Annotated in this window: 56 protein-coding genes, 1 tRNA gene and 2 pseudogenes; 20 read left to right on the plus strand and 39 right to left on the minus strand. The window is 64.0% G+C overall.

The window, feature by feature from the left end:
• Positions 1 to 346 precede the first annotated feature (346 nt).
• From bamC to NGK62_RS31930, 4 genes are all read right to left on the minus strand, one after another.
• A complete protein-coding gene (bamC, locus tag NGK62_RS31915; RefSeq protein WP_059371942.1) occupies positions 347 to 1,471 on the minus strand; it encodes an NlpB/DapX family lipoprotein in 1,125 nt (374 codons plus the stop codon).
• Positions 1,472 to 1,488: 17 nt separating this feature from the next.
• Positions 1,489 to 2,394 (minus strand): 4-hydroxy-tetrahydrodipicolinate synthase, encoded by a 906-nt coding sequence (gene dapA / locus NGK62_RS31920; protein WP_059371940.1) that lies wholly within the window; start codon positions 2,392 to 2,394, stop codon positions 1,489 to 1,491.
• An 87-nt stretch (positions 2,395 to 2,481) separates the two neighbouring features.
• Positions 2,482 to 3,129, minus strand: a complete 648-nt coding sequence (locus tag NGK62_RS31925) for a site-2 protease family protein (protein ID WP_059371937.1) — start codon at positions 3,127 to 3,129, stop codon at positions 2,482 to 2,484.
• 69 nt (positions 3,130 to 3,198) lie between these two features.
• Positions 3,199 to 3,825, minus strand: coding sequence for an L-threonylcarbamoyladenylate synthase (locus NGK62_RS31930; RefSeq protein ID WP_059371935.1), 627 nt, complete (start codon positions 3,823 to 3,825; stop codon positions 3,199 to 3,201).
• Positions 3,826 to 3,911: 86 nt separating this feature from the next.
• Between NGK62_RS31930 and ypfJ the strand changes: the two genes are divergently transcribed.
• From ypfJ to NGK62_RS31945, 3 genes are all read left to right on the plus strand, one after another.
• Positions 3,912 to 4,766, plus strand: coding sequence for a KPN_02809 family neutral zinc metallopeptidase (ypfJ, locus tag NGK62_RS31935; protein ID WP_251882096.1), 855 nt, complete (start codon positions 3,912 to 3,914; stop codon positions 4,764 to 4,766).
• A gap of 183 nt (positions 4,767 to 4,949) precedes the next feature.
• Positions 4,950 to 5,486, plus strand: a complete 537-nt coding sequence (locus tag NGK62_RS31940) for a hypothetical protein (RefSeq protein WP_054453268.1) — start codon at positions 4,950 to 4,952, stop codon at positions 5,484 to 5,486.
• A complete protein-coding gene (locus NGK62_RS31945; RefSeq protein WP_059371932.1) occupies positions 5,483 to 6,247 on the plus strand; it encodes a DUF1828 domain-containing protein in 765 nt (254 codons plus the stop codon). The genes NGK62_RS31940 and NGK62_RS31945 overlap by 4 nt, the downstream gene beginning before the upstream one ends.
• Positions 6,248 to 6,254: 7 nt before the next feature.
• Here the strand turns inward: NGK62_RS31945 and NGK62_RS31950 are convergent, their stop codons facing one another.
• The gene (locus tag NGK62_RS31950; protein ID WP_054453716.1) at positions 6,255 to 6,527 is read right to left on the minus strand and encodes a hypothetical protein; all 273 of its coding nucleotides are present in this window, start codon (positions 6,525 to 6,527) and stop codon (positions 6,255 to 6,257) included.
• Between the two features lie 271 nt (positions 6,528 to 6,798).
• Positions 6,799 to 7,536: an ArsR/SmtB family transcription factor gene (locus NGK62_RS31955; protein WP_059371930.1), complete on the minus strand. Its 738-nt coding sequence runs from the start codon at positions 7,534 to 7,536 to the stop codon at positions 6,799 to 6,801.
• 88 nt (positions 7,537 to 7,624) lie between these two features.
• Between NGK62_RS31955 and NGK62_RS31960 the strand changes: the two genes are divergently transcribed.
• A complete protein-coding gene (locus NGK62_RS31960) occupies positions 7,625 to 8,923 on the plus strand; it encodes an MFS transporter (RefSeq protein ID WP_251882098.1) in 1,299 nt (432 codons plus the stop codon).
• On the opposite strand, the gene NGK62_RS31965 is transcribed toward NGK62_RS31960, so the two are convergent.
• From NGK62_RS31965 to NGK62_RS31975, 3 genes are all read right to left on the minus strand, one after another.
• Positions 8,883 to 9,515, minus strand: coding sequence for an FMN-binding negative transcriptional regulator (locus NGK62_RS31965; protein WP_251882136.1), 633 nt, complete (start codon positions 9,513 to 9,515; stop codon positions 8,883 to 8,885). The genes NGK62_RS31960 and NGK62_RS31965 overlap by 41 nt on opposite strands.
• 96 nt (positions 9,516 to 9,611) lie before the next feature.
• Positions 9,612 to 10,100, minus strand: a complete 489-nt coding sequence (locus tag NGK62_RS31970) for a GNAT family N-acetyltransferase (protein ID WP_251882100.1) — start codon at positions 10,098 to 10,100, stop codon at positions 9,612 to 9,614.
• A 52-nt stretch (positions 10,101 to 10,152) separates the two neighbouring features.
• A complete protein-coding gene (locus tag NGK62_RS31975) occupies positions 10,153 to 10,347 on the minus strand; it encodes a hypothetical protein (RefSeq protein WP_054453278.1) in 195 nt (64 codons plus the stop codon).
• Positions 10,348 to 10,617: 270 nt separating this feature from the next.
• On the opposite strand from NGK62_RS31975, the gene NGK62_RS31980 reads away from it, so the two are divergent.
• The 7 genes from NGK62_RS31980 (at position 10,618) to NGK62_RS32010 (ending at position 17,860) form a co-directional block, all read left to right on the plus strand.
• Positions 10,618 to 11,313 (plus strand): DUF3313 domain-containing protein, encoded by a 696-nt coding sequence (locus NGK62_RS31980; RefSeq protein ID WP_059371924.1) that lies wholly within the window; start codon positions 10,618 to 10,620, stop codon positions 11,311 to 11,313.
• Between the two features lie 209 nt (positions 11,314 to 11,522).
• A complete protein-coding gene (locus tag NGK62_RS31985; protein ID WP_165867876.1) occupies positions 11,523 to 11,690 on the plus strand; it encodes a hypothetical protein in 168 nt (55 codons plus the stop codon).
• Between the two features lie 108 nt (positions 11,691 to 11,798).
• Positions 11,799 to 13,442 (plus strand): WD40 repeat domain-containing protein, encoded by a 1,644-nt coding sequence (locus NGK62_RS31990; protein ID WP_251882102.1) that lies wholly within the window; start codon positions 11,799 to 11,801, stop codon positions 13,440 to 13,442.
• Between the two features lie 69 nt (positions 13,443 to 13,511).
• Entirely contained in the window at positions 13,512 to 14,414 is a 903-nt protein-coding gene (locus NGK62_RS31995; RefSeq protein WP_059371919.1) for a LysR family transcriptional regulator, read from the plus strand.
• 189 nt (positions 14,415 to 14,603) lie between these two features.
• Positions 14,604 to 15,542 carry a hydroxymethylglutaryl-CoA lyase gene (locus NGK62_RS32000; protein WP_118933182.1) on the plus strand — a complete coding sequence of 313 codons (939 nt, stop codon included), beginning with the start codon at positions 14,604 to 14,606 and terminating at the stop codon, positions 15,540 to 15,542.
• Positions 15,543 to 15,595: 53 nt separating this feature from the next.
• A complete protein-coding gene (locus tag NGK62_RS32005; RefSeq protein ID WP_251882104.1) occupies positions 15,596 to 16,774 on the plus strand; it encodes a CaiB/BaiF CoA transferase family protein in 1,179 nt (392 codons plus the stop codon).
• Between the two features lie 123 nt (positions 16,775 to 16,897).
• Positions 16,898 to 17,860, plus strand: coding sequence for a Bug family tripartite tricarboxylate transporter substrate binding protein (locus NGK62_RS32010; protein ID WP_118933184.1), 963 nt, complete (start codon positions 16,898 to 16,900; stop codon positions 17,858 to 17,860).
• Positions 17,861 to 18,405: 545 nt separating this feature from the next.
• Here NGK62_RS32010 and NGK62_RS32015 read toward each other — a convergent pair.
• From NGK62_RS32015 to NGK62_RS32120, 23 genes are all read right to left on the minus strand, one after another.
• Positions 18,406 to 18,690: a hypothetical protein gene (locus NGK62_RS32015; protein WP_251882106.1), complete on the minus strand. Its 285-nt coding sequence runs from the start codon at positions 18,688 to 18,690 to the stop codon at positions 18,406 to 18,408.
• 90 nt (positions 18,691 to 18,780) lie between these two features.
• Positions 18,781 to 18,939, minus strand: coding sequence for a hypothetical protein (locus NGK62_RS32450; RefSeq protein WP_502803614.1), 159 nt, complete (start codon positions 18,937 to 18,939; stop codon positions 18,781 to 18,783).
• Positions 18,881 to 19,282 carry a hypothetical protein gene (locus NGK62_RS32020; protein WP_251882108.1) on the minus strand — a complete coding sequence of 134 codons (402 nt, stop codon included), beginning with the start codon at positions 19,280 to 19,282 and terminating at the stop codon, positions 18,881 to 18,883. Before NGK62_RS32020 ends, NGK62_RS32450 begins: the two co-directional genes overlap by 59 nt.
• Positions 19,279 to 19,689 carry a M15 family metallopeptidase gene (locus NGK62_RS32025; protein WP_251882110.1) on the minus strand — a complete coding sequence of 137 codons (411 nt, stop codon included), beginning with the start codon at positions 19,687 to 19,689 and terminating at the stop codon, positions 19,279 to 19,281. Before NGK62_RS32025 ends, NGK62_RS32020 begins: the two co-directional genes overlap by 4 nt.
• Positions 19,690 to 19,723: 34 nt before the next feature.
• Positions 19,724 to 20,032, minus strand: coding sequence for a hypothetical protein (locus tag NGK62_RS32030; RefSeq protein ID WP_059371904.1), 309 nt, complete (start codon positions 20,030 to 20,032; stop codon positions 19,724 to 19,726).
• Between the two features lie 54 nt (positions 20,033 to 20,086).
• Complete coding sequence (locus NGK62_RS32035) at positions 20,087 to 20,305, minus strand: hypothetical protein (protein WP_251882112.1); 219 nt, start codon at positions 20,303 to 20,305, stop codon at positions 20,087 to 20,089.
• On the minus strand, positions 20,302 to 21,396 hold the full coding sequence (locus NGK62_RS32040; RefSeq protein WP_251882137.1) for a glycine-rich domain-containing protein: 1,095 nt from the start codon (positions 21,394 to 21,396) through the stop codon (positions 20,302 to 20,304). The genes NGK62_RS32035 and NGK62_RS32040 overlap by 4 nt, the downstream gene beginning before the upstream one ends.
• The gene (locus tag NGK62_RS32045; protein ID WP_251882113.1) at positions 21,386 to 22,060 is read right to left on the minus strand and encodes a DUF2612 domain-containing protein; all 675 of its coding nucleotides are present in this window, start codon (positions 22,058 to 22,060) and stop codon (positions 21,386 to 21,388) included. The genes NGK62_RS32040 and NGK62_RS32045 overlap by 11 nt, the downstream gene beginning before the upstream one ends.
• On the minus strand, positions 22,057 to 23,268 hold the full coding sequence (locus tag NGK62_RS32050; RefSeq protein ID WP_251882115.1) for a baseplate J/gp47 family protein: 1,212 nt from the start codon (positions 23,266 to 23,268) through the stop codon (positions 22,057 to 22,059). The genes NGK62_RS32045 and NGK62_RS32050 overlap by 4 nt, the downstream gene beginning before the upstream one ends.
• A gap of 7 nt (positions 23,269 to 23,275) precedes the next feature.
• Positions 23,276 to 23,626 (minus strand): contractile injection system sheath initiator, encoded by a 351-nt coding sequence (locus NGK62_RS32055; protein WP_118933192.1) that lies wholly within the window; start codon positions 23,624 to 23,626, stop codon positions 23,276 to 23,278.
• A complete protein-coding gene (locus tag NGK62_RS32060) occupies positions 23,623 to 24,354 on the minus strand; it encodes a hypothetical protein (RefSeq protein ID WP_059371893.1) in 732 nt (243 codons plus the stop codon). Before NGK62_RS32060 ends, NGK62_RS32055 begins: the two co-directional genes overlap by 4 nt.
• On the minus strand, positions 24,347 to 25,228 hold the full coding sequence (locus NGK62_RS32065; RefSeq protein WP_118933193.1) for a baseplate hub protein: 882 nt from the start codon (positions 25,226 to 25,228) through the stop codon (positions 24,347 to 24,349). Before NGK62_RS32065 ends, NGK62_RS32060 begins: the two co-directional genes overlap by 8 nt.
• A complete protein-coding gene (locus tag NGK62_RS32070; protein ID WP_118933194.1) occupies positions 25,225 to 25,524 on the minus strand; it encodes a phage baseplate plug family protein in 300 nt (99 codons plus the stop codon). Before NGK62_RS32070 ends, NGK62_RS32065 begins: the two co-directional genes overlap by 4 nt.
• Complete coding sequence (locus NGK62_RS32075) at positions 25,521 to 26,165, minus strand: phage baseplate protein (RefSeq protein ID WP_118933195.1); 645 nt, start codon at positions 26,163 to 26,165, stop codon at positions 25,521 to 25,523. Before NGK62_RS32075 ends, NGK62_RS32070 begins: the two co-directional genes overlap by 4 nt.
• Positions 26,165 to 27,832, minus strand: a complete 1,668-nt coding sequence (locus NGK62_RS32080; protein WP_251882117.1) for a phage tail tip lysozyme — start codon at positions 27,830 to 27,832, stop codon at positions 26,165 to 26,167. Before NGK62_RS32080 ends, NGK62_RS32075 begins: the two co-directional genes overlap by 1 nt.
• 168 nt (positions 27,833 to 28,000) lie before the next feature.
• Entirely contained in the window at positions 28,001 to 28,435 is a 435-nt protein-coding gene (locus NGK62_RS32085; RefSeq protein WP_251882119.1) for a hypothetical protein, read from the minus strand.
• Between the two features lies 1 nt (position 28,436).
• The gene (locus tag NGK62_RS32090; protein WP_251882121.1) at positions 28,437 to 28,868 is read right to left on the minus strand and encodes a phage tail fiber protein; all 432 of its coding nucleotides are present in this window, start codon (positions 28,866 to 28,868) and stop codon (positions 28,437 to 28,439) included.
• A 9-nt stretch (positions 28,869 to 28,877) separates the two neighbouring features.
• Positions 28,878 to 30,356: a DUF3383 domain-containing protein gene (locus NGK62_RS32095; RefSeq protein ID WP_118933198.1), complete on the minus strand. Its 1,479-nt coding sequence runs from the start codon at positions 30,354 to 30,356 to the stop codon at positions 28,878 to 28,880.
• 4 nt (positions 30,357 to 30,360) lie between these two features.
• Complete coding sequence (locus tag NGK62_RS32100; protein ID WP_251882123.1) at positions 30,361 to 30,894, minus strand: phage neck terminator protein; 534 nt, start codon at positions 30,892 to 30,894, stop codon at positions 30,361 to 30,363.
• A gap of 317 nt (positions 30,895 to 31,211) precedes the next feature.
• Entirely contained in the window at positions 31,212 to 31,472 is a 261-nt protein-coding gene (locus tag NGK62_RS32105) for a hypothetical protein (RefSeq protein WP_059371883.1), read from the minus strand.
• Positions 31,469 to 31,825, minus strand: coding sequence for a hypothetical protein (locus tag NGK62_RS32110; protein WP_059371882.1), 357 nt, complete (start codon positions 31,823 to 31,825; stop codon positions 31,469 to 31,471). Before NGK62_RS32110 ends, NGK62_RS32105 begins: the two co-directional genes overlap by 4 nt.
• A complete protein-coding gene (locus tag NGK62_RS32115; protein WP_059371881.1) occupies positions 31,818 to 32,561 on the minus strand; it encodes a hypothetical protein in 744 nt (247 codons plus the stop codon). The genes NGK62_RS32110 and NGK62_RS32115 overlap by 8 nt, the downstream gene beginning before the upstream one ends.
• Complete coding sequence (locus NGK62_RS32120) at positions 32,548 to 33,381, minus strand: YdaU family protein (protein WP_251882125.1); 834 nt, start codon at positions 33,379 to 33,381, stop codon at positions 32,548 to 32,550. The genes NGK62_RS32115 and NGK62_RS32120 overlap by 14 nt, the downstream gene beginning before the upstream one ends.
• 109 nt (positions 33,382 to 33,490) lie before the next feature.
• Between NGK62_RS32120 and NGK62_RS32125 the strand changes: the two genes are divergently transcribed.
• Both NGK62_RS32125 and NGK62_RS32130 read left to right on the plus strand, forming a co-directional pair.
• Positions 33,491 to 34,582 carry a S24 family peptidase gene (locus tag NGK62_RS32125; RefSeq protein ID WP_251882127.1) on the plus strand — a complete coding sequence of 364 codons (1,092 nt, stop codon included), beginning with the start codon at positions 33,491 to 33,493 and terminating at the stop codon, positions 34,580 to 34,582.
• A 383-nt stretch (positions 34,583 to 34,965) separates the two neighbouring features.
• On the plus strand, positions 34,966 to 35,724 hold the full coding sequence (locus NGK62_RS32130) for an FkbM family methyltransferase (RefSeq protein ID WP_251882129.1): 759 nt from the start codon (positions 34,966 to 34,968) through the stop codon (positions 35,722 to 35,724).
• A 284-nt stretch (positions 35,725 to 36,008) separates the two neighbouring features.
• On the opposite strand, the pseudogene NGK62_RS32135 reads toward NGK62_RS32130, so the two are convergent.
• A pseudogene (locus NGK62_RS32135) lies at positions 36,009 to 36,394 on the minus strand (transposase); the annotation flags it as partial.
• Between the two features lie 327 nt (positions 36,395 to 36,721).
• On the opposite strand from NGK62_RS32135, the gene NGK62_RS32140 reads away from it, so the two are divergent.
• On the plus strand, positions 36,722 to 39,493 hold the full coding sequence (locus tag NGK62_RS32140; protein ID WP_251882131.1) for a hypothetical protein: 2,772 nt from the start codon (positions 36,722 to 36,724) through the stop codon (positions 39,491 to 39,493).
• Positions 39,494 to 39,600: 107 nt separating this feature from the next.
• Here the strand turns inward: NGK62_RS32140 and NGK62_RS32145 are convergent.
• Positions 39,601 to 39,699, minus strand: a pseudogene (locus NGK62_RS32145) (transposase domain-containing protein); the annotation flags it as partial.
• Positions 39,700 to 40,250: 551 nt separating this feature from the next.
• Positions 40,251 to 40,326 (minus strand) — tRNA-His (locus NGK62_RS32150).
• 184 nt (positions 40,327 to 40,510) lie between these two features.
• Between NGK62_RS32150 and cls the strand changes: the two genes are divergently transcribed.
• Complete coding sequence (gene cls / locus NGK62_RS32155; protein WP_059372791.1) at positions 40,511 to 41,968, plus strand: cardiolipin synthase; 1,458 nt, start codon at positions 40,511 to 40,513, stop codon at positions 41,966 to 41,968.
• A gap of 13 nt (positions 41,969 to 41,981) precedes the next feature.
• Here the strand turns inward: cls and NGK62_RS32160 are convergent, their stop codons facing one another.
• On the minus strand, positions 41,982 to 42,410 hold the full coding sequence (locus NGK62_RS32160; RefSeq protein ID WP_059371872.1) for a PaaI family thioesterase: 429 nt from the start codon (positions 42,408 to 42,410) through the stop codon (positions 41,982 to 41,984).
• Positions 42,411 to 42,569: 159 nt separating this feature from the next.
• Between NGK62_RS32160 and NGK62_RS32165 the strand changes: the two genes are divergently transcribed.
• Positions 42,570 to 43,442, plus strand: a complete 873-nt coding sequence (locus tag NGK62_RS32165) for an NAD(P)-dependent oxidoreductase (protein ID WP_059371871.1) — start codon at positions 42,570 to 42,572, stop codon at positions 43,440 to 43,442.
• 83 nt (positions 43,443 to 43,525) lie between these two features.
• On the opposite strand, the gene NGK62_RS32170 is transcribed toward NGK62_RS32165, so the two are convergent.
• The gene (locus tag NGK62_RS32170; protein WP_251882133.1) at positions 43,526 to 44,788 is read right to left on the minus strand and encodes an MFS transporter; all 1,263 of its coding nucleotides are present in this window, start codon (positions 44,786 to 44,788) and stop codon (positions 43,526 to 43,528) included.
• Positions 44,789 to 45,059: 271 nt separating this feature from the next.
• Between NGK62_RS32170 and NGK62_RS32175 the strand changes: the two genes are divergently transcribed.
• The gene (locus NGK62_RS32175) at positions 45,060 to 45,944 is read left to right on the plus strand and encodes a DMT family transporter (protein WP_118933215.1); all 885 of its coding nucleotides are present in this window, start codon (positions 45,060 to 45,062) and stop codon (positions 45,942 to 45,944) included.
• Here NGK62_RS32175 and NGK62_RS32180 read toward each other — a convergent pair.
• Entirely contained in the window at positions 45,941 to 46,429 is a 489-nt protein-coding gene (locus tag NGK62_RS32180) for a cupin domain-containing protein (protein WP_118933216.1), read from the minus strand. The two genes, NGK62_RS32175 and NGK62_RS32180, sit on opposite strands and share 4 nt — an antisense overlap.
• Before the next feature lie 52 nt (positions 46,430 to 46,481).
• The gene (locus NGK62_RS32185) at positions 46,482 to 47,138 is read right to left on the minus strand and encodes a GntR family transcriptional regulator (protein WP_059371867.1); all 657 of its coding nucleotides are present in this window, start codon (positions 47,136 to 47,138) and stop codon (positions 46,482 to 46,484) included.
• Between the two features lie 176 nt (positions 47,139 to 47,314).
• Here NGK62_RS32185 and NGK62_RS32190 point away from each other — a divergent pair, with 176 nt between their 5' ends.
• The 3 genes from NGK62_RS32190 to NGK62_RS32200 all read left to right on the plus strand — a co-directional run.
• Positions 47,315 to 48,289: a Bug family tripartite tricarboxylate transporter substrate binding protein gene (locus NGK62_RS32190; RefSeq protein ID WP_059371866.1), complete on the plus strand. Its 975-nt coding sequence runs from the start codon at positions 47,315 to 47,317 to the stop codon at positions 48,287 to 48,289.
• Positions 48,290 to 48,314: 25 nt separating this feature from the next.
• Positions 48,315 to 49,910 (plus strand): gamma-glutamyltransferase, encoded by a 1,596-nt coding sequence (gene ggt, locus NGK62_RS32195; RefSeq protein ID WP_118933217.1) that lies wholly within the window; start codon positions 48,315 to 48,317, stop codon positions 49,908 to 49,910.
• A gap of 437 nt (positions 49,911 to 50,347) precedes the next feature.
• On the plus strand, positions 50,348 to 52,286 hold a 1,939-nt coding region (locus tag NGK62_RS32200; protein ID WP_251882134.1), incomplete at its 3' end, for an autotransporter outer membrane beta-barrel domain-containing protein.

The raw sequence follows: 52,286 nt of genomic DNA on the forward strand, positions 1-52,286 counted from the left end.
CCTCCACGACGCCCCCGGCCACCTCGCCGGCTCCGGCGCCCACGCCCAACACCACGCCGGGTGGCGGTTCGACCACCCCGGGCGGCTCGACCACGCCCGCGTCCTAATAAAAACTCAGCGACGAACCCCCGCTCTGAGGACGCAAGAAAAAGCCCCGGCTTTGCAGCCGGGGCTTTTTTGCGCCCGGAGGGCATATGCGCAAGGTGCGGCAAACGCACGCCCTCGCGGCGCGAAGCTCGCCCTCCCTGCGGCACGCAAGAACCTCAAAGCGTGTCCGACAAAAAAAGAGGCCCCCGCAGGGGCCTCTCTTGTGCGGGCCTGCGCGTGAGCGCAGAACCGTCTGGTCTTACATCTTGTCCTTCAGCACGCTCAGCAGACGCTGGGCGGTGGCGCTATTGTCGCGCGCGCCATTGGCATCCAGCACGGTCACCACGGTCTGGTCGCCGCTGGCGGCCAGGTGGATACGGTACTGAGGCGCCTCGGCCTTCTTGTCGCCCGAGAACATGCGGCTGAAGAAGCCCGGCTGCTCCATCTTTTCGCCCGTGTCGGTGTCGACATAGCGGACGAAGTAGTCGCCAGCCGAGCGGTCGCGGTCGTCCACGGCGAAGCCGCCGCCATCCAGCGCCACGCCGACACGGCGCCAGGCGCGGTCGTACGATTCGGCAACGAGCAGCGAGGCGCCCTGGGCGCGGACGTCCTGCTGCACGGCGGGTTTCTGCGGCGCGGCCTCGGCCTGCTGCACCAGCTTGCGGGCGTTGTCGACGTCGGAGCCCAGATAGACCATCATGCGCGCCAGCATGGCGGCGTTCAGGCCCGGGTCTTCCTTGCCGTTCTGCCATTGCACCTGCATGCCGTCGGCGCCGACGCGCTTCTCAAGCATCTGGCGATGGCTGACGTAGACCTCGGTGTGGCCGTTCACGCGTTCGACGCGCGTACGGAATTTCTCGCGCTCGCCGCTGTCCCAGGCCGACTCCAGCACCGCGCCCAACGCTTGGCGCAGCCAGCTTTCCGGGATCTTGGCGCGGTTTTCCGCCCAGTCGGTTTCGATCAGACCTGCGCTCGGGTTGTTGCTTGCCACGGTGAAACCGCTTTCGGTCCAGAAGTCCACCAGACGCGGGAACACGTCTTCGGGAGCACGGTCCACGACCAGCCAGCGCAGGTCGCCGTCACGCTCGACACGCATGTCCTGGCGGCCGGGGAGCACGTTGCTGGTCTTGGGCTGGGAAGCTTGCGCCTGGCCCTGTTGCTGGAACTGCGAATAAGTGGTGGAGCCCGAAGCCGGCGCGCGATAGCGCGGATCGCTGTTGGCCTGGGTCAGGTCGGGGGGAATGCTGAGCGGCTCCCCACGCTGGGTGACGGCGCTCTTGTAGTTGACGGACTCTTCATTGCCCAGGAATTGATTGACCTCACTGCAACCGGCCAACAACACCAGAGACATCAATGCCGACAAACCGGCATGACGCTTGTTCATACGTATCCTCACGATATTTAGAGCAGGCCCGTTTCCTGGAGCGCGGCGCGCACGGTCGCGTGGTGCTGCGCCCCCAGTTCAACCAGCGGCAGCCGGTAGCCCAGTGCGCTGCGGCCCATTTCGGCCAACGCCCACTTGACGGGGATGGGGTTGGCTTCCACGAACAAAGCCTTGTTCAGACGCGCCAGGTACGCGTTAAGTTCACGCACCTTCGGCACATTGCCGGCCAGGGCGGCGGCACAGAGCTCACGCATGAGCTTGGGCGCCACGTTGGCCGTAACGGAAATATTGCCGCGCGCGCCCAGCAGGATCAGGGCGGCGGCGGTGGGGTCATCGCCGCTGAAGACCTGGAAGCTGGCCGGCGCTTCGCGCAGCAGCAGGCCGCCGCGGGCGATATCGCCCGTGGCGTCCTTGATGCCGATGATGCCCGGCACCTGCGCCAGGCGCAGGACCGTTTCGTTGCTCATGTCGGCAACGGTACGGCCCGGCACGTTGTACAGGATGGTGGGCAGATCGACGGCTTCCGCGATGGTGCGGAAGTGACGGTACAAACCTTCTTGCGAGGGCTTGTTGTAATAGGGAACGACCGACAGGCCAGCCTGCGCGCCCACGGCCTTGGCGTGGCGCGTCAGGTGGATGGCTTCGTCGGTGGAGTTGGCGCCCACGCCGGCGATGACCGGAATGCGGCCCGCAGCGTGTTCGACCGCAACGCGGATCAGCTCCGCATGTTCTTCCATGGAGACCGTGGGCGACTCCCCGGTGGTGCCGACCACCACCAGTGCGTCGGTTCCTTCCTGGATATGCCAGTCAATCAGCGACCGGTAGGCCGCGTAGTCCAGACTGCCGTCGGGCTGCATGGGAGTGACCAGAGCCACCATGCTGCCTTGGAAATTAACGCCTGCGGCGGTTGCAGGGGATGCCATAAATGTAGGGCTCCAAAACCCCGTGGCGGGATGCCCCAGGGCCAGAATCAAAGAAACCGTTAAGTTTAACGGATATTGGCTGAAATCCTACAGAAACCACTGGACGATGGTCGTCCCCAGGGAGAGTACCGGCCGCATCAATAGCCAGAGCACATCCGTCACCAGCAAGATGACGACGATCACCAGGCCATACGGCTCTATTTTCGAGTATTGCCAGGCCAGGCGGTTGGGCAGCAGGCTGAAGAGGATGCGTCCCCCGTCCAACGGCAGGATGGGCAGCAGGTTCAAGGCCATCAGCACCAGGTTGACGTTCACGCCGGCCACGGCCATTTCGAACCAGAACGATTCCTGCAGGCCGGACTCCAGGAAGATGCGCAGCGAAAACGCCCACAGGACGGCCATGAACAGGTTGGCGGCGGGTCCCGCCAGCGCCACCCACAGCATGTCCTGCTTGGGCCGGCGCAAGCGGCCGAAATCCACCGGCACGGGCTTGGCCCAGCCGAACAGCATGCCCGGACTGCCCAAAAGCTTGGAGGCCAGCAGGATCGCCACCGGCACCAGCAGCGTGCCGACCGGATCGATGTGCCGCGCAGGATTCAGGCTGACGCGTCCAGCCTGATAGGCCGTGGGGTCGCCGAACATCCGCGCGACGTAGCCGTGCGCGGCTTCGTGCAAGGTGATGGCGAAGATGACCGGTATCGCGTAGACCGCAATGGTTTGGATGATGTCATTCATGGCGAACCGGATTGTAGATGAGCCGCGCGCCGGCGCATGCCGGCGTGCAGGTCGGCGCGGCGGGCGCGCTCAGGCAAGACCGAGGGTGGCAGGATCGCCGCGTCCGACGCGCACAACCACCGGGTCGTCGCCGGTGAGGTCGATCACGGTGGTGGGCGATTGCGGGCAAGCGCCCGCGTCGATGATGGCCGCCAGGGAGTGCTCATAGCGTTCGCGGATTTCTTCCGCGTCGTTCAACGCTTCGGTCTCGTCCTTGGGGATGAGCGTGGTGGACAGCAAGGGCGCCCCCACCTGCTCCAGCAGGCCCAGCATGACGGGATGGTCCGGCACCCGGATGCCGATGGTCTTGCGCGACGGATGCGAAACGCGGCGCGGCACTTCCTTGGTGGCTTCCAGGATGAAGGTCCAGGGTCCCGGCGTCGCGGCTTTCAGCAGGCGGTACTGGCGGTTGTCGACGCGCGCGAAGTGGCCGATTTCGGCCAGGTCGCGGCACAGCAGCGTGAGATGATGGCGTTCGTCCAGGCCACGCAACCGCCGCAGTCCGTCGGCGGCGTTCTTGTCGTCCAGCCGCGCGACCACGGCATAGCTCGAATCGGTAGGCACCGCGACCAGCCCGCCATCGGCCAGCCATTGGGCCGCCTGCTTCAGCAGGCGCGGTTGCGGATTCGCGGGATGAATATCGAAATACAAGGCCATGGGTTTATCCTAACACTCTTGAAGGCCGCTCAGTACAGAGCGGCGATGCAAAATGGCGGGAACGCCGACCCGCCCGGAGAAACAGTATGCGCCTTGATGACTCGCGCGAAAGCGACAATGTGGAAGACCGCCGCGCAGGCGGCCCACGCATCGGCGGCCGCGGCACCATCGGCATAGGCACGATCGTGCTGGCCCTGGTCGCCATGTATTTCGGCGTGGATCCCAGCGTGGTCCTGCAAATGGCCGAAGGCCCGCCCGTGCAGCAACAGCAGGGCCCCGCCACCCGTCCGCCCGCCAACGACAAGCAGGCAGTGTTCGTCTCGAAGGTGCTGGGCGAAACCGAAGACACCTGGAGCGCCATTTTCCAGAAGGACCTGAACCGCCAATATGTGGCGCCCAAGCTGGTGCTGTTCCGCGGCGCCACGCCCACGGCCTGCGGCACCGGACAGTCGGCCATGGGGCCGTTCTACTGCCCGGGCGACAGCAAGGTGTACATCGACCTGGCGTTCTTCGACGAATTGCAGAACCGCTTCAAGGCGCCGGGCGATTTCGCCCAGGCCTATGTCATCGCGCATGAGGTCGGCCATCACGTCCAGCATCTGCTGGGCATCTCGGACCAGGTGGACAATCTGCGCCGCCGCAATCCTGCGCAGGCCAATGCCCTGTCGGTGCGCATGGAACTGCAGGCCGACTGCTTCGCCGGCCTGTGGGCGCAGCGCGCCAACGCGGCGCGCAGCATCCTGGAAAGCGGCGACGTGGAAGAAGCCCTGACCGCCGCCACCGCGATCGGCGACGACCGCCTGCAAAAGCAGAGCCAGGGCTATGTGGTGCCCGACTCCTTCACCCACGGCTCGTCGGCCCAGCGCGTGCGCTGGTTCAAGCGCGGGCTGGAGAGCGGCAGCATCAAGCAGTGCGACACGTTCGGCGCCAGCTCGCTATAGCCGCGTGAACAAGCCCCGATGCGCCGCCCGTTGTGCTGTACATCCATACAGCACAACGGGCGGCGCAGTCTTCATCTTGTAAGATTACGCCCCCTCGCAGTGTTGCGCGTGCGCCCGCCGCCGCGCGGCGTTTGCCAGGCGCGCTGCCCGGCGCGCGCATTTCCAAGACCCTAGATCAGTTCCATGGCCAACAAGTTCGAACCGTTAATCACCGTTGATGAGGTGCAAGAGATTCTTGCCGAACCCAAGGAAACCGTAAAACCGATCGCCTGGGTCCCCAAGCCCGCCGCCAGCAATCTCCAATGGATGGAATTCGCCTGTGCCTGCCGGGTCAAGGGTGAAGTGCGCGAAGACGTGATCTTCCGCGCCACCTATCGCGGCGCGCGCACGGCAGTGCATGGCCAGGCCACCATTTTCCTGGCCGAGGCGTTCTGCGCCAGCCTCTTCGTGGGTCCGCACCGCGTGTTCGGCGTGGACACCGACGACTCCTTCCATACCAGCCTGGTGGGCGAAGGCCGGCCGCAGTACCGCAAGCCGCTTGCGGACCGCAGCCATGAACACATCTGGGTGGACGATGGCGAAGGCTACGCCGAGCCCATCGTGCCTGCCCTGCAGAATATCGGCGCGCTGATGCAATACTTCCTGCCGCGGGCGAACCTGACGCTCACCGGCGGATTCGCGCATCCCCTCAAAGGCCGCCAAATCGAACTGATCCTATGAGCACTTTCCTGGAAGCCTCCGGCTGGACCGTCCTGCCGGCGGGCGAGCACGCCATCCGCGCCATATCGCCCATGACCCTGGGCCTGGACGGGCAGCATGCGGCCTTCTTCATCGCGCATCCCGACGAGTCCACGTTCTACCTCACCGACGCCTGTGAGACCGCGATGCACGCGTCCAGCTATGGCATCGACCTGGCGGCCAAGCGCATCGACATCCTGAATGAAACGCCGGGCGTCAGCCTTGCGCACTTCGACCGCGACGGCGCCATCGTCGCCAGCGGCCCCAACGAACAGCTGCAGGAAGCGCTGTGGGACGCGGTCAAGCTGGCGATGGCCCTGTCGTTCCAGTGCGCCAAGTGGATGCCGAAGTTCAGCCAGCTGCGCTTCCGCGCGCAGGTCGGACGGGCATTGACGGCGGGCGTGGGCGTGAACCGCATGGTCAAGGGCGCGCGCGCCAAGGGCAGCAGCGGCCACACGGCCGATTTCGCCTTCGCCGTGCGCGCCGCCAGCAGCACCGCGCTGACGTACATCGAACCGATCGCCCTGAAGGCCGGCAAGAAAATGGACTGGACGCAGGTCTACCAGACCCACGGCAAGATGTCGGACGTGAAGATGGCGGACGCGCGCAACTCGCGCATGGTCATCCTGGAGGACGGCGCCTCGGCCGAGGAATTCAAGAAAGCCGTGACCATCCTGGAACAGTCCGCGACCGTGCAGACGCTGGCCAAGACGCGCGATTGGCGGGAAGTCTTTTCCGGCTAGGACGGCGTCAGGCTGGCAGGTTGGTCAGGCCGTCGACGATTTCGCGGCCGTGCAGGATCGCTGCATGCACCGCTTCGCGCGGACTGTAGACAAAGCCGCCCTCGGCAAAACGCGGAACCGGATATTCGTCGCCGCCTTCGAGCACGGCGCCTGCCTGGACCACCATCACCGACGCTATGAATACGGGGCCGCTGGATTGCGCCTGAACCTCGGCGTCTGCGCCCCGGGACACTTTGGCCGTCAGCCGGTATCCCTTGTAGATCAAGTTGTTCTGATGCACTTCGGATGCCCTCTTTCTGCGACCCAGCATACCCCGCTTGTCCATGACAGTTTGGATATGTTTTGTAACGTAGGCAGAAAATAGAAACACTGTTGCAGCGCAAGAATTGTGTCCCCGTTTTTTGAGGACGCTGCGCGCGAAGCACCTGCGCACCGCATGGCCAGGGTTGGCGCGGCTTGCGGCGCGACGCGGGATGCTGTCGCAACCCGCCGCCGCACAGGTTCACGGGGATTTCCCTAGATCTGTTGCATATGCACACCTTGTTGCGGCTTCAAGCCGCAACATGGCGGTCCTGCTGCGCAGTCGCCGCGGCCGGCTGCTCACCGGCCGGTCCAAAGAAAGCGGGAAACTGCTTTTCGCCCTTTTTCGTGACGCTCAGCGCACGTGAATCCAGATCCTTGCTGATCCACCCCCGGCGCGTCAGCGCCTCCAACAGCGCCGCGCCCAAGGCGCCGCCCAGATGCGAGCGGCGCTCGCTCCAGTCCAGGCAGGAACAGGCGAAGCGCCGCCGGCGTTGGCGCGCCTGCGACACGTCCACTCCTATCTGCGCCAGCGCTGCCTCCCCCAACGGCGTCAGCAGGTAATCGCGCCCGTCCGCCGTAAGCCATTGGCGCGACAGCATGGCGTCATGGATGCGCACGGCCAGCGTGCCCGCCATGTGGTCATAACAGGTGCGCGCCTCCCGCAGCGCCGACGGCGTGCTGGGTTTGAACGGCACGCGTTCCGCGCCAGCCACCACCAGCAAGGCCTCCAGCGCGTGTCCGACCTCGCTGTTGGCCAGGCGGTAGTAGCGGTGCTTGCCCTGCACGGCCATTTCCACCAGCCCTTGTTCCCGCAGGCGCAGGAAATGGCTGCTGGCGGTGGAGGCGCCGATGTCGGCGGCAGCCGCCAGTTCGGTCGCGGTGCGCGCGCGGCCGTCCAGCAGCACGCACAGCATGCGGGCGCGGGCCGGATCGGCGATGGCGCCAGCCACGGCGGAAAGATTGATGTCGGCGAACTCGGATTCCATGATTCGTCACAGACCAAAGTGTTGTGTGCAGAGTCAAGCATACTGCGACTCAACACAACAAGACAGCAGCCGGCCTGCCCGGACACCCATGCCCGCATCCCGGAAATTCTTCGGCTGGACAGTGCTTTACGCCACCTTCGTGCTGGCGATCTTCGGCTGGGGCGTCGGCTTCTACGGCCCGCCCGTCTTCCTGCATGCCGTGGCGCAGCGTACCGGCTGGGACGTGGCCCTGGTATCCGGCGCCGTCACGCTGCACTTTCTTTGCGGCACCGTGGTGGTCGCCAACCTGCCGCGTCTGTACCAGCGCTGCGGCGTGCCGGCAGTCACGCTGGGCGGCGCCGTGCTGCTGGCGTTCGGCGTGGGCGGCTGGGCCACGGCCGCGCAGCCTTGGCAGCTCTACGCAGCCGCGCTGTTCTCGGGCATGGGCTGGGTGACGTTGGGAGCCGCCGCCGTCAATGCGTTGATCTCACCCTGGTTCGTGCGCCGCCGCCCCGCCGCGCTGGGCATGGCCTACAACGGCGCCAGCGTCGGCGGCATCGTCTTTTCGCCCTTGTGGGTTTACCTGATCGGCCAGGCGGGATTTGACCAGGCGGCCTTGTGGGTGGGCGCGGCGATGGTGGCGGTGATCGCCGTGCTGTCGCGCCAGGTGTTTGCCCTGACACCGCAACAGCTCGGCCAAGAGCCGGATGGCGCTTGCGCTGCGACTCAGGCGCCGGCGGCTGCGGCTGCGGCTGCGGCTGCGGCTGCGGCTGCGGCAGGCATCGCCCCGCCCGCGCCGGTGGCGGACCTGTGGCGCAACCGCGCCTTTCTCACCTTGGCTGCCGGCATGGCGCTGGGCCTGTTCGCCCAGATCGGTCTGATCGCGCATCTGCTGTCCCTGCTGGCGCCGCTGCTGGGTGCGCAGACTGCCGGCCTGGCAATGGGCCTGGCCACGGCCGCGGCCATAGGCGGGCGCACGCTCGTCGGTTGGCTGATGCCTGCCGGCACGGACCGGCGCAAAGTCGCCTGCCTGGCCTACGCCATCCAGATCGCCGGTTCGTTGATTCTGATGTTGGCCGCCGAGCACGCCTGGGCCATCTGGCTGGGCGTTCTGCTGTTCGGCTCAGGCATAGGGAACGCGACCTCGCTGCCGCCGTTGATCGCGCAGACAGAGTTCGCCCGCGAAGACGCACAACGTGTGGTCCCGCTGATCGTCGCCATGTCGCAAGGCGCCTACGCCTTCGCGCCCGCGTCGTTCGGCATACTGCGGGCATGGTCCGAACAGGCCGGACAGCCGCTGCTCTGGTTCCTGGCGGCGGCGGCCTGCCTGCAGGCTGCCGCCATCGCCAGTTTCGCGTGGGGGCGGATTACTCCAGCCCGCCGCGGCGGGCAACCAGCCCGGCCATGACCGCATCGCCGTTTTCCGCCGCCAGGCCTTCGGCCACGCCGCGCCTGTCGGCAAGCGTGCGGTTTTGACTGACCTTCCATTTGCCTTCGATGCGCGCAATGGGGATCTCCACGCCGACGATGGCACGCATCTGGGCGGCGATGAAATCCGCAGGCGCGTCGGCCACGCGCCAAGGCTGCGCGCGCGCCCTTTCCTGGCTGTCGGTCAGCGCATCCAGCTGGGCGCGCAGCCAGGCCGGATCATCCTGGATCACCGGCACGCCCCAGGCGTGCACGGCAACGAAGTTCCAGGTGGGCACGACCTTGTGCGTCTCGGCCTTGGTCGGATACCAGGACGGCGTGACGTAAGCCTGCGGCCCATGGAAGACGACCAGGCATTCGCGGCCTGCAGCCAGGTCGGCAAGCTGCGGATTGGCGCGAGCCACGTGCAGGCGCAATACGCCATGCGGCCCCTCGGGATAGAGTAAACAGGGAATGTGGTTCGCCATCAGCCCCCCATCCCCGCTGGTCGTGAGCACGCCCAGGGGGTGGGCGCGGATGAATTCGTGCTGGACTTCGGGCGAGTCTTCGCGAAAGGCGGACGGCAGATACATGGCGGGTTCGGCGGTAGCGGCTGAAAACCACAACATACCGCCATCGTGGCTCCATTTCCAGGACCAGCCAAGGCTATTTTCATGGAGCCAGAAGCATCAGACCGGCAAGGGCTTTTCCAGCAGGACGGTAGTGAAGCCGCTGTCCCATTCCTCGTCAGGATAGGTATCGATCTCGGCGTAGCCGTGCTTGCCATAGAACTGGCGGCTGCGCATGTTGAAAGAATCCGTCTCCAGCCGCGCGCGTGCGAATCCCGCGCCCTGGATCGCCGCTTCCATCCATGCCAGCAAGGCGCCGCCAACGCCCTGCCCTTGCCTTGCGGGATGCACGTGCAAGGCCCAGATGAAGTCGTTCTCCCAATCCGCCATGCCTGCCAGCACGCCGTCGATTTCGCACACCATGAAAAGACTGCCCCTGGCGCTCACATACTGGGCCGTCTTGCCGCTGGCGCGGAACTGCTGGTCCCTTTCTGCCGTCATTTCCGGCATCCATGTGCTTTCGTAGGTGCGCATCAGCAGGTCTTCGAGCATGACTGCGTCCTCAGGCCGGGCCGGCCTGATCATGAATTTCTGTTGTTGGTCCGTCATGCGCGGCAGTGTAGCAATGCCCGCCGCGGCCGCCGGGCAAAGATGCGCGCGCTTATCGTCGCACGCGCTCGTATGCCTGGTTCATGCGATCCCGCGCCCCGGTTTCGTTGGCGTAGGCGCGATCATAGTTGTCCAGGCAATCCTGGGTGGGATTCGGCCACTTGATCGCGGCGATCGCGGCGGTGAGCTCGTCGCGGGCCCGTTGCCAGTCCTTGACGGCGGCATACCATTGCTTGGCAGTGTCCATAGTTGTCTCCCTATGTTCACTCGTCCATCGTAGTCCCGCGGCGGCTTTCCGCGGCAGCTATTACGGCTTACCCGCTATGGAGCCTTCGACGCCCCCCGATCCTTTGCTTCAGTTTTCCCAAAATGGAATTCTGCTTTGCAGCGAAACGGGGTGTCCATCCCAGCCAAAGCGGGAAATCCGGCGCGAAACGGGGCAATAATTGGGCCGCCCGCGGCGCGCGCACGGTCTTTCCATCTGCAGCCCGGGCGCCATTTTCAGGAAGAGAAGAATATGAAGATCCGTCTCGCTCTGGCCGCCTGCTGTGCAGTGATCGGCCTTGCCGGCTGCACCAACCTGCCCAAGCCGCAGAACTATTCCACGTCCCTGGGTGAAAACCAAAGCCGGCTGAAACAGGATCCCGACTGGAGCGCCGGCATGGTCTGGGTTCGCCCCGGCCCGCCCATCGGCAGCCAGTACCCGAAAAAAATCATCCTGGAGCCGGTGCAATACATCCAGGGCGACCGGCCGGACGAGCTGGACCTGAAGGCCGACAGCGCCATGCGCGAGCGTGTGCTGGCCTACCTGAATGAAGCGATACGGCGCGAGTTCGAGCAAGCCGGCTATCAATTGCTGACCCGGCCTGCGCCGCACGCGCTGCGCCTGAGCGCGGCCATCACCGGCACCTTCCGCAACGAGCGCGACCCCAGGATTACCGAGTACATCCCCATCGGTTTCGTGATCGGCCAGACCGTCAAGGCGGCCGGTTACCGCGATCAGTCCGCGCGCCTGCTGCTCGAAGCCGCGCTGCGCGACGCCAACACCAACGAACTTCTGATCACCTCGCTGGGCACCGTCACGGGCGGCAATCTGCCCGCCGACCGCAAGCCCACCGTGGACGACGTGCGCAGCGCCATCGACGATTGGGCGCACCACGCGCGCGAACAGTTCGACCGCATCTGGCTTGAGGACAGGCCCGAAGCTGGCTAGACCGCGCATCAGCACAGGAAGGAGTGTCCTATCAGCTATCAGTGTTGATGGGCCCTGATCCATCAGGGCGGAACAGAACGGGCTAAAGCGGGTCGAATCCATCGCATTTTTCACCTGAAAATCACGATGTGATGAATATTGACGTCAACCCTCACTTACCCAGTGCCACGGCTAATGCTACTGTTCCGCCTGTGCAAGGAGTACATGCAATGGATCAGAAAACCAAGCCCTGGGCTTTTCCCAAGCCGCATCCGGAAAATACCCCGCGGGGCGAACGCAACAAACAGGAGTTCGACGCTCCTGCCCAAGACCCGAAACCCGCGCCCAAGCCGCGCGCGAAGAAGGAGACGCCGGCCGCCAGCCGGGCTCGCACATGAGCCCGGCCGGGCGCCCCGCCGACCCTCTCCTCGAATAAGCTTATCCCGCCTGCCCATGGCCCTGCGCCCGCATTCGCGATCGACGGCGCTCGTATCGCGGAATCCAGCATGGCCATGATCGCCGATCCGCCGCTGCGAGGCAGCGGCAAGATTACCGGAGTGTTCTTCGACCCAGCAGGGGCAATCGCGGCCGTGGCCTCCGAGTTTCCCCTGCTCGCGCACCCTCGCGCCCGCGCGGCCTATGGCGGCCAAACGCTGCGCTATCGCGTGGCGCTGTACCGCCGCGGCAGCCCCATCCCGTTCGCGGCGTTCGACGAGCTGCGCCATCCTGTCAACCATGTCGCGTTCCATCCCGACCAATCCGTGGTCGCGATCGGCGCCGGCCGTTATGACGGCGGCTATCTGTTCGAAGGCGACCTGCAGGTCTGGGACTGGCGCAGCGGACTCTCCCGCCGGTTCTTCCACAACATCCCCGAAGTTGCGCATTGCGCCTTCGACCCCGCGGGCGACGGGATCGAGGCGTGGGTCCGGCCCTGGGACGAGGAATGGGAAGGCCTGCCCGACGATCCGCCCGACGCCGCGTTCAGCACGCTGTATGTCGTGCGCGCGCCCTACGGCGAAGCAACCTGGTCCGATGCCGGACCGCGCGAACTGGAACTGTCGAGCGACGCCATCGCGCCGCCAGCAGATTCCCCCGCGCCTGCACCTGAATCCCGCCTCGCGCAATGGCTTGGGCTGCCGCAACTGGCGAGCCGCAACGCCATCCACGATCTTGCGTGGCTGGACGCCAAGCGCATCGCGGTGGCGCATGGCGGCTGCCTGCTGGAAATCCACGGCGTCGAAGACGGCTTGATCGCCGCATACTCCGGCGCCGGCCATGGCGCCGAGATCATCCGGGCGGCAGGCATCCATGTACACGTCGTGGAGCCCTCGACGCGGCCCGACATGAAGTGGCGCCAGGATTCCCGGCTGTATACGCTGACGGACAAAGGGCTGGACCTCGTCGGCGAATACGACGGCGAATACACGTTCTCGGCCTCGTCACAAGGCGTAATGCTGGGCCGCAGAAACCGCATCCCCGCTACCAGAGGCGCACGCGACCTGTTGCGCGACCTGGGCTCGGGCGCCGAACTGCGCGTGGACCTGGGCCATTACGACTGCTTCAATCACTACATCCGCATCAGCGGCGCGCCGTCGCCGTTCTGTGTGCAGGGCACGCCTGCAAGCTCCCATGAGGCCAAACGCCTGTGCATGGTCATGCCCGACGGCCAGATCAAACCGCTCTGGCCGGTGCTCAAGGCCAATGGCAAGCCCGACAGCCACGCCATGGAGCTTAGCGGCTGCTATGTCGAAGACGCGCAAGGCGCGGGCCTGGTCATCAGCGGGCGGCACTACTCTCCCGCCGTCAGCGCCGCCTGCGCCGGCTTCATCTATCGCAAGCCGCTGGACCGTGACCGCGAACGCTGGCGGCATCCCACCACCGCCTCGGCCAGCGCGGTCGTCTTCATGCCCGGCCCCGGGCTGGTCGCCGCCGCGTTCCTGGACGGCGGGCTGCTATTGCTGGATGCCGCTTCGGGTGAAATCCAATTGCGCGCCCGGATGCGGCTGGAAGGCCTGCCTACGCTGGTCTTCGCCCTCGATGCCCACGAGGAAAAGCTGGCTCTGGGAACGGCCGATGGCCGGATCGCCATCATCACGGTCGGCGAACTGCTGGCGCGCGGCGCAGCGCAGGAATGGGTGGAAATCGGCTAAGCGTAATCCCCTAGGCCGGCGGCGCTAGACTGCCGCTATCCTCGCGGACGTGTATCTCCGCGACTCCCCATGACCCCTCGTCTGGATCTGTATACCCTGCAGGTGTTCCTGGCCGTGCTGGAAGAAGGCAGCATCGCCGCCGCCGCCGCGCGCGAACATATCGCACCATCGGCGCTATCGAAGCGCCTGTCCGAACTCGAACGCGTGCTGGACGTGCCGCTGTTCCAGCGCCATGCGCGCGGCGTGGAACCGACCAGCGCCGCACGCGCATTGGCGCGGCGCGCACGCGCGCTACTGCATCAAACCCAGGACCTGGCCGCCGAAATCCGCGACTACTCCGCCGGCCTGCGCGGCCGGGTGCGCGTCGCGGCCAACCTGTCTTCGATCGCGCAGTTCCTGCCGATGGAACTGCGCCGCTTCCTGACCCAGCACCCCAACGTGCAGATCGACCTGGAAGAATCCGTCAGCGCCGGCGTCACCCGCGCGGTGATCGACAACGCCGCCGACATCGGCGTCTATACCCAATCCGACGACGAAAACGGACTGGACATATTTCCCTACCACCGCGATGTCATGGCGCTGGTGGCGCCATCGGGGCACCCCTTGTCGCGGCGCCGGCGGGTCTCTTTCGCCGATACGCTGGATTACGACCACGTCGGCATGCACCGGGGCAGCGCCGCGAACTATCTGTTCACGCGCGAAGCCGCTTCCATGAACCGTTCCCTGCGGCTGCGCTTCCAGGTCACCTCCTACGACGCGCTGGTGTCCATGGTGCGCGCGGACCTGGGAGTCGGCATCGTGCCCACCGAGGCCCTGTCCGCCTATGTGTGCGACGAGCTCTGCATCATTCCGCTTACCGACGCCTGGGCGCAGCGCCAACTGAAGTTGTGCGTGCGCAGCAATGAATCGCTATCGGGTGCCGCCAGGCTGCTGCTGGATCATCTGATCGCCGAAGCCGCAAAGCAGCAATAGGACGCGCCGGCCGGCCCGGGCGCGACGCCTGGATCCCGAGCCATCGCGTTTCGCGATCCCCTGCCGAAGATTCACGATTTGTCCTGCCTGGGTCCATCGCAGAAGATGGAGGCCGACCACCCATATCCCGGACATCGCCGCGCAAAGCCCTCGCGGGCGCAGGATCCGGATGCCAGGAGACGACCAGCCATGAGCCTTCCAGACCGAGTCGAAATCGTGGAAGTGGGCATGCGCGACGGATTGCAGATCGAATCCGAGTTCGTGCCCACCGACACCAAAATCCAGATCCTGAACGCGCTGATCGACGCAGGCGTGCGGCACTTCGAAGCCACCTCCTTCGTTTCGCCCCGCGCCGTGCCGCAGATGCGCGACGCGCAGGAAGTCCTGCAGGGCGTGCGCAAACGTCCGGGCGTAGTGCTGGGCGCACTGGCGCCCAACCGCAAGGGCGTCGAACGCGCGCTGCAGTCGCAGGCCGACGAGATCGTCGTGTTCCTGTCCGCCACGGAAAGCCACAACACCAAGAACCTGAACCGCCCTGTCGAACAGTCGCTGCGCGACATCGAGGACATCGCGCAGCTGCTGAAAGAACACCCCATCAAGCGCAAGGGCGCCATTGCCGTCGCTTTCGGCTGCCCCTTCGAAGGCGACGTGGACCTGGGCCGCATCCGGACCATCTTCGACCACTTCGCGCGCCAGGGCTTCGATGCCGTGACCTTGGGCGACACCACCGGCATGGCCACGCCCCGGCTGGTGCGTCACACGGTCGAGACGCTGCGGGCCGATCATCCCGGCATCAAGATCTCGCTGCACTTCCACAACACGCGCGGCATCGGCCTGGTGAATGTGGTGGAAGGTCTGCGCGCCGGCGTGACGTCCTACGAATCCTCACTGGCGGGGTTGGGCGGCTGCCCGTTCGCGCCGGGCGCCACGGGCAACATCTGCACCGAAGACCTGGTCTACCTGCTGGACGAGATGGGCGTGGACAGCGGCATCGACCTGGGCGCGCTGATCAAGGTGGCCCAACGGCTGGAAGGCATCGTCGGCCGCGGCCTGCCCGGCCAGTTGATGAAGGCGGGGCCGCGCCTGCGCCTGCACGACTACGCCGTGGCCGCCGGCGCGATCGGCTGAGCCAAAACGGGATCTTCGGGATAGCCAGAACGATAACCACGCACCAATACGCCATGCCACTTACCGGAATCCGCATCCTGGACCTGACACGTATCATCTCCGGGCCGTACTGCACATCCATACTGGCCGACATGGGCGCCGAAGTGATCAAGATCGAGGCGCCCGGCGAGGGCGACCCGATCCGCCGCCAAGGCGTGATCCGGGACGGCCTGAGCTGGTATTTCGCCAACTACAACCGCAACAAGCGGTCGGTGACGCTGGACCTGTACAGCGCCGAAGGCAAGGACATCCTGCGCCAGCTGATACCCCACTGCGACGTCGTGATCGAGAACTACCGGCCCGGCATCATGGACAAGATGGGCTTCGGCGACGAGGCGCTGAAAGCGTTGCGGCCGGACATCATCCATTGCAGCATCAACGGCTTCGGCGCATCCGGCCCCTATCGCGACCGCCCCGCGTTCGACTTCATCGCCCAGGCCATGAGCGGCTTCATGAGCCTGAACGGCGGCGAAGACGATCCACCCATGCGCGCGGGGCCGCCCATCAGCGACCTGGCCGCAGGCCTGAACGGCGCGCTCGGCGTGGTGGCTGCGCTGCTGCGCCGCGAACGCACCGGCCGCGGCGACTCCATCAGCGTCAGCCTGCTGTCCAGCATGATCGGGCTGCTGAGCTTCCAGGCGTCGAACTACTTCGCCAGCGGCGAGCTGCCTCCCCGCACCGGCAACGACCACGGCATCGTCGCGCCCTATGGGCTGTTCGAGACCGCCGACGGCCAGGTCGCGATCGCGCCGTCCAACGATGCCATGTACGAAAAGCTCCTGGACGCGCTGGAGCTGCCCGAACTGCGCGCGCATCCGGAATTCCAGGCCAACGCCGACCGCATGCTGAACCGCGCATCCATCAAGTCCGCCATCGAAGCCCGCACCCGCCAGAAGGACAGCCACTACTGGATCGAACGCCTGAACCGGTACGGTGTGCCCTGCGGACAGGTGCTGAACCTGCAGGACGTGTTCGACGACCCCCAGGTCGCGGACCAGCAGATGGCCATGGACGTTGCGCATCCCGATGGCCAGCAGGTGCGCATGCTGGGCTTTCCCATCAAGTTCGCCGAGGCGCCCTGCCAGGTCCGCAGCCCCGCGCCCGAGCTGGGCGCGGACACCGAATCGGTCCTGGAGGAACTGGGCCTGTCGCGCGACCGGATCCGGGAACTCCGCGCGAAAGGAACCGTCTAGCCAACCAGGGGCCTGAACCCGCCCGCCGCAACCGAACCCGCAGTACGCGTCAGCAGCATCCGCAGCAACCGACGTCTGGCGATCACGACCGGACGCGCCCACCAAGGAATGGAGACCACAATCATGCTACGTGCCCTAATGTTCTCGGCCTGCGCGCTCGCCGCCTGCGCCCCCGCCGCCGCGCAGCAGTACCCGAACCAGCCCATCCGGGTCATCGTGCCGTTCACGCCCGGCGGCGGAACCGACTTCCTGTCGCGCACCGTCGCCGCCAAGCTGTCCGATTCGGTCAAGTGGAACGTCGTCGCCGAGAACCGGCCGGGCGCCGGCGGCACCATAGGCATCACCACCGCCGCGCGCGCCAAGCCCGATGGCTACGAGATCGTCATGGGCCAGGTCGACAACCTGGCCGTGGCGCCTTCGCTCTACACGAAGCTGGCCTATGACCCGGTCAAGGACTTCGAACCCATCGGCATCGTCGGCGAAGCGCCGCTGGTGGTCGTCGCCAACAAGAACGGCCCGTACAAGTCCCTCAAGGACCTGATCGCCGCCGCCAAGAAGGCGCCCGGCACGATCAACTACGGCTCGCCTGGAGCCGGCACCATCACGCACCTGGCCGCCGAACTGCTGCAGCTGCAGGCGGGCATCAAACTCGTGCACGTGCCCTACAAGGGATCGGGTCCGGCCATGGCCGACCTGCTGGGCGGGCAGGTCCCGGTCATCTTCACGTCCATCCCCTCGGCCGCGCCGCAGATCAAGGCCGGCAGCGCCGTGCCGCTGGCCGTGACCTCGCTCAAGCGCAGCCCGGCCATGCCGGACGTGCCCACCATCGCGGAATCCGGCTATCCCGACTTCGACGTGCGCGTCTGGTATGGGCTGCTTGCTCCCGCCAACACGCCCAAGCCCATCATCCAGACGCTGAACACGGAACTGAACAAGATCCTCGCGCTGAAAGACGTCCAGGATGCGCTGGCCGCGCAAGGCGCGACCGCCATGCCGACCACCCCTGCCCAGTTCTCGCAGACCATCGCAGCGGACTACAAGAAGTGGCGGTCGGTCATCCAGTCCGCCAACGTGAAGCTCGAATAGCATCCGATCCAGGCCTTGCGGCTGCCATAAGTACCTCTGACCGCCGCTGAATTTCAACGCACACGCGGCTTTGAATACAGCCTAGACCAAACGCATGCATCGTCTCATGCGTATGCACGACACTCCCCTCGGAAGCGTCGCGCATACGCTTGGATGATGGACCGCAGCAGCATTGACAGGGAAAGAGCCAGTCGAGACGATGACCTCAGCGCCACAGGTTTCACCATGGCGCAAGTGAAGGAGGCTCATCATGTCAATCTCATGCAGACGACTGGAGGATGTGATTGCGGTCTCGGCAGCAGGAGACCACTACCGGATCGAGCGACATATCATTCAAGAACCCGCGACGGACGACAGTCCCGATCCGCACATAGTGCTGCAATGCCGCCTGTCCACCGGCGGCGCCGTGATCTGGGAGGGGAAAGACGTGTACAGGCTGAAGTCAGGCGAAATCCTCAGGCCAGTAAATCGGCGGAAGAAGAAGAGTCCATTTGAAGGGTAGCGAAGAAAAGCCCGCGGCTTGCGCCTGCGGGCTTTTGTTTGGGCTACGCCGCCAATGCGGCTTCCGTTTCAGCTTCGAAGATGTTGGTCCAAAAATCGTCCCACGCGGCCTTGCTTCTTTCATAACCCATACGGATTTCCTGCTCGCATTCCGGCGATTTTCTGATTTCCCCGTCTATGGCTGCGCGCAAGCGCAATCGATGCTGGATATCGACTTCGCCGATGAGCATCTCCAAAAAACGCCAGTTGCCGAGAGGATTTACGAGCCGCACGCTCAGCATGACTGAAGCCGGCAAGGGCGCCGCCGCGCCGACAGCGCTGAAATCCACTTGGTCATCAACACATTTCTACCTGGGTCAAGTAAAAAAAATGGTCTGCCCTTTTAGAATGAACGGGCCCTGAAAAATGGTCGAGGCGCGCTAGGTTTTCTCCCATGCCTGCACCACAGCGCGCTGCCTTGCCGCGCACTCCCCATATAGCGCCACCAGGAAGATATAGCTGCGCGCAAGATCGTCCCAGCTATCGCTCGTCACCTCGGGCACTTGCGGACACTGCTGCGCCAGGTTGGCCGGCAGAATTGGCCAGGCGACCGGCTTCGTTGATGTGCCGCAGCCGCTCAGCGTCAACGCGGCAGCCAGCAGGCAAAGGGCTCTGGACTTCGACACGGGTGTACCTCTCGATGATCTTGGGGCTGGCGTCGCGCAGCGCGACAAGCGCGCCCTCCAGGGATTCGGAGATCCCGCCCAGGCGCGTCGTCTGACGCTGGAACTCGGTGAGCTCGGCCAGCGTGTAGTCGGCATTGGCCTGGTCTATTCCGGCGCGGTACTGAACGGCGCCATACCAGCGCACGCACAGGAACGCGGCGGCCACCAGGACGGTGCCGATCAGATACGGCGCCAACGCGCGCAGCGATGCGTTCATGCGCGTCCCTTCCAGCCGCGCGGGATCTGGAAGTGCGGGCCGTCTTTGAGCGTCTTCCAGTCGCCGCCCCATTCCACCGGAACGCCGAGCTCGGCCGCGCAGGCCTTGACCACCTGCGCCAGGCCGGCGAAGGCCTGCCAGTTGCTCCAGGGAATCACCCCATCAATCAGCGGCGCCAGGTCAACGGCGTGGCTCAGGCCGTCCGCCTGCGGCAAGTGGTAGCTGTCCATCGTCTGGCTGGCGCCACGGGCGACGTACTCGCGTTGCCGCTCAAGGGTACGAACGCCTTCCACCACAGTGAAGTCGACCGTCGTGCGTTGAATCGCCAGTTGGACGATCTCGGCCAGGTCGGGATGCACCCCGACCAGGCGGTCCAGGCTGCGTTGGGATAGTTGGAAAGTACTCACGGATGAAGTCTCCGCATGAATGAAACGATGCGCCTCATGCCCCTCTGCCGCGCACTCGGTCGATCACGGCCTGCCACAACGCGCCGATGGGAACGGTCTGCACAACCTCCCATCCTCGGGAGACGATGGCCATGCCGAACATGCCGGTCAGAAAACCGGCGAGGCCTTCTGGAATCTCCAGCAGCAGCGACAGATAGGGAGCCGCGTAGTACGCCACCAACGAGCCGCTGGCAGCCATGCTCAGCCGGGCTGGCCATGATCCTTGCAGATAGCGCATGGAAACCGCTGCGCCAAGCACGCCGGCCAACTTGGCGGCCAGCGCATCGAAATCTTGGATGTTCAATTGCGTGCCTTCTCGACGAAAAACAGCCCGCCGTAGCGGGCAGACGCGAGTTTTCTACTCAGATCGTGCTACTTGCGGCGGCGTGAACATCCCTTCGTTATACGCCCACCACTCGCCAGGCATCGGCTCTTCGTTGGTGACATCAACAAGGGCCTCAAGAAAAAAAGGCGGAAACCTTAGTTCAATCGGAATTTCGGTTCCATCGTCATAAAGCAGCGGTTTGATGATTTCAACAACAGCGCCGTTCTCTATACGTGCATAGGTCCGCATCATGCATACTCCCTTACAACGATCAATCCTGGTGCGCCGGCGCCACCAGAAAATCCACCCGTGCTAGGAGCCGCGGCTGCTCCACCACCGCCTCCGCCAGGAGTAAGCGCGTCGTCCCCTGCGGTAATAGCCGTACGGCCGCCGCCAGCACCAAGAATCGATGCGCCGCCACTACCGCCCACCCCATGCACTGCCGATAAAGCAAGTCCGTAGTCGCCATTGCCTCCTCGCGCCGAAACTACGTTTGCAAGCGTTGAGAATCCACCGGTGCCTCCGAAAATCATGAGCGGAAACCCCGTCGAAGTCAGCCCTTTTGCCCCACCGCTAGCGCCAGCAGCAATAAGGAGCGTGCCGAAGGAAGTTGATCCTCCCATCCCCCCCGAACCCGCGCCGGTCGCCAATCCTCCGACACCGCCCGCACCAACGGTAATCGGAATGGACGAGAGCGAGCCGGAGAAAATGGATCGCCCATAACCACCAGCCCCCCCTCCTGCTCCGGTGCTGCGCGCGCCAGCACCGTTCGCTTCCGTTCCGCCGCCACCTCCCCCACCGGAAATGATTTCAACATCGGTACGAGTTGTCTGAGCCACCGTAGAAAACGTTGTCCCCCCCAGCGAAGTAAACGCACCACCGTCAACGCTGACCTGCTGCAAGCCCGAGATTATTCGGTATACCGAAGTGCGGAGCAACACGCCCGCCATTCCGTTCTTCCAACCGGCCCCGCCTGTGTCCGGATCGCTCCTGTTGCTCTCAACTGTATTCAGCCAGTGCCCGGTAAAGTCTGAGCGCATCAGTATTGCGCCCTTGGGATAGCCACCGATCGCAGCAGCAAAGACAGCGTCGTACTTATATCCGCCTCCGGCTTGCCCCCATCGGATGGCCGAGCTCAAAAAGTTCAAGATGCCATTGAAATCCGCGCCCGTCGGCGGCACTCCACCTGCAGCCAGGGGAGTCATCGTCAGAGGGGGAAAGCCATCGATGAACGAAGCTGCCCCAGGCTTGAGGCTGATCTGTGATGCTTCAGGAATCACATTTTTTGTTCCGCTCTCCGCAAACGGAATGGAAGACTTGCTGGGTGCATTGCTAGCTTGCATTGATAAGCCCCGAAGAAGTGAAAAGTACGCCCGAGCCGAACGGCTGCATCAGCGCTTCGTTGAATCCGAACGTAGTAGAAAGATCGACCTGCAGGATGTTCGCCAGAACCGCGGCCGGTTTGGGTATCGCGCCTGACTGAGTCAGGATGGCGATTTCATGCGGCGCCAGCGCGAACTCGAACACGTAGCGGAATTCCATCCTCCCTGTGTCCGACACGTAGCAACGCCCGCGCCCCGCGAACAGGTTCGACAGCAGCCGGTTCAAACTGGGCGAAGTGCAGTCCGAGATGTTGGCCAGCGCCTTGACCAGGATGAGCGTCCGATACGCGTCGTCGGCGAGCCGATACGTCTGCGTGGCCTGCTCGCCTGTATAGAACGGCGCCTGGTTGAAAGGCTGCCAGTCCAGCGCCTCGTCAAATCCCAGATAGGTGACGTCTCCCGGCACCGTCAGCATCCGGCCGACGTCGACGATCCTGCCCCAGATGTCCAGCCCGAAACCCTGCGCGGTCTCGACGTTCCAGACGAAGTCATGGAAAGCGTCGAAATCGGCGTCGGGGTTGATGTAGTCATCCATGTTGTTGATCAACTGGACGAGCGTGGGGCTGTTGGCGTACTGGCTGATGAGGGTCCGGGCCGCCAGCCCCGGCTTAGGCACGACGCTCATATCAATGTCACCGCAATATCGCTGGCCGTGATCGTGGGCCGGCGGTTGATCGGTACGGCCAAGCTGGCGCCCGACGGCGTGTCGGAGCCCAGCAGCAAGGACAGGATGGAAACCACCGGGCTCAGCACCGAAATGGGTGCGTAGAAGCGGCTGGCATAAATGGTCGATCCGATCCGCGCGCGCTGCCCGCCATCTCCGCCGTTGAAGGCGTCCATGATCGCCTGCTTGGTCAAAGCCACAATGTCCGACGGCAGCGCGGGGTTGTTCGCGAGCTGCACCGCGAAGCGCACGGGCAGCGCTGCCGGGGTTTCCCAGGTCACGACATACGACGGGTAGGGATAGGCATATCCCTCCTTGTCCTCCACGGCATAGGAGGTGTTGCCGTTGTAGTCGGAGCCATTGCTCTTCTTGCGCCAGATGGCATCTGCGATGTCCGCCGCCTCGCCGCCCGTCACCGCGACCCAGATGGAGTGCGGACGCAGGACGACGCCGCCGACCGTCTTCGGTACGGAGAGATCGTTCTCCGTCACGTAGGCGTCGATGACGCCCTCCACGTTCGCCACGTTGGCGTAGATCGCCGGGATCGAGCCGCGGGCGTTCAGCGCCACCGACTGCCGCCGGCGCTCCTCGAACTCGGCCCGGCTTTCCACATGGCTGCCCACCGTTGCGGCATCGGCGTTCGATACCGACTCCCAACCGGGAATGGCCTGATATATCTGGTTCAGTGCGCCTGGCGCGCAATCCACCGGCCCATCGACCGAGCAAGCGAATGGCAGGTCGACGCTTCCGCTGGCCGGTATCGTTCCCGCCTGGGTGCACAGATACAGATTGCCATCCACCGCCTGGGCGCGCGCGCCCACGGGTATCGTCACGCCCGCCAGGCCCGTGCAGGTTGCGATGACAGCGGTAGGCGTACCCGGCTTGCGGTCCAGGAAGTAGATCCGCCCGATGGCGTCCTGCATCCGCCCTTGCGCATAGGCCGGGTCGACCTGGTTCACGTAGGTCGCGAACTCGTTGTTCTTGTCGCCGATGATGGCGGTGGTGCTGGAGGCCAGCTGGCCCTGGGGCGTTTCCAGCGCGGGATTCAGCCCGCCACCGAAGGCCGCGTCCATGTCAGACAGGACGCCGGCGAGGATGGCGGATTCGTTGGGCAGCACCAGCCCTTCCGGCGTGAACTGCACGCGCGGCACTTTCGAGTTGTTCGGCATGGTTTCCTCAGAAGCTGACGGTTTGCGTCGTTCCGTCTTGCAGGGTGATTGCGACGTAGCCCGCCAGGGCGCGGTCGGTATAGGAGGTCAGCGTGCAGACCGCGTCGGCCACGTCCGGGACTGTCAGCGCGGCTCGCCGGACGTGCTCCCGCACCAACGCCAGCGGCGGTTGATGGCCCAGGAATTCTTCCCAATACGGAACGCCTGGGGCGGTGTTGTAGAACAGCTCCCCCTTGAACAGCTTGATGGCGCTGGCGACGTCTTGCGCCACGGCGTAGGGCTTGGTCGCCAGCGCGATGTTTCCCGCGGCATCAAGCACCAGGTCCCAAGCCGTCCGGTCTAGCAGCAACGTGTTCAATTGGGCGCTCCTGTGTTTGCCGGCCCGCTTTGCACGCCGGAATGCGTGTGGGTGCTGCCCACGTCCTTGCCGTTGTTGCGCAGCGTACCCAGCGTGTGCATGTCGCCCTGCCAGGTAGACGTGCCGCCGAAGGATCCGCCGCCTTGCTGCACCGTCCCGTTCAGCACGATCCGGGGCGAATTCAATGCGCACTGCGCGCTGGCGTTCAGTTCGATATTGGGTGCGGCCACCGTCACCTTAGAGGGCGACACGACGTTGATGCCGTCCGCCGTGAACTGCACGTACTGCACCGGGGTTCCATTCAACAGACCGCCGAAATACAGCCCGTCCGCCATGTCGTGGGAACGCCAGGAACCGGGGTTGTTCTGCGCCTTTGAGGTCTTCACCAGCGAGATGTCCCGATTCGCGAAAGCCGCCATCCCGATATCCCCGACCTTCGGGTCCAGGATGACGGCGTCCGCTCCGCCCTGAAGGCGAAAGTAGGGAAGACGATGCAGGACCCCGTGCGGCACGGCATTGCCGGCGCCATCGAGCTGGTTGACGAGCGGCTGCACATCGACGAAACCCACCGGAGACAGTCCGCCTGCATTCGTCACCGACACCACCTTGACCAGCGTCGCCGTACTGACTCGATTCAGGGCCTGGCTGATCAGGAACTGCAAGGCCCCGAACTCGCTGTCGCCCTGGCCGGCTTGCGCCAGCCCTGCGTATCCGTATTGCTTAGCCATTGAGATTCCTTTTGCATACGGCCACCGACTGCCAGACGCCGCCAGGCACCTCTGCCTCCAGCTTGTGGGACAGACTCACAATGATCCACTCGCCATGCGCGGGTTCGACGGTGCTGATGACCTGCACTCTTTTTCCCAAGCCGAGGTGCGGGTTGTAGAGCGTCGTCAGTTGCAGTCCCTTGCTCGTAAACGCCGGATATCCGATCAACCCCGTTTCCGGCGCCACGAGAATCGGATCGCCCTTTCGGTATCCGCCCTCCGGCCAGACTGACAGGATGCCGCGGTCTATCGTGAAATTGACCCGGGCGGCCTTCGCGCAACTGCGTAGTTGGTCCATGTCGGTTCCGGAAAAATAGGGGTCGGCCAACACATAGTCCTCCCCACTTTTTTCGCCCTTGTATCCCATTGATTTGGCGATATCGCACATGATTTCCTGCGCCTTTTTCGCGCCGGGAAACGACCTGGCGGATGCGGGCTTTACCTGCTTGGCCCCAGCCACCTCGGTCTTGACTGTGAATACGCCCCCCGCGGCCGCTTTGCCCTCTGCCCCCATTCCGTAACCACCCCAGGCCTCGACGATGTCTCCTTCGTAGACCACGCAGGGAACACCCGAGTCTCCCGCTGCGTCGATCCGGACAAGATTCTTTCCCCGGCGCTCCGTCATGACGGGTCCTATCGTCGTCAGTTTGTTCATCAGGTCTTGATTCAGTCCGTGGATCTGCAGGGTCATTGGACTGTTTTCGAATACGGTATGGAGAGGAATATCCACCGTCATCCTGTAGCCGCTGAGCGTCACATCCGGCCCCTGCTCATCGCCGAACTCCCCCTTGCCCAGGCTGATGGTCACGTTCAGCCGGCGTTTGATGAAGCTCATGGTTCCAAAGGCTCCAGGTATGCCAGGACGAAACGCGAACCGAGATGCTGATGCTGCGGGTCGACGTGGCCCTGAGTGTCCACAAAAGCCAGATCGCCGACGAAGCCCAGGTAAGCTGACCGCACCAGCCGTACCCGGTCATGGCAAAGCACCGTGGTCACGATGGGCGCATTGTCGAGTTCAAGATCCAGATAGAGTCCGGTCGACTTCTGGTAGACGGCGATCTGGCAGTTCTGCCCGGACAGCACGACGCTGAGCGTTTGCGCCGGCACGGGTCTTAGGGGAATTCTCTTCATTGGATGGGCTCCAGATCCGCCACCTTGTTCTGGTCGCGCCGGGGATAGGCATCAATCTCGAACGCCTGCACCTGGCCATTGCTCACTTCATACGCGCCGCTGGGGTCCTGCGTGGCCGGCGATAGCTGGACGGCCGTCTGCCGGACTTCCTGCAGCGTCAGATCGACGATCAGGAGGCTGGAGCCGTTCTTGTCTGCGCGGGTGTACGAGTACTTCACCAGGTTGGCCGACGGATAGACGATCTCGGGCGTCACCACTGAGTACAGTTCCGTGCTGCCGACAATGCGCTCCAGCACGGACAACATGATGTTGCGCGACGCCGGATCACCGCCATGCGCCAGCTTGATGGTCGCCTCGAATGGCGCATCGACCTTGTTGAAGGACGAGAATCCGCCCTGCTCCGAGGGATAGCTGGATATCTGGCTGCCCTGATTGAAAGCAATGCTGAGGAACGTCTCGAAGACCAGCATCTGCCGCCCATCGACGCCATACAGCCCCCAGCGAGGAGGACCGAAGATCCTATCGGTCAGCGCCGCAAGTTCGAAGCTTGCCGGTTCGAAGACCGAAGGAAGCGTCGCCGCGCGGAAGACCGCGGGGACGCCCGGACCGCTCGGGACATCGGGAAAAGGAATAAACGGCATCAGAACATCCCCGTATTGCCTTGTTGGACGAGATTCTGGGAGCGCCCCACACGTCCCAAATCGCGGGCGACTCCCTCGCCATCCGTCGCTTGCGTCATAACCGTAATGGGGCCGTGGATATGAGTTTCGGACGTATTGCTGGTGGTTGCCGTGCTGCTCGGGATGGCGGCAGCGCTGGCTTGGGCTGCCGCGACCGTCGTAGCCGCAGCCGCGGCGCCTCGTTCCTGATCTTCGAGGAAAAGCGTCCCATAGATTGCCCCGGCAGCGGCGGCGAGCTTGCGCTCTTCGCTTGAGCTGGCCCCTTCGGACTTGTTCAATCCAAAGTGGCGGTACACGGCCACGCTGGCCTGGGCCGGGGTGGTGGCAGCGGCCAGATGTACTCCCGCCCTACGCCTGGTGCTCTCCAACTCGCTGGCGACGAAATCCAGCTGTTGTTCAACCGTGGACTCGCGCAGGTCCATGCCATATATGCGCTTGAACTCGGCCTGGCGTCGCGGATTCCATAGTCCGATGCCGGCGGAAGCGCCATCGGCGCCCACGGCCCTGGGGTCCAGGTTGCTTTGGGCCTGCAGGTTGGCCACCAGCCCCACGGCCGCCTCCCGGGTGTAGCCCTTCTTGGACTCGAAGTACCTGACCGCATCGAGAACCTCTTTACTCCTTAGCGCGGGATTGTCCCTTGCTGCCAGGAATTCGGCCTCGCCTACGTTCGTGTCCCTGCTATTGAACAACAATGCGATGCCTGCCGCGACAGGTCCTGCCGCTCTCAACGCCGCAGGACCCAAGCCTCTCAATGCACCCAGTCCACGCGCCGCACCGGCGCCACCAAGTGTTCCGAGAGCCGTAGCCACGGCCCCCAAGGCAGATGCCAGGCTCAGCAGCGAATTCGCCCAGGACAGAATCTTGAGCGTCCCCAACGCCAGCAGGACGTTTTGCCATCCTCCCACCGCCTGCGCCGCCGAATCGACTGCATCGACGAACTTCACGATGGCCTGCGCCGCTGCGTCGACCCACTCGACGATCTCGTCGCGGTTCTCAAGCAGATAATCGCCCCAGCCCTGGGCGAGCGAGATAATCCGCTCGAACGCCGGCATGAGCGCCAGCAGCACCTTGACGCTCACCGATTCAAAGGTATCGCGCAGGTCCAGGTAGCGGTCACGCAGCTGCGCGGCCGCTTGCGCATCGTTGCCGGAGATGGCTGCGCGTTTCTCCTGGACCTGAAGCATCCGCTCGAGCTCGTCGGGCCCGCGCTTGAACAGATTGAACAGGCCCTCGCTGATGCCCATTTCCTGGGCGGCCAGCGCGGCCTGAGCCCTGTCCTTCTGGTAAAGATCGGCAATGATCCTCGACCTGGCCAGCAGGTAGGTGTTCCCATCCTTGAGGTCGCCGACATTGCCGCCGTTGCGGAAGAACGCGGGTAGCGAGTCCGCGGCGGATCCGCGGTTGAATCTGGCTACCTCGCCCGAGGATTCCCTCAATTGGGCGGAAATGGCTTCCGCGGTTCCGCCAGCCCGCTCGGCCGCCATCTGCCAGGCAGACAGCCGCTCCGTGCTCATGCCCAGGTTCTCGGCCATTTGCCCCAGGCCGGCCGCGCCGGTGATGGTGTCCGCCGCGTAACGCTTCGGATCGAAACCCGCAGTGACGAGCAAGGCATCGGTGATGGTGGCCATGCAATTACCTCGGTTCAGCTAGGACGCGCCTGTTGTGTGCGTCCACCGCAATCACCTCAAGCAGGTTGTACAGGTCTTCGGCACCGTAGACCGTCTGCAGGTCGTGCAGCAGGCCCGGATGCCGGGAAATCACCACGCCAATACTCCGGGGAATATTGGCGTAGCGAATCAGGCGCGTGCCGCCGTTGTGGACTTGGAGCCCGAAGTCGATGGGACGGCGGCCGTAAAAAAATCCAGGTGCAAGCCCAGGACTTTCTTGCGCAGCGCGAACAGGGTCGCCACCTCCTCGACATCGCCAGACATGAGCTCGCGCGTCACACTTGGGCTGGGCTGGATCTGCACGCAATCCATCATCTTGTCCAGCAAGGGCTTGGCGCTGTCGAAAGGCAGCTTGGCGAGAGCCTTCATGCCCATGGCGGCCACGCCGGCCAGCCCTGCCTCGGCGATGTTTTCCGGAATTTCCACCCCGGCGTTCATCAACGAAAACAGCGCCCGGCCGGCCCATTCCTCGGCGTCGTAGGCAGAAAGCTCCGTCAGGATGAACACCTTGCCCTTGTCGCGCCCTTCCGCGCCGATGGTCAGGGTTATCTGCTTTCTGGCCATGTCACACCAACGCCGGAGAGACGTTCTGCCAGGTGATCTGGAACGCCATGGGTTGGAGCATCGCCTTGGCATCCGGCGCCGGCGGAATCTGCGTCAGCACGCCGCGGGTCAGCGTGTACTTGCGGTCGATCGACGGGATGTTGAGGGTGCCGTTTGCATAGAACACTTCCCGGGCCGTTTCGCTGGCCGCCATCCAGATCTCGAAGATGCGCATGGACGGGGAGTCGGGCTGGATCGTGATGGTCTGCACGCAGGGGACCGGCACGTAGCCGGCCGACATGCGGCCGTCCACGCCCATGGTTACCTGCGCGGGCTTGGCAGCGTCGAAGGTGAAGGCGCTGTCGGAAGCGTAGCCCTCGATTTTCTGCGGCACCGAAAAAACGCCGCCCACCGTAAGCATCAGAACCGAGTTGGCACTGGTCAAAGTCGCCATGTTGAATCCTTAAAGAATGGCCAGCGAGGCCAGGGTGATCTGCTGGACGGAACCGCCGTCCAGGTACCAGAACGTCATGGGCGGGGTGCCGCGAGCCTCTCGCACCTGCGGCGTCGCGTCCTTGATCTGCAGATACCAGCCGCGGGTCTGGAGCGTGTCGGAGATATCCACGCCGGCCTGGCTGTTGATCTGCGCCTTCTGCTGGCTCGACAGCGTCACGCCGGCGCGGATGGCGCCGAAGTTGACCGCGGCGTTGATCGGGTCCAGGCAGGCAGCGTCGATCAGCGTGTAGCCGTCGATGTTGTAGGGAATGGCGTTCACCTGGGTCAGCAAGCTCATCAGCGCCTGCTGGAACGCCGCGTTCAGCCAGATCTGGTTGACGTAGGTGTCGACCCATTTCCAGTTGCCGCTGATCTGGCCCGGGTACAGGAAGCGGAAGCGGTCGTTGCTGGTGGCGTAGTCGCCATAGAAGTTGTAGCCGTTGTCGATCAGCGTCTGAGCGGTCGTGGCGTCGGTCACCGAGAACGCCAGGCCCGACTGGCCTTTGAACGCCAGCGTGGCGCGGCCGTTGGTGCGTTCGAAGTCCAGAGACGCCACCGCGCCCAGGACAAAGGCTGCATGCAGGATGTCCTTGTAGACAGGCACGGAACCCGAGTACTCGTTGGCGCTTACGACAGCAGCCCAGTTGGACGTATTGCCCTGCTGCGTGGCGGTGACATCGGTGTCCCAGCCGACGTAGGCGTAGCGGTCGCCCTGGGCATTGGTCCACGCCGAAAACGCCACCTTGCCGGCCGTATCGGGCTCGAAGGTCGTCATGAACGCCGCCCAGTTCTGGGTCAGGTCGATAATCCGGCCCATGTCCACCGCCGGGACGCCGGCCGCGGCCCCATGCGACACCAGGGCGCCTGCGGCCTGCGTCAGCTTCAAGCCCGATGCGAGGGTGCCGCTGCCATAGGAGACCGTGCTGGCGGCGCCGTCGGTGGCCGAGGTGATCACGAAAGCGGCGCGCTGCGCGTCATAGCCGCAGGTCGCGCCCATGGCGGTGAACGCCGCTTCGATGATCGAGGCGGCGTTCGAGAAGCTCGTTGCCGTCGACAGGTCGATGCTGGAGGACGTCTTGGCCACGCCATCCACGCTGACCGTCAGGATGCCGGACAGCGCCTGCAGCTGGGCCAGCGTCACGGCGGCCATCGAGCCGCCACGCAAATAGGCGGAAACCGCTGCCGCCGGATATTGGGCATACAGCAGATTGCCCGGCTTGCGGGTCGAGTTGTCGAAGCCGTTGAAGTAGACGTCGGCCAGGGCGGCTTCGGTCGAGGTGGGACCGAAGAAGCGCTGGACGTCGCGCGCAGTCGCGAAGCTCTGGACGGTGCCGATGGGGACGGCAGTATCGTGGGTCAGGATCAGGCCGTTCAAATCGAGCGCCGATCCGCCGGCGGCGATCACGCCAGGCACGACCTGGACGATTTCACTGGCGGGAATGGACATAGGATTAAGCTCCCGTAGGGTAGGTGGTGTCGGCCTCGATGAGGCCCACGTGAAGGTGGTCCGCAAACTGCTGCGGCACGCTGATGGAAGGGTTGAACTGCAGGACGGCGTCGAACGACCACCGCTCGAAGGTCTGGCTTTCTCCGCTCTCGAAGGGCAATTGCTTGAGCTCGCCCGCGTATAGCGGTTGAGCCCGTCCCAGATTCCCCAGGAACTCGCACCCGTACTGGCTGCGCAGGGCAATCGACAACGTGAGCGCCAGGTCCAGGGCCCGCGCGCCGTAGCCATCCACCCGGGCAGACCATTGCGTGGCCTGGGTCATGATTCGTTTCCCCGCCGCGGGCGACGGATCGGCATAGGTCATGACCGGCACGGAAAGGCCCTGCGCCGCCAACGGAGTGATGACGACACACTCGCGCGGTGGCGCGGGAACCCAACTGGGCAGACCGCGGACTACGTCGCAGTCGACCAAAGTCTTGAAGAATGCGGCGAGGTCCTCTACCAGCTGGTTTTCAGTGATGCTGATCTGAACGCTCATGGAGTTGAATTCCTGCTGAAGAAGACAGGCGCCGAAACATCGCGCCCAAATGCAAAAGCCCCGGCACGTGGCCGGGGCTGTATTTCGGGGTTGCATTTGTCAGGGGCGCAATGCCCCGGACCAATTGTGATCGATTGCGTGACCGTTGGGTCGAGGTCTTGTGACGGAATCGTCACACGCTGTGCAAAGAAGTTCGCCCCCTGCCCCGCCCATAAAAACCGAAGCCATGCGCCGAAAACAAAAAGCCCCGGCACGTGGCCAGGGCTGCATTTGTTTGGGGCGCAATGCCCCGGACAAATTGTGACCGATTGCGTGACCTATGGGGCGGGGTCTTGTGACGGAACCGTCACACGCCATGCATAGGTACGGCCGTGCCCGCCTTGCTGGGGCTCTTGAATCAGCACGCTGCCGGTATCCTGCAGCGCATCCATGGCGCGCTGGATGCCTCTTTGCAGGCGTGTCTTTTCAGGAGCAGACAGACACCGGCCGCGTGACACATGACGGACCAGCTCCATCAAACGGAATGAGCGGCCGGGATAGCAGGCCATCAGATCCATCACCTCGTGCGCGTACTTCACGCCAGCCTCCTTTCCACCAGGCCGCGAAAAAGGCCCAGGTACAACTTGTATTCGGTTTCGGTCAGGGCCACGCCGGTCGTATCGGCAATCCAGTCCAGCGCCTTCGCGCGGCGCGCCCTGCCGTCCAGCTGGCCGAACATCACGTTCTTCTGGGGATATTCGGCAATGATGATCATGCGCTCGTGCCAAGGCAGCGCGGCGTGCATCGCCTCGACCTCCATGGCGTGGTGATGGTTGATGGGCCGGTAGTCCTCCTCTTCGGAGAGATACACCTCCATGTTTCCCACCGTAGCGCCGGACCAGGTCCATCGGGCCCAGTTCCAGATCAGATCGTCACCCGTCAATTTACTCATCAGCCACCTCGCATTGTTTACCTGTCTTGCCGTTGGAACCGTTCTTCAGACGGCCCTCCGTATCCTGGCTTTCGCCCTTGGCGCGCTTGAGCATGTCGGCGATGCCCTTGCTCGGGTGGTCGCCGCGCGCGATGCGCGCCTCCCACTTTTCGATCCAGCTCCGGGGCGGACATCCACGGTCCCTCAGAACCTTCTGCGCGCCCATTTTCTTGAGCGCCGCCTCGGCCTCGGCGCGCGTGGCCAGCGTCTGGCCGGGCGCGGGCAGCGCTGGGCGAGGCAGCGGGATATCCGCCCACACGCCCTTCGCCAGTTCCTCGTTCAGCGTCTTCTCCCAGCGCGCCTTGATGGCCCCGTAGGTGCAGCCCAGCAGATCCACCGTGCTCACGCCCACCGCAGCCCAGTACACCGCCGGATGCGACCAGGCGCCGCGCTCGCCGCGCCTGCGCGCGGACAGGCCGCGCACGGCCTCGTGATACGCCACTTCGGGAACCATCCACGGGCAACATAGTTTGATGAACTGCGGCAGCGTCGGCGGCCATTCCTGAGTCAGGCAGGCGACCAGGCCGCGGCGCACCTGCACCTCGTCCAGGCCCGCCAGCTTCTGGTTCCATGAATCCTTCAACTCGCGGGCGGTCAGACCCTGCCATTGCTGCGCGAACTTGGCGCCGTACATCAGCAGCATTTCGTTCACCACCAACGCGCCCATGGTGGCGGAAGGGATGTCAGCGGGTTGCATCGATCGTCCCCATGAACCGCTCGCGCGGCCTGCCATCGTCGGCCAGTACTTCTCGCAGCTCCTCGGTCCAGTCGGCCAGGCGTTGCGCCCTGCCTGCCGGTTGTTGGCCGGCTGTAGCGGATGTCCGCGGCGGGAAGAGGCCCTGATACCCGCCCGCGATGCTGTTTGCGATCACGGCGCCTGGCCGGTGCCCTGCGGCCAGATAGGCGGCAAGCTGTTGCAGCTGGCGCCTGGCGCCCTCCTGCGTCACCGGCTTTTTACGGGCCTTGCGGTCGGCGATCCAGCTGACCCAGTCCTCGCGGTCCAGCCAATCCGGCAGTTCGATCACGGAAGCATCGAATCCGCTTCCCCGCTTGCGGGAGGCGTGTTCTGTTGGTTCCTGGTTCTTGGTTCCTGGTTCTTGGTTAGCTTCCGATCCGCCTTCTGCCGGGCCATGGCCGGGTTGCTCGTCGAAACCCATGGGAAACCCACTGGGTTGTTCCGGATTGCGCCCGCCCTGCCTGGGCCGGCCGCCTCGCCTGCCGTTGGCCTTGGCGGTCTCGGCCTTGACGTGATACGCGGCAATCTCCACGTCCGCCCGCTTGTTGTGCCAATGGCCATCGCGCAGGACGAAGAACTCGGCCAGCACCTGCGCGGCCGCCTCTCTTTCTTCTTCGCTACGGGCGCCCACCCACCGGAATACCTGCTGCAGGTTGTCCACGATGGGCTGCTCTTCGGCGTAGTACCGACGCAGCAGGCGACTGTAGATGGCATCCTCGAGCAGGCTCAGATGCGCCGTAGCCTGTGCGTAGTCACCGATGTTGTGGCTGTAGTAGTTCATGCGTGTTTTTGCATCCCCGCCAGTCTTACCTCGCTATCATTCTTAAATCTTAGAATGCTAAGATTCTAAATGCAAGCCAACTAAGATTGTTTTTGTTTAGCATCCTAAGATGACCTTTCAGAAGCGAATCACACAGGCGTTCAACGAGGAAGCGGCCCGTCGGGCGGACGCGGCCGAGCCACGCCTTACCAAGACAGACCTATGGAAGGCCGCCGGCGCCTCTTCCGGCGCCGCGACGCATTGGTTCAATGGGTCCAACGGCATGGACATGGCGACCTGCATCAAGGTCGCCCCGCTGCTGCGCGTGAACGCGCAATGGCTGTATGACGGCACCGCCCCGAAACTGCCTGCGCGCGATGGATCCCTGGCCGCAGCGGTGCTGGCGCCCCCTCCGTGGCCCTTCCCGGGCATCCCGGAAGAACAGGTGCGGGCATTGCCCCCGGATCAGCTGAACAAATTGCAGGGCGCGCTTGCGTTGGCGATCGCGCAATTGAAGCTGGGGATTGACGTATCCCCTGGGACTGCCGCGCCGCAAATGCCGACGGTCCTGCGCAGCGACTCGCTGGTGGACACCTATTTGTCCCGGGACGAGTTCCCCATGCGCATCGATGACCTGCCCGCGGCGCCCTGGGAAGGCGGCAAGACCACGCGCCAGACAGAGCGCGAAGGCCGGGTCCGGATCAGCACCCAGACAGGCGTGGTCGCCAACGTAGGCGTGGGCGAACCGCCCGCGGCCAACGACAGGTTCGAGAAGGTCCCGGAACTGGCCGACGTGCGGCTGGCGGCGGGCGACCCCATCGAGAACCACGCCGAAGAGCAAACCGGCATGATCCAGTTCCGCAAGTCATTCCTCAGATCGGTAGGCGCGGACAACGGCCGGGGCCGAGTCGTCTACGCGAAGGGCGACAGCATGGAACCCGTCATCCGTGACGGCGCTGCCTTGCTGGTGGTCCCCAACGAAAGCCTGACGCTGCAGGACATCGCCGCCGGCGGCGTCTATGCCATCAACTACGACGGCAAGATGATCGTCAAGACGGTGGCCAGGGAACGGCTTACCGGACAATGGGTGGCGCGCTCGTTCAATTCCTTGCACGATGACATACCGCTGGAGAACGGGGCATCGGTGCGGGTGTTGGGGCGGGTTGTGTGGGCCGGTGCAAGGTTGCGGGATGATGAGGCGGGGCGGTGGCGGGTTGAGTGATGGGGGTCTCGGGACCTCGCCTTGCGAGCAATCGCGGGAGCCAACCTCGGGTAGCTTTTTCTTGGCCGAGATTCGCTCCGCTCGCAGTGCATCGGGTTTATGAAGCAACCCGGGCACGACAAATGGCCGAAAGGCTTCCGCGCAAGCAAAATCTTTCATTTTGTCTCCTGCGGACGCGAAAGATCCCGCTAAGGCGAGCAAAACATTCAGGCTTGTAATCCGATCTAAAGTTCATACAATCGGCAAGGCAGCACCCCTCAATTATCCTTTTATGCGCCTTTGGAGGCAAAATGTTCCGGAGACTTGCGAAGAAGCTGCTACTTTCCATTCCCGACATTCGCCGATTGATAATGGAGAGAGACGCAGCGCAATCTGAGTCTGACATGGCACGGCGCGAAATTGAGGAACTTCGCCTCCGAATAACATCCACCGAAGATGAGCGCCTTAGCCTTGCAGAACGATTGGCTCACGCACTACCGGAACATTCGAAAACGGTCTTTTCCCACTGGGGTGAAGACAGTATCGAACAGTTCATCTTCCAAGATTTGAGTACCGGCCGATATCTTGATATAGGCTGCTACCACCCCGCTCTGTATTCCAATACCATGGCCCTCTATCAGCGCGGATGGACAGGAGTCAACGTTGACCCGAATCCATTCATGATCGAACAGTGTGGAAAGTACAGGCCCAAAGACACAAGTATCAACAAGGCGGTGGGTGCCGAGAAGGGGCACATGGAGTACTACAACTTCCACGATTGGGCCTCGAGTAATACCGCGAACAAAGATTTCGCCAAGGCTGTCGCCGCTGTCAGCGAGATAGAGGTTCCCGCACCGACGCTGGTGGAGGTACTGACTCTTGCGGACATCATCAATGAATACTTCCATGGGAAGGCGCCAGATTTCCTCAACATTGACGTTGAAGAATTGGATATCGAGGTGCTTGATTCTGGCGATTGGGAATCCCACAGGCCCTCAGTGGTAGCCGTCGAAGACATCAGCTTTGTTGCTGACCGGCCGGCTGATTCCACGATCCACCGATTTATGCGAGAGCGAGATTACATCCTCTTCTCGCGGTGTATTTTCACCAGTCTTTACATCGAACGAACGTTCAACAACTCTGGCCCTAAGTTCCTTAGCTGATCCGTCTATATTGGACGCCCCATAGCTCCCACGTTTTGGATCATGGCTTGCTCCGTCTTCGCGACCGAAAGAAAATATCAGACTCTAAGGTTTCCCCACGAATTCATCTGCGTCCTCCCATTGATTCGGCGGTGTCGTGAGGTGCTGGCAAAGAAAGCCCAATCACCGACGTTTCAATCAGCGCCAGAGCCCGCTTGTAAGCCCCCCCTGTCAAGTTAACACCGGTTGATAGACGATCGTAGCAAGGGTTAACCGGGGCATGAAGTGCACCGGGGGGGGGGGCACATGGCGATGATCCGATCATCGAACCCGGTGAAGCGCCGCTCGTGTCTGGGGATCAGGATCGGAGCGAAGGAGCCGTCCCGGTCGCGGGCAGTTCCACGCGCACCGGGCCATGCTCAGTCAGCACCGTCTTGCCGCTGGCGCCGTTGCGCTTGTCAGCCTGGCCTTCGGGCTTGTCCTCGCCTGGCCGATATCCCAAATGCAGGTTCATCTCCGCGGCCATCGTTCGCTCGATCACCGCCTTCTGGAACGACAGGAACAGATCCTGAACCTCACTGGGTGTCATCGGTCCCTTGACCAGATGATCCAGCAACTCGGCCGGCACTTCGGGCAGCGGCCCACGGGCCGCTGCCCGAGCGGCGGCTGTGCGTTTCTTCTTCATCGGCATATCCATGATCTTTAGTCCTCATGATATGGCTCGCACACAAGATTACGGATAGGCCCGTCGCGCAACGCCATCCCATCTATGTTAGATTCAGCGCGCTCCGTATATTCGAGCATTCCTACAAGCTTAGCGCCGCGACTCTGGCACATAATGCGAAAAATCCTGTTTCTTTTATTGGTGTTAGTTCTTGCGTCCGGCGCTTACACACTTAGTTCCGGTGCCACGCTGTCGGCGCCGGGACCGCTAGCCGCATTGACGCTCATAGGCACAGCAGCGATCTTTCTCCCAATTCGCTCATGGCCAACCCCAAAAAGGCTGGCGCTTCCCGTCTTGACCACCATCTTTTTCGCGCTGGCGTTCTGGTCGGCTGCCCCTGCGTTCCACACCTACCCCACCGTTACCCTGACAGTTACAGGCGAAAAGGGGGAGTCTGCTAAAGGGGCGGAGGTATGGGTCTTAGGAACGGGACATCGTTCCGGCCCCATGAGCGTCAAGGGATTCGAGGGGTGGGCGCCGCGGGACAACGCTATTGTCGGTTTTGAGGGCACTAAGAAAACCATACTCGTCCCTCCGAGCTGGCCCGACGGGGGAGTCATTCGGTTCGCGACCGGACAGTATGCTGGAATCGTCGAGATCGCGGCCAATGAATACCATTCCAGAATTGACCTCTATTCACCGACTGGAAACAGTATAGATGTAGCGTTGCCCGACTTAATGCCGGCAGATTTCTCCATGCCATTTAGAATTGCGACCACCGCACTTTTCGCATGGTCGATTCTCTTGCTGAGCGTGCGAGCGTCGAAACTAGCGACGAGGCTCCAGTATTTCGTCGGTTTCGCAGCGGCGCTGACCGGCGTCCTAGTCTGGCTCGGGACAGCAAAAATGTCCGCGGCAGGCCCCGTCGAATTGCTGATTGTCAGTCCGGACATGGCAACTGCAACAGAGCCGCGACGCGCGACGGCGTACCTTGGGACTCGTCACGAATATGCGGAAACCCTACCGCTGCCGATTGATAACTATGCGAATCAGCAGGCGTACCACGTCCCGAATACAACTCCTACGGTCAGCCTGCAACCAACCATTACGCCGCTGGCAATTTTTAACCCGATTGACATCTATCGATCGCGCGAGAAAGCCCTTGAATGCAACCATGGACGGCCCTTAATAGCAGAGTTTGATCCGAAAGCGGAGGTCGGTGTCAAAATCTCCACTGAAACAGCTACAGCGTTTGAACTCGTAGCGCCCAAAGTTTCGACAACGGCAGACAACAGCTCCACCCCCGCACGGCGCTACTTGGTATGCCTGCCGTATCAAGACGGCTTGCTGGTCGCTTGGTCTGGCGCACACTTGAAGTATGGTGGTGCATGGACAGCCCCTGTAGGCGCTGTCCAACGAATACGGCTGGATGCGCCCGATACACCACTTTTCGTGCTGCGCATGTCGTCTGGTTCATCCAGTTTCACCCCTTTACAACACATCGGGAAGAACGAATATTCATATCCGGCCATACCATCGCCGCTGACACACGCCGATCAGGCACGCAGGTTCGCGACATCACTGCTCGCCGCATTGTGCGTGTTGCTGCTGCTTCCGATCTTCGAGGTATGCAAATTGGCCCGGAGATACTGCCTTCAAGCAGCCGGTAGCTGCTTGCTGATCGTGGGCGCCTGGATGGTATTCACCGTCAGCGTGGGATGGCCAGCCTTTTTCGGTGGTATAGACGCCATTAGCCCATTCAGTCTGCACGGTGTCGGCGGCATGGACCTATGGTATGGAGTAGGGTATCCCCTGTTCGTCTCCGCCATGATCAACCTCGCCTCGCCTGAGTTGTCGTTGCTGCTGAAAGTGACTGTGGTCGGTCTTGCCGTACTATGGGTGGCATTACAGGCATTGAACGTCGGAGCGAAAGGACCGCAGGTCTGTGTATACCTCGTCGCCATACTGGCGTTCACTGGAACCACAATAGTCTCGGCAACCGAATTGCGCGACGCTACCAACGCAGTAGCGCTCAGCGGCTTTGGCATCTATGTATTCGCATTGTTGACCAAGTATCGCGCGACTGATCAGCAATTGCCAGGCTGGCACTACCTGCTGCTAGCGATCCTCGGCGCCATGATTGTGTTGCTACGAATAGACAACGTCGTCTTCATCGCACCGCTATTGGCTGGCTTTGCATTTGGTCGACATTGGCGGCACAGCATGCGTGCATGCTTGGCCATCGCCGCCATATGGGCGAGCATAACGCCGATAGTAGTCCCATACGTAATGGACAACTACGACAACTGGCAACACAACGCCAGACTCTACAAGCAAACCGCCCTTATCAACCCTCTTGTGGGAATGCTACGCGGGGGCTCCTTGCCTCCCACCGAGCAAGTGGCACTATCTGCAACCCTAGGCAAAGTGCTCAATGTGGATTATTCCATCGAACACTGGACGCCATCGGACATCATCTATTGGCATCAGACCAATAAGGGTCCCGGTACACCAGAAGATCTTGCAGAGTTGCAGAGAGCCTTCGTGGTGAATGCCATGCGGCATCCGGTCGAATTTGCCACGCTACGTACCGCGACTGCCCTGAATGCACTGGGCATGGACAACACAGCCGCGTGGATGGTAAGGAAATATATTGACCGCCCATTCTTTCGACTTTCCTACGATGACCAATTTTCCGGCAAAGATGCTCGGTTGAAAGATATGGCGATCCTAGCTGGCTATCGAGCGCCAGTACACCTGTACCCCACTCTTACGCAGAACGTTCTTTCCTGGTATGAACGCCTCGCGTTGGGAACTCCACAAGTATTGCTCGCATTTGCGCTACTTTTCTGTTTCCGCCGGGTTCCAGCAACCTCTCTGGTAGCTGTTGCTGTCCTATTGAGAGTGGCTGTATTCTGGCTACTGCAACCGGCGTCGGTATTTATGTACTTGGCGGAACTACAGATCCTCGGATCTCTGCTGCCTCTAATGGCATGGACGGAATGGCATCAACGCTCCCTCATCTCGTCAAACACTCGTTCGCTGGCTAGTCCTGCGAGTGGGGGGGAACGGTCTGCAATAGCCGCAAGTGTCTCAGCTCAATCGATAGCGCGCCCGAATACGTAGGCGAGCAAATCGATGAGTTGCTTCCCGCTGCGCTTCCGAGGGAAGAGGCAGGCTCTCGGGAGCCTGCCGCGCGGGCCAACGCATTTGCTTGCTCACGCCTACCTGGCCTATATCCACCGATGCGGCAGCATCCCGGCGATCTGATGATTTTTCTGCCTCGGCACTCTCGTGAGCACGCCCTTCAGATAGGCATACGGATCATGTCCGACGGGATCAAGCTCATGATGGCGGGCACCAGCGCCTGCGCGAACATCTCGCTGTGATCACACACCTACTTGCCATCGATGTGGAGTTCGACGCTGCAAACGCCCGGCAGAAAGTCAGCTTCTCGGTGACCCCCCGCCCATGCGCGTCAGGCAGTAGCCGCAGCGGCACGGCGTGGACACGGGTTCGTGATGGACGTCGGCGCACGGTACTTCGGCCGGGAACCATATGCGGCGCGGCACCTGCTATTCGAGAGCTGGACGAAGGCCTCGTCGCAGGTGGTCACACAGCATCCCTTGTACTTTTCGCTCTCCAAGGCACGTCCCACCACGCTGTTACCGCCAAGTTAGATCAAAGACCAGCGACGCTTACGACTTTGCCTGGCACACAAACCCCACAAACGACGGAGAAGCACTATGACCGACGCAGAATTGCGAGAGCGACCGAGTAAATTTAAAAATGTGGAAGTTTCCTTATTCTTTAAAGATCCACATTGCGAAATGAGATCAGGCACTTTGCTTCCGCGAAAGTGCCTGATCTCATTTGAATTCTTTGGGGTGGCTGATGGGGCTCGAACCCACGACAACCGGAATCACAATCCGGGACTCTACCAACTGAGCTACAGCCACCTCTGATACTGCTTTTCTTCTTTGCCGTGCTGCTTTCGAAAGCTGCTCAACAACGAAGAGGCCGAATTCTAGCACGTTTTTTTAATCCGTGTGAAACCTGCCCCGCCGCCCCTCTTGCCAGCGCGGGCCACCTTGCTATCCTTCGCCATTGATCATCTACGGAGGCCGCGCTTACGCCATCGCCATGGACCGCATACACGCAATCTTGATCGATTACTGGCCCCATCTGGTATTTGCCATCAGCATCGTTGCCGGGACGGGCGCGGCGGTGCATGCCGCGATGACCAAACAGGACGTGCGGGCGGCCATAGGCTGGGTGGGGGTGGCGCTGTTTTCGCCGCTGTTCGGCGCGCTGTTCTATTTTGTGGCGGGCATCAACCGGATCCGCAAGACGCGGCTGTCGCAGCAACGCGACGAGGCGATGGTGGTGGATGCGGAGCAGGTCGAGACCGCGCCGGTGGATGTGGCGCCGATCTCGGGCCAGCAGTTCGCGTCGCTGAAGGTGCTGGGCGACCGCGTCAGCCGTTTCCGCCTGCTGGGCGGCAACGCGGTGCGGCCGCTGGCGGGTGGCGACGAGGCCTATCCGGCGATGCTGCAGGCGATCCGCGAAGCGCGCCACGCGGTGGCGATGCAGAGTTATATCTTCGACAACGACGCGATCGGGCGGGAGATGGCGCAGGCGCTGATCGAGGCGCGCGAGCGCGGGGTCGAGGTGCGGGTGCTGATCGACGCCATCGGTTCCAAGTACTCGCGCCCGCCCATCGTGCGCATGCTGTCGCGCGGCGGGGTGCCGGTGGCGCGCTTCATGACCAATCCGCTGGGCGTGCTGCGCATGCCCTATGCCAATCTGCGCAGCCACCGCAAGGTGCTGGTGGTGGACGGACGTCTGGGCTTTACCGGCGGCATGAACGTGCGCGCGGCCTTCGTCAGCGCGTTGGCAGGCGACGACACCAACCGCGATACGCACTTCCGGGTGGAAGGACCGATCGTGACGCAGCTGATGTCGGTGTTTGCGCACGATTGGAACTTCACGACGCACGAATCGCTGCCGGCCAGGCCCTGGTTCGATCCCGAGGCCTTGCCCCCCACGGGCGACGTGCCGATGCGCTGCGTGCCGTCCGGCCCGGACCGCGCGCTGGGCAGTACGCACAATATGCTGCTGGGCGCGCTGGCGGTGGCGCAGCGCCATGTGCGCATCCAGTCGCCCTACTTCCTGCCCGACCAGACGCTGATCGGCGCGCTGGCCACGGCCGCGCGGCGCGGCGTGGTGGTGGACATCGTGATTCCGGGCAAGAACAACCTGCGGCTGGTGGACTACGCGATGACGGCCCAGCTGGACCAGGTGGTGCGCACGGGCTGCCGGGTCTGGCGTTCGCATGGCGCGTTCGACCACTCCAAGCTGATGACGGTGGACGACGCCTGGGCCTATGTGGGTTCGTCCAACCTGGATCCGCGCAGCCTGCGGCTGAACTTCGAGCTGGACACCGAGATCTACGATCCCGGCGTGGCACGCTGGATCGGCGCGCGGGTCGACGGCCTGATCGCGCAGGGCCAGCGCGAGACGCTGGAGAACCTGCTGCGCGCGCCGTTCGCCAAGCGCCTGCGCAACAAGGTGATCTGGCTGGCTACGCCTTACTTGTAGCCCCCCAAGAAGCTCAACCGTCGGAAGCCGGCGCGGGTGCGGCGCGCACCGCGAAGACCGCGTTGGCCTTGAGCATGACGCGGCCTTCGACCTGCAGCAGGCAGGTGGCGTAGATCAGCCGGCGGCCCTGCTTGTCGATGCGGACATGGGCTTCGAGCCAATCCCCGGGCTTGACCGGGTTCAAATATTCCACCGACATCTGCACCGTGACCACCGAGGCCTGCGCCTGCTCGGCGATGGTGTGGCCCAGCGCGCTGTCGGCCAGCGTGGCCAGCAGGCCGCCATGGGCGATGGCGTGCATGTTGGTGTGCGCCTGCCCCACGCGCAGCGCCAGGACGCAATCGGCGTCGCGCTTGTAGAGCGCGCCGAGCTCCGCCAAGTGCTCCATGAAGGGGCTGCTGGGGCGCCATGGCGCGAAACCGGAAGGAATGGAGTCTGTCATGCTCAAGCCTGGTTTTTTCACGCGGAATACCTCAAGTATCGCAAAGAAGACCGCGGCCGGCACCGCTACCCGCAAACCTGTGATCGCGGCGCGGACGATCCGCAAGTCAGAGTAAGATTTACGCCATAACAAACCCCTACATGGCAGGAGCAGTGGAAGATGGCGAAAGTCGGCATGGTTGGTATCGGCCTCATGGGCCATGGCATTGCAAGCAATCTGGTCAAGCATGGTCATGCGCTGACCGTGCTGGAACATCCGGGCAACCAGCCCCTGGACGCGTTGAAGGCAGCGGGCGCGACCAGCGTGACCGATGGCGCCACGCTGGCGGCCCAGTCTGATGTGATCATCCTCTGCGTTACCGGCAGCCCGCAGGTCGAAGCCGTGCTGCTGTCCGAGGGCGGCGTGCTGGCGGGCCTGCGTCCGGGCACGGTCATCATCGATTGCTCGACGGCGATCCCCTCTTCCACCGTCAAGGTGGCGCAGGCCGTGACGGAATCCGGCGGCCGCTTCCTCGATGCGCCGATGACGCGCACCCCCAAGGAAGCCGCCGAAGGCCGGCTCAACCTGCTGGTGGGCGGCGACGCCGCGCTGTTCGAGGAATGCAAGCCGCTGCTGGCCTGCTTCGCCGAAAACATCACGCACGCCGGCCCCATCGGCGCCGGCCATCGCATGAAGCTGCTGCACAACTACGTGTCGCTGGGCGTGGTCGCGCTGTTGTCGGAAGCCGCGGCCTGCGCGCTGCGCGCGGATATTGACCCGGCGGTGTTTGCCGAAGTGTTGGCCAAGGGCGGCGGCGGCGGCGTGGCGCTGGAACGCATCAAGCCCTACCTGCTGGAGCAGGACCCGTCCTCGCTGCGGTTCTTCATGTCGAATGCGCAGAAGGATCTGTCCTACTACAACACCATGGCCGCGGAAACGGGCGCGGTGCGGGAAATCGGCGCGGCCGTGCAGCACACGTTCGATCAGGCCGTCACGCAAGGCGGCGGCGACCGCTACGTGCCGGAACTGGTGTCCTTGCTGAAGGACCGCTAGGACGGCCTCAGAGGCCATCGCGTCCGGCGTCACGGACGCGATGGCAGACGCTGCGGGCAGCATCGGCCTGCAGTCCGCGGGGCTCAACGCCCCGCCACCGCCACCCCGCGCGGCAAGCCCCGCGCCGGCAGGCGCAGGGAAATCAAGGCGGCCGCCAGCAGCAGCGTCCCCGACGAGCCAAAGGCCACCCAATGCGTGCCGAAGGTTTCGTAGGCCCAGCCGCCCAGCCATGAGCTGATCATGCCGCCGACCTGATGGCCCAGGTAGACCAGCCCGTAGAGCACGCCCACCAGCCGCACGCCGTAGACGTCCGCAAGAATGGCCGACGACAAGGCGATGCTGCCGGCCCACGCGATGCCGCCCAGGGTAGCCGCGGCGTACAGCTCCCAATGCGCCCCCACCATGACCAGCGCGAAGAAACCCAGCCCGCGCACCAGGTAGATCGCGGCCAGGATGGCGCGCCGTTCGACCTGGTCGGACATACGCCCCAGGACCAGGGTGCTGAAGATGGCGACCAGGCCGATCAGGCCTATGCCCAGCGAACTGGTGGTGGCGTCAAAGCCATGGTCCATCAGCATGGGCACGCCATGCGTGCCCAGAAGGTTCATGCTGAAACCACAGGCGAACAGGCCCAGCGCCACCTGCCAGAACGGCAGCGAGTTCAGCGCCGCGCGCACATTGGGCGCCGGCTGCTTCGCCGCAGCTTTGGCCGGCCCGGCCTTGTCGATGATCTGGTGCGGTAGCAGATCGGTGTGCTCGGGCGCTTCATCGCGCATGACGAAGAGCGCCATAGGCACGGTCAGCAGCGCGAACAGCGCGGCGAAACCCAGCAGGGTTTCCCGCCAGCCCACGGCGGAGATCGCAAAGGTCAGTGTCGGCGTCATCAGCGCGATGCCGGCCATGGAGCCAGTGGACAGGAAGAACAGCGCCATGCCGCGCTGGCGCGTGAACCAGCGGCTGATCACCGGCGTCAACGCCACCGGGCTGGTGAAGCCCAGGCCGATGGACAGCGCCACGCCGAAGGACAGCAGGAACTCGATGGGCCCGCGCGCGTAGACCGTCCAGATGATCGACAACACGACGATGGCGGTGCCGGTAAGCAGCACGAAGCGGGTGCCGCGCGTTCCGACCAGATACCCCGCCAGCGGCATGGCCAGCCCGTAGCAGAGCATGCCGAGCGCGACGATGCTGGAGAGCGTGCTGCGCGTAAAGCCCAGGGTGTCCGCGATGGGCAGGAAGAACGGCCCAACCCCCATGCGCAGGCCGACCGTCAACAGGGTGAGTACCGTAGCGGCGCCTACGATGTTCCAGCCGAAATACCAGCCGCCCGACTCTTGCTTCTCCACTTGCGCTTCTCCTCGATATCTTCTTGTGGCCGCTATGCGCGCCCAGATTCGCCGTCGCCGCCCAAAAGGCGCGGCGGGAGCGAGAAGAACGAGGCGTGTACCGGCTTGTCGTTACCAGCGGCCTGACGACGCCGGACGCGTCATATTACTCCTGGCTATATGCCTGCTCCGCCCGGAATCCCGGAATCTGTTCGGTGAGCGGTCACCGAAGCGCTGTATAGTGCTCGCCATTTCGTAGCGCCCGAAGCAGACCGTGAAGTCCAAGACCTCGATGTTCGCCCTGTCCCGCCAGGAAATCGCGCTGGTGCTGGTCACCATGCTGTGGGGCAGCACCTTCCTCATCATCCACATCGCCATGCAGCACAGCGGACCGCTGTTCTTCGTGGGCGTGCGTTTCACGATCGCCGGCCTGATGGCGCTGCTGATGTTCCGTAAGCACATGGCGGCGATCACCCGCCAGGAGGTAGGCGCCGGCATCGCCATCGGCTGCGCCCTGTTCCTGGGCTATTTCCTGCAGACCTACGGCTTGCAGACCATTACCAGCAGCCAGTCCGCCTTCATCACGGCGATGTACGTACCCATCGTGCCGCTGCTGCAATGGGCCGTGCTGAAGAAGCCGCCGGGCCTGATGAGCTGGGTGGGCGTGGCGCTGGCCTTCGCGGGCCTGATCCTGCTGGCGGGTCCGCAAGCGGGCGCGCTGAATTTCAGCGTGGGCGAAGCGGCGACGCTGGCCGGGGCCGCGGCGATCGCCGCGGAGATCATCCTGATCGGCCACTATGCCAAGAAGGTCGACAGCCGCCGCGTCACCTTCGTGCAGCTCTTGACGGCCGGCCTGGTGTCGTTCGCACTGATGCCGGCGATGGGCGAAGCTGTGCCGGAATTCTCGTGGCTGTGGGCCGGCGCGGCGATCGGCCTGGGACTGGCCAGCGCCATCATCCAGCTGACCATGAACTGGGCGCAAAAATCCGTATCGCCCACCCGGGCCACCGTGATCTATGCGGGCGAGCCCGTGTGGGGCGGCATAGTCGGACGCCTGGCCGGCGACCGGCTGCCGGCGCTGGCGCTGGTGGGCGCCGGCCTGATCGTGGCGGGCGTGCTGGCGAGCGAGGCCAAGTTCACCCGCAGGAAAAAGCCGCAAGCGCAGGGCGCCGATTAGCGGGCCAGGCGCGCGATCAGGCCTGCCTGCGCGGGGTGCAGCCGTTGCAGTTCGGCGGCGTCGGCCAGCTCGAACTCGCTGAACTCGAAGCCCGGCGCCACCGTGCAGCCGGCCAGCGCATAGCTGGCCTGGTCGGCGAGTTCTGCCGCGAACCAACTGCCAGCCGGCACGACCGCCTGGAATGCGGCATCAGGATCCTTCAGCGCGTCGCCCAGCCGCAAGCAGCGGTAGGCGCCATCCGGCGTCAGCACATGGACAAGCAGCGCGTCGCCCGCATGGAAATGCCAGAGTTCGTCGGATCGGATGCGATGCCAGGTCGACCAGGCGCCGTCGCACAACAGGTAGTAAATGGCGGTGCTGGCCGAGCGGCGCGCGCCGTCGCCGCGCGTCACGGCATCGGCGGCGCGATAGGTTTCGCGGTAGTAGCCGCCTTCGGGGTGCGGCAACAGGTCCAGGCGGCGGATGAGGTCGGCAGATGCGGTCATGGCGGGACGGGCGCGTGGAGGATGGCGCCAGTCTAGAGCAAAGCCGCGCGTCCTAGGCCGCCTGTTCCAGAAACGCCTGCAGGGCCGGCACGGTATTCAGCACGTGCTGGCGCATGGCCGCTTCGCAGCGCGCCGGGTCGCGCGTCTGCAGCGCGGCGATCAGTTCCTGGTGCGATTCGCGCACGCGCAGGACGCGGCCGGGCTGGGCTACCCACAGGCGCATGTAGGGTTCGACGACGGAATGCAGCTCCGAGATCTGGCGCAGCAGGCGCGGCTGCTGGCAGAAGCTGCACAGGTACTCGTGGAATTCGCGATGCGCGGTGATCCAGTCCAGATGTTCGCCCGGCCCCTGCTCCAGCTGTTCCAGCAGCAGCGACAGGCGGCGGATGTGTTCGGCGCCCATGTGCTGCACCGCGTTGCGCATGGCCAGGCCTTCCAGTACGGAACGCATTTCGAACACTTCCAGCATTTCCTGCTGGTTCAAGCCGCGCACCACCGCGCCGCGGTTGGCGCGGATCTCGACCAACCCCTCGGAAGCCAGCCGGCGCAGCGCGCCGCGTACCGGCATGCGGCTGGTGCCGATTTCGGCCGCGACCACCTCGGGCACCAGGCGCTGGCCGGGCGCATAACGGCCCAGGCGGATTTCGCGCTGCAGGTGCAGGTAGGCCTCGTCTTCGGCGCTAATGGCTGTCTTCTGGAATTGCAGCATTGGAGTCCCGGGGGGCTAGGGCCGATGGATAGGCCCACGAAAGCCGCCATGATAGATAACCGCAAAAATAACACAAATTGGATCCAGTGATCCATGGATGCAAATACTAATAGCCCCGCACCGCCCGCTTGCGTCTAATCCCTGCACGCACTCCATAACGCGATCAAGGGGAATTCATGAAGTTTCGTTTCATCCGGGCGCTGGCAGGCGCCGCCGCCGTGGCCTTTGCCGCCCAAGCGGGCGCCCAGGCAACTGACTGGCCGCAGCATCCGGTGCGCATCGTCGTGCCGTTCCAGGCCGGTTCCGCCACCGATCTGATTTCGCGCCAACTGGGCGCCGCGCTGTCGACGGAACTGGGCCAGCCCTTTGTCGTCGAGGCCCGTCCGGGCGCCGCCGCGGCCATCGGCAGCGCCTCGGTGGCACGCTCGGCCCCCGACGGCTACACGCTGCTGATGGGCGGCCCTGCCGCCATCGTCACCAACCGCTTTCTGCAAAAACGCCTGGCCTACGACCCCGACGCCTTCGCGCTGGTGTCGATGGTGGCGTACACCCCCAACATCCTCCTGGCCAACCCGTCGCAGCCGTTCAAGACCCTGCCGGAAATGGTGGCCTACGCCCGCGCCAACCCGGGCAAGCTGACCTACGCCTCGTTCGGCACCGGCACGACCTCCCACATGGCGGGCGAAATGCTCAAATCCGTGGCCGGCATCGACATCCTGCACGTGCCGTACAAGGGCGCGGGCGAGGCCATCCCCGCCCTGCTCAGCGGTCAGGTCTCGATGTACTTCGACACCATCATGACGGGTCTACCCCAGGCCAAGAGCGGCGCGCTGCTGGCGCTGGGCATGTCCAATGCCAAGCGCTCGGCGCTGGCGCCCGAGATCCCCACGATTGCGGAACAGGGCTACGCCGGCTACGACATCGCGCCGTGGTACGGTCTGGTCGCCCCCGAAGGCACGCCCGCCCCGGTGCTCGACAAGCTCAACCGCGCCGTCAACAAAGTGCTTGCCGATCCGGCGCTGCGCAGTAAGCTCGCGGAAGCCGGCGCAGAGCCCCGCGGCGGCAGCCGCGAGGAATTCGCCGCCTTCATCAAGGCCGAAATCCCGCGCACCAAGCAGCTGATCGATCAGGCCGGCATCACGCCGCAGTAATTTTCACTACGAGTTTCCCGTTTCCATGTCCTTACCCTTCGATTGGTCTTTCCCCTACGCCTCCCGGAAGATGCCGGTCCTGGCCGCCAATGCGGTCGCCACCAGCCAGCCGCTGGCGGCCCAAGCCGGGCTGCGCATGCTGCTGGCCGGCGGCAACGCCGTGGACAGCGCCATCGCCACCGCCATCGCGCTGACGGTGGTGGAACCCGTCATGAACGGCATCGGCGGCGACATGTTCGCGCTGGTCTGGCATGACGGCCAGCTGCACGGCCTGAACTCCAGCGGCTGCTCGCCCGCCGCGTGGACGCCGGAGTACTTCGCCGGCCGCGACGCCATGCCCGGCACCGGCTGGGGCACGGTGACCGTGCCGGGCCAGGTCGCGGGCTGGAAGGCGCTGTCGGAACGGTTCGGCAAGCTGCCCTTCGCGCAGCTGTTCGAACCCGCCATCGCCTATGCCGAGGAAGGGTTCGCGGTATCGCCCACCATCGCCCGCCAATGGGCCACTCAGGCGCCCAAGCTGGCACAGGAGCCGGGCTTTGCCGCCGCCTTCCTGCCAGAGGGCCGTGCACCCCAGGCCGGCGAATGGTGGCGCTTTCCCGCGCAAGGCAAGACGCTGCGCGCCATCGCCGAAAGCGGCGGCGATAGCTTCTACCGTGGCGAGCTCGCCCGCAAGATCGCCGACTTCGCCCGTCAGACCGGCGGCGCGCTCAGCGCCGAGGATCTTGCCGAGCACCGCCCCGAATGGGTCACGCCGATCTCGCAATCGTTCCGCGGCTACGAACTGCACGAGATCCCGCCCAGCGGCCAGGGCATCTCGGCGCTGATGGCGCTGGGCATGCTGGAACAGTTCGACCTGGAAAGCATGGGCCGCGACAGCGCGGACTACTACCACGTCAGCATCGAAGCGATGAAGCTGGCGTTCGCGGACCTGCACCACCACGTCGCCGATCCGCGCCACATGCGCACCAGCGCCGCCGCCCTGCTGGACCGCAGCTACCTGGCCGAGCGCGCGCGCCAGATTTCCATGGACCGCGCCAGCGTGCCGGTCGCGGGCACGCCCGCCACCGGCGGCACCGTTTACCTGACGGCGGCCGACGCCAGCGGCACCATGGTGTCCTTCATCCAGTCCAACTACCACGGCTTCGGTTCCGGCGTGGTGGTGCCCGACACCGGCATCAGCCTGCACAACCGCGGCCTGAACTTCGTGTTGACGCCCGGCCACGCCAATCAGGTCGCGCCGCGCAAGAAGCCGATGCACACCATCATTCCGGCATTCGTCACGCGCGGCGGCCAGCCGCTGATGTCCTTCGGCGTGATGGGCGGATCGATGCAGGCCCAGGGCCATCTGCAGATGGTCACGCGCCTGGCGGCGTTCGGCCAGAACCCGCAGGCCATGAGCGACGCGCCGCGCTTCCGCGTGGAAAAAGGCCCGGTGGTCAACGTGGAATCGCACCTGCCGGCGGACGTGGTCGACGCGCTGCGCGCGCGCGGCCACAATGTCGCGGTGGCGCCTGCCGACAGCCTGGAATTTGGTTCGGCGCAACTGATCTGCCGCCTGCCGCAAGGCGGCTACGTGGCCGCGTCGGATTCGCGCCGCGACGGCCAGGCCGTGGGCTTCTGACCCGCTCCGGCCAGGCGCCACGCCTGGCCGGGTTCGACGCTTCAAGCATCGCCGCCGCTTCGGGCGGCGATGCGCTTTTGGCCGCCTGGAACACGTCGGACGACGCCATGTTCAGGCCCGCTAGGCGCGTTGCGGCAGCATCAACGCATAGTGCCCTACGGCGGAACAGACGCAGCCGCTGCTGCAAATCGCACCTGACGCACCAACGCGGCTTCTTCAGCCATGATCCAGCACTGTGCCGAAAACGCCAGCGTGATCGCCGAGGCTTGCACGCCCTAGGCCTTTCGAGAAAATTCTCATTCTTTTGCACCTCCCCACCAACCAAGATTGCGGGATCCACAGCAACGCGCCAGCCTCCTCGGCAAACGCCGGTACAACGCCAAGCCCGCGAAGGCGGCATGTATCGGACGCCTCGGCTGCAAGCACGCGAGATCCCCATGAAATTCCGCGTTACCCCACTCGTGGCAAGCCTGCTCGCCGCTACGCTGCCCGCCCTCCCCGGAATCAGCCGGGCCGCGGAGCACAGCCAGATCAGGCTGCATGATCCGGACGGCAAGGGCCATATCATTCTGGCGCCCGGCAGTCTCATCCCCCATACCGGCAACGATCCCGCCATCGATGTCTCCGGCGCGGGCAACATCGTCGAAGGCGACCAGGTCACGATCAGCGCCGAGCCGGCCTCACAATCCGCCAGCGTGCGGGCCAGCGCGGGCGGTCGCGTGACGCTCACAAACAGCACGGTCACGGCCAGGAACAACCCACAGGGGCAAGGCTCCCACGCACTGCATGCCCAGGGAACGGGCAGCATCATCGATGCCAGCGACACCAACCTGTCCTTGAACGCCAGCTACTCTCATGGCGCCTACGCGCAGGATGGCGGCAAGATCGTGCTGAGGGTCGGGGTCGTTTCGACCGGGGGCGGCAACGCCTCTGCCCTGCATGCCAACGGGCCGGGCAGCACGATCGAGGCAGGCAGGCTGACAATCGCCACCAGCGGCGATCTCGCTTCCGGAGCCGTGGCGGAACGAGGCGGCTCCATCACGCTGGTGAACACCCAGATCAAGGCCACGGGGGATACCGCCCACGGTGTGCAAACGCGGGAACGCGACGGGTTTGTTTCGGTGCGCGACACCGACATCAGTGCGGCGAACGGCTCGGGCGCCTATCTCGAAGGAGGAAGACTCGAGATGCACGGCGGCATGCTGACCTCGGCCAAGCAGGCCGTTCGACTGACGTCGACATACCAGGGACAGGCAGCGACCGCCAGCATCCGCAACGCCAGGCTGACTACCACGGGCGACTTTCAATATGCAATCGACCTCAGAGCCCCCGGCACCGCGATAGATCTCGAAGACACGACTGTCTTGGCTACCGGTTCGGAGGGCCGCGGCATACAGCTCGTCGGTAAGAACACGGCCTTTTCCGCCAATCGCTTTGCCATCGCCGCCAGCCACGTCGGCATTGACAGCCGGGCCGGCAAAGTCACGCTGAACCAAGGAACGGTCGCAACCCGCATAGCCCACGGCCATGCCTTGTATGTCTCGCGCGAACTCGGCGACTCCGCCACCCTGGAGGCAAACGCAGTCCGGATCGAAACATCGGGCGCCGGGGCCATAGGCGCGCTGGCCCAACGGGCCGGCGCGCAAATCCATTTGCAAGATTCATCGGTGATCACCCATGGCGCAGGCGCCCAGGGCTTGGCCGCCATGGAAGGCGGCGGCAGGCTGTCCGCGCGGAACTCCACGATAACCACCACGGGCGCCAGCGCCGACGGACTGCTTCTGCGCAACGGAGGCGATGCCCTGCTGGACAACACGCAGTTCGACATCACGGGACTCGGAGCATCTGGTATGCGGAGCACGGGCTCCGATCCCGGCATGACCAACAGCGTGATTCTGAAGAACGGCTCACGCATCACCACACGGGACGGCGCCGCCCTGCGGATAGCAGGCGGCAATCATGTGTTGACGCTAGAGAACGCCACGGTCACTGCAAGCGCGGGCGGCCAGGAAAACACGGGAATCCTGCTGCATTCAAGTGCGCTCCCCGTCATCGACCTGGGCGGAGGGAGCCCGACTATGGTGGAAGCCCGACAGATTCGGCTCTCCGCGGCCCGCTCGGTGCTGACGGGCGACATCATGATCAATAGCGGCGCCGCAGACGTCTCCCTGCGAGACGGGTCCGTCCTGACCGGCGCGGTCATCCAGCGCGACAAAGGCCGCGTCAACAGCCTGACGCTGGACAAATCCAGCGCCTGGCATGTGCGCAACGACTCCATGCTGCGCGAACTGAACAACGACGGGACAGTGCTGTTCGCAACGCCAGCGCAGAGCGGAGAATTCAAGACCCTGACGGTCAACAACTACTCGGGCGGCG

Origin of the sequence: Achromobacter sp. Marseille-Q4954, assembly GCF_943737025.1 — a bacterium.
Lineage (GTDB): Bacteria > Pseudomonadota > Gammaproteobacteria > Burkholderiales > Burkholderiaceae_B > Achromobacter > Achromobacter bronchisepticus_A.

Coding starts and splice junctions, on each gene's coding strand:
- NGK62_RS31925 (WP_059371937.1), bottom strand. CDS start 3,129: ATGAATGACATCATCCAAACCATTGCGGTCTACGCGATACCGGTCATC.
- NGK62_RS31940 (WP_054453268.1), top strand. CDS start 4,950: ATGGCCAACAAGTTCGAACCGTTAATCACCGTTGATGAGGTGCAAGAG.
- NGK62_RS32010 (WP_118933184.1), top strand. CDS start 16,898: ATGCTACGTGCCCTAATGTTCTCGGCCTGCGCGCTCGCCGCCTGCGCC.
- NGK62_RS32080 (WP_251882117.1), bottom strand. CDS start 27,832: ATGGCCACCATCACCGATGCCTTGCTCGTCACTGCGGGTTTCGATCCG.
- NGK62_RS31990 (WP_251882102.1), top strand. CDS start 11,799: ATGGCCATGATCGCCGATCCGCCGCTGCGAGGCAGCGGCAAGATTACC.
- NGK62_RS31985 (WP_165867876.1), top strand. CDS start 11,523: ATGGATCAGAAAACCAAGCCCTGGGCTTTTCCCAAGCCGCATCCGGAA.
- NGK62_RS31975 (WP_054453278.1), bottom strand. CDS start 10,347: ATGGACACTGCCAAGCAATGGTATGCCGCCGTCAAGGACTGGCAACGG.
- dapA (WP_059371940.1), bottom strand. CDS start 2,394: ATGGCATCCCCTGCAACCGCCGCAGGCGTTAATTTCCAAGGCAGCATG.
- NGK62_RS32020 (WP_251882108.1), bottom strand. CDS start 19,282: ATGAACGCATCGCTGCGCGCGTTGGCGCCGTATCTGATCGGCACCGTC.
- NGK62_RS32075 (WP_118933195.1), bottom strand. CDS start 26,165: ATGCCGTTTATTCCTTTTCCCGATGTCCCGAGCGGTCCGGGCGTCCCC.
- NGK62_RS32190 (WP_059371866.1), top strand. CDS start 47,315: ATGAAGTTTCGTTTCATCCGGGCGCTGGCAGGCGCCGCCGCCGTGGCC.
- NGK62_RS32085 (WP_251882119.1), bottom strand. CDS start 28,435: ATGGCCAGAAAGCAGATAACCCTGACCATCGGCGCGGAAGGGCGCGAC.
- NGK62_RS32090 (WP_251882121.1), bottom strand. CDS start 28,868: ATGGCGACTTTGACCAGTGCCAACTCGGTTCTGATGCTTACGGTGGGC.
- NGK62_RS32185 (WP_059371867.1), bottom strand. CDS start 47,138: ATGCTGCAATTCCAGAAGACAGCCATTAGCGCCGAAGACGAGGCCTAC.
- NGK62_RS32100 (WP_251882123.1), bottom strand. CDS start 30,894: ATGAGCGTTCAGATCAGCATCACTGAAAACCAGCTGGTAGAGGACCTC.
- NGK62_RS32040 (WP_251882137.1), bottom strand. CDS start 21,396: ATGCAAGCTAGCAATGCACCCAGCAAGTCTTCCATTCCGTTTGCGGAG.
- NGK62_RS32160 (WP_059371872.1), bottom strand. CDS start 42,410: ATGACAGACTCCATTCCTTCCGGTTTCGCGCCATGGCGCCCCAGCAGC.
- cls (WP_059372791.1), top strand. CDS start 40,511: ATGGACCGCATACACGCAATCTTGATCGATTACTGGCCCCATCTGGTA.
- NGK62_RS32130 (WP_251882129.1), top strand. CDS start 34,966: ATGGCACGGCGCGAAATTGAGGAACTTCGCCTCCGAATAACATCCACC.
- ggt (WP_118933217.1), top strand. CDS start 48,315: ATGTCCTTACCCTTCGATTGGTCTTTCCCCTACGCCTCCCGGAAGATG.
- NGK62_RS32000 (WP_118933182.1), top strand. CDS start 14,604: ATGAGCCTTCCAGACCGAGTCGAAATCGTGGAAGTGGGCATGCGCGAC.
- NGK62_RS31955 (WP_059371930.1), bottom strand. CDS start 7,536: ATGGAATCCGAGTTCGCCGACATCAATCTTTCCGCCGTGGCTGGCGCC.
- NGK62_RS32110 (WP_059371882.1), bottom strand. CDS start 31,825: ATGAGTAAATTGACGGGTGACGATCTGATCTGGAACTGGGCCCGATGG.
- NGK62_RS32165 (WP_059371871.1), top strand. CDS start 42,570: ATGGCGAAAGTCGGCATGGTTGGTATCGGCCTCATGGGCCATGGCATT.
- NGK62_RS32180 (WP_118933216.1), bottom strand. CDS start 46,429: ATGACCGCATCTGCCGACCTCATCCGCCGCCTGGACCTGTTGCCGCAC.
- NGK62_RS31965 (WP_251882136.1), bottom strand. CDS start 9,515: ATGTATCTGCCGTCCGCCTTTCGCGAAGACTCGCCCGAAGTCCAGCAC.
- NGK62_RS31930 (WP_059371935.1), bottom strand. CDS start 3,825: ATGGCCTTGTATTTCGATATTCATCCCGCGAATCCGCAACCGCGCCTG.
- ypfJ (WP_251882096.1), top strand. CDS start 3,912: ATGCGCCTTGATGACTCGCGCGAAAGCGACAATGTGGAAGACCGCCGC.
- NGK62_RS32175 (WP_118933215.1), top strand. CDS start 45,060: ATGTTCGCCCTGTCCCGCCAGGAAATCGCGCTGGTGCTGGTCACCATG.
- NGK62_RS31945 (WP_059371932.1), top strand. CDS start 5,483: ATGAGCACTTTCCTGGAAGCCTCCGGCTGGACCGTCCTGCCGGCGGGC.
- NGK62_RS32095 (WP_118933198.1), bottom strand. CDS start 30,356: ATGTCCATTCCCGCCAGTGAAATCGTCCAGGTCGTGCCTGGCGTGATC.
- NGK62_RS32005 (WP_251882104.1), top strand. CDS start 15,596: ATGCCACTTACCGGAATCCGCATCCTGGACCTGACACGTATCATCTCC.
- NGK62_RS32125 (WP_251882127.1), top strand. CDS start 33,491: ATGACCTTTCAGAAGCGAATCACACAGGCGTTCAACGAGGAAGCGGCC.
- NGK62_RS32045 (WP_251882113.1), bottom strand. CDS start 22,060: ATGAGCGTCGTGCCTAAGCCGGGGCTGGCGGCCCGGACCCTCATCAGC.
- NGK62_RS31980 (WP_059371924.1), top strand. CDS start 10,618: ATGAAGATCCGTCTCGCTCTGGCCGCCTGCTGTGCAGTGATCGGCCTT.
- bamC (WP_059371942.1), bottom strand. CDS start 1,471: ATGAACAAGCGTCATGCCGGTTTGTCGGCATTGATGTCTCTGGTGTTG.
- NGK62_RS31970 (WP_251882100.1), bottom strand. CDS start 10,100: ATGACGGACCAACAACAGAAATTCATGATCAGGCCGGCCCGGCCTGAG.
- NGK62_RS32060 (WP_059371893.1), bottom strand. CDS start 24,354: ATGGCTAAGCAATACGGATACGCAGGGCTGGCGCAAGCCGGCCAGGGC.
- NGK62_RS32050 (WP_251882115.1), bottom strand. CDS start 23,268: ATGCCGAACAACTCGAAAGTGCCGCGCGTGCAGTTCACGCCGGAAGGG.
- NGK62_RS31960 (WP_251882098.1), top strand. CDS start 7,625: ATGCCCGCATCCCGGAAATTCTTCGGCTGGACAGTGCTTTACGCCACC.
- NGK62_RS32120 (WP_251882125.1), bottom strand. CDS start 33,381: ATGAACTACTACAGCCACAACATCGGTGACTACGCACAGGCTACGGCG.
- NGK62_RS32035 (WP_251882112.1), bottom strand. CDS start 20,305: ATGATGCGGACCTATGCACGTATAGAGAACGGCGCTGTTGTTGAAATC.
- NGK62_RS32070 (WP_118933194.1), bottom strand. CDS start 25,524: ATGAAGAGAATTCCCCTAAGACCCGTGCCGGCGCAAACGCTCAGCGTC.
- NGK62_RS31995 (WP_059371919.1), top strand. CDS start 13,512: ATGACCCCTCGTCTGGATCTGTATACCCTGCAGGTGTTCCTGGCCGTG.
- NGK62_RS32065 (WP_118933193.1), bottom strand. CDS start 25,228: ATGAGCTTCATCAAACGCCGGCTGAACGTGACCATCAGCCTGGGCAAG.
- NGK62_RS32115 (WP_059371881.1), bottom strand. CDS start 32,561: ATGCAACCCGCTGACATCCCTTCCGCCACCATGGGCGCGTTGGTGGTG.